General features: G+C 60.6%; 50 protein-coding genes and 4 pseudogenes. 26 read left to right on the top strand and 28 right to left on the bottom strand.

The genetic code is table 11. From position 1 onward, the window contains the following. Window positions 1–53 precede the first annotated feature (53 nt). Entirely contained in the window at window positions 54–410 is a 357-nt protein-coding gene (locus D3870_RS22175; RefSeq protein ID WP_147375865.1) for a hypothetical protein, read from the top strand. 128 nt (window positions 411–538) lie between these two features. On the opposite strand, the gene D3870_RS18795 is transcribed toward D3870_RS22175, so the two are convergent. The 4 genes from D3870_RS18795 to D3870_RS18780 are packed head-to-tail and all read right to left on the bottom strand — an operon-like array spanning window position 539 to window position 3,937. After that, window positions 539–1,117, bottom strand: a complete 579-nt coding sequence (locus tag D3870_RS18795; RefSeq protein WP_119742447.1) for a hypothetical protein — start codon at window positions 1,115–1,117, stop codon at window positions 539–541. 31 nt (window positions 1,118–1,148) lie between these two features. After that, complete coding sequence (locus tag D3870_RS18790; RefSeq protein ID WP_119742445.1) at window positions 1,149–1,934, bottom strand: DUF899 domain-containing protein; 786 nt, start codon at window positions 1,932–1,934, stop codon at window positions 1,149–1,151. Window positions 1,935–1,960: 26 nt separating this feature from the next. After that, entirely contained in the window at window positions 1,961–2,647 is a 687-nt protein-coding gene (locus D3870_RS18785) for a Vgb family protein (RefSeq protein WP_119742443.1), read from the bottom strand. 60 nt (window positions 2,648–2,707) lie between these two features. Further along, window positions 2,708–3,937 (bottom strand): helix-turn-helix domain-containing protein, encoded by a 1,230-nt coding sequence (locus tag D3870_RS18780; protein WP_119742441.1) that lies wholly within the window; start codon window positions 3,935–3,937, stop codon window positions 2,708–2,710. Between the two features lie 243 nt (window positions 3,938–4,180). Here D3870_RS18780 and D3870_RS18775 point away from each other — a divergent pair. Next, window positions 4,181–4,820, top strand: a pseudogene (locus tag D3870_RS18775) (tyrosine-type recombinase/integrase). 336 nt (window positions 4,821–5,156) lie between these two features. Here the strand turns inward: D3870_RS18775 and D3870_RS18770 are convergent. Continuing rightward, entirely contained in the window at window positions 5,157–6,485 is a 1,329-nt protein-coding gene (locus D3870_RS18770; RefSeq protein WP_119742439.1) for a tetratricopeptide repeat protein, read from the bottom strand. 177 nt (window positions 6,486–6,662) lie between these two features. On the opposite strand from D3870_RS18770, the gene D3870_RS18765 reads away from it, so the two are divergent. Continuing rightward, window positions 6,663–7,613: an AraC family transcriptional regulator gene (locus tag D3870_RS18765; protein ID WP_119742437.1), complete on the top strand. Its 951-nt coding sequence runs from the start codon at window positions 6,663–6,665 to the stop codon at window positions 7,611–7,613. Between the two features lie 629 nt (window positions 7,614–8,242). On the opposite strand, the gene D3870_RS18760 is transcribed toward D3870_RS18765, so the two are convergent. Next, entirely contained in the window at window positions 8,243–8,902 is a 660-nt protein-coding gene (locus D3870_RS18760) for a MarR family winged helix-turn-helix transcriptional regulator (RefSeq protein ID WP_158590515.1), read from the bottom strand. On the opposite strand from D3870_RS18760, the gene D3870_RS22170 reads away from it, so the two are divergent. The 5 genes and pseudogenes from D3870_RS22170 (at window position 8,901) to D3870_RS18735 (ending at window position 12,572) form a co-directional block, all read left to right on the top strand. Then, entirely contained in the window at window positions 8,901–9,281 is a 381-nt protein-coding gene (locus tag D3870_RS22170) for a DUF2798 domain-containing protein (RefSeq protein ID WP_158590514.1), read from the top strand. The genes D3870_RS18760 and D3870_RS22170 overlap by 2 nt on opposite strands. A gap of 249 nt (window positions 9,282–9,530) precedes the next feature. Further along, window positions 9,531–9,701, top strand: a pseudogene (locus D3870_RS22870) (integrase); the annotation flags it as partial. Window positions 9,702–10,132: 431 nt separating this feature from the next. Then, a complete protein-coding gene (locus tag D3870_RS18745; RefSeq protein WP_119742433.1) occupies window positions 10,133–10,678 on the top strand; it encodes a sigma-70 family RNA polymerase sigma factor in 546 nt (181 codons plus the stop codon). Next, complete coding sequence (locus tag D3870_RS18740) at window positions 10,675–11,364, top strand: anti-sigma factor (RefSeq protein WP_158590513.1); 690 nt, start codon at window positions 10,675–10,677, stop codon at window positions 11,362–11,364. The genes D3870_RS18745 and D3870_RS18740 overlap by 4 nt, the downstream gene beginning before the upstream one ends. Window positions 11,365–11,651: 287 nt before the next feature. Further along, a complete protein-coding gene (locus D3870_RS18735; protein WP_119742429.1) occupies window positions 11,652–12,572 on the top strand; it encodes a DUF4394 domain-containing protein in 921 nt (306 codons plus the stop codon). Window positions 12,573–12,957: 385 nt separating this feature from the next. Here D3870_RS18735 and D3870_RS18730 read toward each other — a convergent pair whose 3' ends face one another. From D3870_RS18730 to D3870_RS22410, 11 genes are all read right to left on the bottom strand, one after another. After that, entirely contained in the window at window positions 12,958–13,635 is a 678-nt protein-coding gene (locus tag D3870_RS18730; protein ID WP_119742427.1) for an ANTAR domain-containing response regulator, read from the bottom strand. Beyond that, entirely contained in the window at window positions 13,636–14,832 is a 1,197-nt protein-coding gene (locus D3870_RS18725) for a transporter substrate-binding domain-containing protein (RefSeq protein WP_119742425.1), read from the bottom strand. It lies immediately after the preceding gene. A 227-nt stretch (window positions 14,833–15,059) separates the two neighbouring features. After that, entirely contained in the window at window positions 15,060–17,141 is a 2,082-nt protein-coding gene (locus tag D3870_RS18720; RefSeq protein WP_158590512.1) for a nitric oxide reductase activation protein NorD, read from the bottom strand. Between the two features lie 28 nt (window positions 17,142–17,169). Continuing rightward, the gene (locus D3870_RS18715) at window positions 17,170–17,976 is read right to left on the bottom strand and encodes a CbbQ/NirQ/NorQ/GpvN family protein (protein ID WP_119742421.1); all 807 of its coding nucleotides are present in this window, start codon (window positions 17,974–17,976) and stop codon (window positions 17,170–17,172) included. A gap of 100 nt (window positions 17,977–18,076) precedes the next feature. After that, entirely contained in the window at window positions 18,077–19,114 is a 1,038-nt protein-coding gene (locus D3870_RS18710) for an aliphatic amidase (protein ID WP_119742419.1), read from the bottom strand. Between the two features lie 24 nt (window positions 19,115–19,138). Then, on the bottom strand, window positions 19,139–19,828 hold the full coding sequence (urtE, locus tag D3870_RS18705) for an urea ABC transporter ATP-binding subunit UrtE (protein WP_119742417.1): 690 nt from the start codon (window positions 19,826–19,828) through the stop codon (window positions 19,139–19,141). 10 nt (window positions 19,829–19,838) lie between these two features. Then, a complete protein-coding gene (urtD, locus tag D3870_RS18700; protein WP_119743129.1) occupies window positions 19,839–20,594 on the bottom strand; it encodes an urea ABC transporter ATP-binding protein UrtD in 756 nt (251 codons plus the stop codon). A gap of 65 nt (window positions 20,595–20,659) precedes the next feature. Further along, entirely contained in the window at window positions 20,660–21,712 is a 1,053-nt protein-coding gene (gene urtC / locus D3870_RS18695; protein WP_340638454.1) for an urea ABC transporter permease subunit UrtC, read from the bottom strand. A gap of 8 nt (window positions 21,713–21,720) precedes the next feature. Continuing rightward, window positions 21,721–22,602: an urea ABC transporter permease subunit UrtB gene (gene urtB / locus D3870_RS18690; protein WP_119743128.1), complete on the bottom strand. Its 882-nt coding sequence runs from the start codon at window positions 22,600–22,602 to the stop codon at window positions 21,721–21,723. A 148-nt stretch (window positions 22,603–22,750) separates the two neighbouring features. After that, window positions 22,751–23,944 (bottom strand): urea ABC transporter substrate-binding protein, encoded by a 1,194-nt coding sequence (gene urtA / locus D3870_RS18685; protein ID WP_119742413.1) that lies wholly within the window; start codon window positions 23,942–23,944, stop codon window positions 22,751–22,753. A gap of 641 nt (window positions 23,945–24,585) precedes the next feature. Beyond that, window positions 24,586–25,236 carry a hypothetical protein gene (locus tag D3870_RS22410; RefSeq protein ID WP_158590511.1) on the bottom strand — a complete coding sequence of 217 codons (651 nt, stop codon included), beginning with the start codon at window positions 25,234–25,236 and terminating at the stop codon, window positions 24,586–24,588. 60 nt (window positions 25,237–25,296) lie between these two features. On the opposite strand from D3870_RS22410, the gene D3870_RS18670 reads away from it, so the two are divergent. Beyond that, window positions 25,297–26,445, top strand: coding sequence for a PA0069 family radical SAM protein (locus D3870_RS18670; protein WP_119742407.1), 1,149 nt, complete (start codon window positions 25,297–25,299; stop codon window positions 26,443–26,445). 158 nt (window positions 26,446–26,603) lie between these two features. Here D3870_RS18670 and D3870_RS18665 read toward each other — a convergent pair whose 3' ends face one another. Continuing rightward, window positions 26,604–27,056, bottom strand: a complete 453-nt coding sequence (locus D3870_RS18665; RefSeq protein WP_119742405.1) for a CHRD domain-containing protein — start codon at window positions 27,054–27,056, stop codon at window positions 26,604–26,606. Between the two features lie 744 nt (window positions 27,057–27,800). Between D3870_RS18665 and D3870_RS18660 the strand changes: the two genes are divergently transcribed. From D3870_RS18660 to D3870_RS18650, 3 genes are all read left to right on the top strand, one after another. Then, window positions 27,801–28,229 (top strand): hypothetical protein, encoded by a 429-nt coding sequence (locus tag D3870_RS18660; protein ID WP_119742403.1) that lies wholly within the window; start codon window positions 27,801–27,803, stop codon window positions 28,227–28,229. Between the two features lie 378 nt (window positions 28,230–28,607). Continuing rightward, window positions 28,608–29,408 carry a DUF1269 domain-containing protein gene (locus tag D3870_RS18655; protein WP_158590510.1) on the top strand — a complete coding sequence of 267 codons (801 nt, stop codon included), beginning with the start codon at window positions 28,608–28,610 and terminating at the stop codon, window positions 29,406–29,408. Window positions 29,409–29,442: 34 nt separating this feature from the next. After that, entirely contained in the window at window positions 29,443–29,841 is a 399-nt protein-coding gene (locus tag D3870_RS18650) for a PRC-barrel domain-containing protein (protein ID WP_119742399.1), read from the top strand. 209 nt (window positions 29,842–30,050) lie between these two features. On the opposite strand, the gene D3870_RS18645 is transcribed toward D3870_RS18650, so the two are convergent. After that, window positions 30,051–30,977 carry a LysR family transcriptional regulator gene (locus tag D3870_RS18645; protein ID WP_119742397.1) on the bottom strand — a complete coding sequence of 309 codons (927 nt, stop codon included), beginning with the start codon at window positions 30,975–30,977 and terminating at the stop codon, window positions 30,051–30,053. 103 nt (window positions 30,978–31,080) lie between these two features. Here D3870_RS18645 and D3870_RS18640 point away from each other — a divergent pair, with 103 nt between their 5' ends. The 3 genes from D3870_RS18640 to D3870_RS18630 all read left to right on the top strand — a co-directional run bounded on the left by D3870_RS18640 (window position 31,081) and on the right by D3870_RS18630 (window position 34,657). Beyond that, window positions 31,081–32,250 (top strand): ABC transporter substrate-binding protein, encoded by a 1,170-nt coding sequence (locus D3870_RS18640; protein ID WP_119743127.1) that lies wholly within the window; start codon window positions 31,081–31,083, stop codon window positions 32,248–32,250. A gap of 332 nt (window positions 32,251–32,582) precedes the next feature. After that, window positions 32,583–33,539 carry a PDR/VanB family oxidoreductase gene (locus D3870_RS18635; RefSeq protein WP_119742395.1) on the top strand — a complete coding sequence of 319 codons (957 nt, stop codon included), beginning with the start codon at window positions 32,583–32,585 and terminating at the stop codon, window positions 33,537–33,539. Window positions 33,540–33,574: 35 nt separating this feature from the next. After that, a complete protein-coding gene (locus tag D3870_RS18630; RefSeq protein ID WP_119743126.1) occupies window positions 33,575–34,657 on the top strand; it encodes an aromatic ring-hydroxylating oxygenase subunit alpha in 1,083 nt (360 codons plus the stop codon). 103 nt (window positions 34,658–34,760) lie between these two features. Here D3870_RS18630 and D3870_RS18625 read toward each other — a convergent pair whose 3' ends face one another. Together D3870_RS18625 and D3870_RS18620 are read right to left on the bottom strand one after the other, a co-directional pair. Further along, complete coding sequence (locus D3870_RS18625; RefSeq protein WP_199710859.1) at window positions 34,761–36,941, bottom strand: putative bifunctional diguanylate cyclase/phosphodiesterase; 2,181 nt, start codon at window positions 36,939–36,941, stop codon at window positions 34,761–34,763. A gap of 39 nt (window positions 36,942–36,980) precedes the next feature. Then, complete coding sequence (locus D3870_RS18620) at window positions 36,981–39,200, bottom strand: HDOD domain-containing protein (RefSeq protein ID WP_242490099.1); 2,220 nt, start codon at window positions 39,198–39,200, stop codon at window positions 36,981–36,983. A gap of 239 nt (window positions 39,201–39,439) precedes the next feature. Here D3870_RS18620 and D3870_RS18615 point away from each other — a divergent pair, with 239 nt between their 5' ends. Then, on the top strand, window positions 39,440–40,132 hold the full coding sequence (locus tag D3870_RS18615) for an SDR family NAD(P)-dependent oxidoreductase (protein ID WP_119742391.1): 693 nt from the start codon (window positions 39,440–39,442) through the stop codon (window positions 40,130–40,132). A gap of 128 nt (window positions 40,133–40,260) precedes the next feature. Continuing rightward, on the top strand, window positions 40,261–40,518 hold the full coding sequence (locus D3870_RS18610; protein ID WP_147375854.1) for a hypothetical protein: 258 nt from the start codon (window positions 40,261–40,263) through the stop codon (window positions 40,516–40,518). Here the strand turns inward: D3870_RS18610 and D3870_RS18605 are convergent, their stop codons facing one another. From D3870_RS18605 to D3870_RS18595, 3 genes and pseudogenes are all read right to left on the bottom strand, one after another. Continuing rightward, complete coding sequence (locus D3870_RS18605) at window positions 40,519–41,274, bottom strand: hypothetical protein (protein WP_147375853.1); 756 nt, start codon at window positions 41,272–41,274, stop codon at window positions 40,519–40,521. It abuts the gene before it with no gap. Continuing rightward, window positions 41,225–41,818: pseudogene (locus tag D3870_RS18600) on the bottom strand (IS3 family transposase); the annotation flags it as partial. The gene D3870_RS18605 and the pseudogene D3870_RS18600, both read right to left, overlap by 50 nt. A 101-nt stretch (window positions 41,819–41,919) precedes the next feature. After that, window positions 41,920–42,120: a hypothetical protein gene (locus D3870_RS18595; RefSeq protein WP_119742385.1), complete on the bottom strand. Its 201-nt coding sequence runs from the start codon at window positions 42,118–42,120 to the stop codon at window positions 41,920–41,922. 150 nt (window positions 42,121–42,270) lie between these two features. On the opposite strand from D3870_RS18595, the pseudogene hmpA reads away from it, so the two are divergent. The 4 genes and pseudogenes from hmpA to D3870_RS18580 all read left to right on the top strand — a co-directional run. Then, window positions 42,271–43,485, top strand: a pseudogene (gene hmpA / locus D3870_RS18590) (NO-inducible flavohemoprotein); the annotation flags it as partial. 321 nt (window positions 43,486–43,806) lie between these two features. Further along, window positions 43,807–44,199 (top strand): DUF1622 domain-containing protein, encoded by a 393-nt coding sequence (locus tag D3870_RS18585; protein ID WP_119742382.1) that lies wholly within the window; start codon window positions 43,807–43,809, stop codon window positions 44,197–44,199. Between the two features lie 126 nt (window positions 44,200–44,325). Further along, entirely contained in the window at window positions 44,326–44,469 is a 144-nt protein-coding gene (locus D3870_RS22405; protein ID WP_158590509.1) for a hypothetical protein, read from the top strand. Window positions 44,470–44,517: 48 nt separating this feature from the next. Then, window positions 44,518–46,092 carry an arylsulfatase gene (locus D3870_RS18580; RefSeq protein ID WP_119742380.1) on the top strand — a complete coding sequence of 525 codons (1,575 nt, stop codon included), beginning with the start codon at window positions 44,518–44,520 and terminating at the stop codon, window positions 46,090–46,092. Between the two features lie 381 nt (window positions 46,093–46,473). Here D3870_RS18580 and pncB read toward each other — a convergent pair whose 3' ends face one another. Both pncB and D3870_RS18570 read right to left on the bottom strand, forming a co-directional pair. After that, a complete protein-coding gene (pncB, locus tag D3870_RS18575) occupies window positions 46,474–47,664 on the bottom strand; it encodes a nicotinate phosphoribosyltransferase (RefSeq protein ID WP_119742378.1) in 1,191 nt (396 codons plus the stop codon). A gap of 29 nt (window positions 47,665–47,693) precedes the next feature. Further along, window positions 47,694–48,011 (bottom strand): DUF2471 family protein, encoded by a 318-nt coding sequence (locus D3870_RS18570; RefSeq protein WP_119742376.1) that lies wholly within the window; start codon window positions 48,009–48,011, stop codon window positions 47,694–47,696. A gap of 311 nt (window positions 48,012–48,322) precedes the next feature. On the opposite strand from D3870_RS18570, the gene D3870_RS18565 reads away from it, so the two are divergent. From D3870_RS18565 to D3870_RS22165, 5 genes are all read left to right on the top strand, one after another. Then, window positions 48,323–48,916: a DUF2760 domain-containing protein gene (locus D3870_RS18565; RefSeq protein ID WP_119742374.1), complete on the top strand. Its 594-nt coding sequence runs from the start codon at window positions 48,323–48,325 to the stop codon at window positions 48,914–48,916. Further along, window positions 48,913–50,838, top strand: a complete 1,926-nt coding sequence (locus D3870_RS18560; protein ID WP_119742372.1) for an Hsp70 family protein — start codon at window positions 48,913–48,915, stop codon at window positions 50,836–50,838. Before D3870_RS18565 ends, D3870_RS18560 begins: the two co-directional genes overlap by 4 nt. A 2-nt stretch (window positions 50,839–50,840) precedes the next feature. Then, complete coding sequence (locus tag D3870_RS18555) at window positions 50,841–53,669, top strand: Hsp70 family protein (protein ID WP_119742370.1); 2,829 nt, start codon at window positions 50,841–50,843, stop codon at window positions 53,667–53,669. A gap of 397 nt (window positions 53,670–54,066) precedes the next feature. Next, window positions 54,067–55,746: an Ig-like domain-containing domain gene (locus tag D3870_RS18550; RefSeq protein WP_119742368.1), complete on the top strand. Its 1,680-nt coding sequence runs from the start codon at window positions 54,067–54,069 to the stop codon at window positions 55,744–55,746. A gap of 274 nt (window positions 55,747–56,020) precedes the next feature. Next, window positions 56,021–56,593, top strand: coding sequence for a hypothetical protein (locus tag D3870_RS22165; RefSeq protein WP_147375851.1), 573 nt, complete (start codon window positions 56,021–56,023; stop codon window positions 56,591–56,593). Between the two features lie 335 nt (window positions 56,594–56,928). Here the strand turns inward: D3870_RS22165 and D3870_RS22400 are convergent, their stop codons facing one another. Together D3870_RS22400 and D3870_RS18535 are read right to left on the bottom strand one after the other, a co-directional pair. Further along, window positions 56,929–57,138: a hypothetical protein gene (locus D3870_RS22400; protein WP_158590508.1), complete on the bottom strand. Its 210-nt coding sequence runs from the start codon at window positions 57,136–57,138 to the stop codon at window positions 56,929–56,931. A gap of 324 nt (window positions 57,139–57,462) precedes the next feature. Then, window positions 57,463–57,671: DUF2237 family protein (locus D3870_RS18535; protein ID WP_119742364.1), on the bottom strand; the 209-nt coding region annotated here is incomplete at its 5' end.

Raw genomic sequence — 57,671 nt, 5'->3', positions numbered from 1 at the left:
CGCATTGATGACAAGAGTGAATTCAGCGTTGGCCGACCAAAAAGGAGAACATCATGAACGTCCCAGCAAATAAATCCCTCGCCATCTGTGTCCTTGGCGCCATTGTGATGGCCGGGTGTGCGTCAAAAGCGCCATCGCCAACAGTCGCATCCGCCCCGAAGAACATCCAAAAAGGGCAAGTGTCCGCCATCGAAAACGTTGCTGTCATCAACCAATCGGCGGTGACATCAAGCTCCGGCAGCAGTGCAGTGGTGACGACGGCCAGCAGTGCGCCGCCCATCATCACCGTGCAATTTGCTGATGGCACGCAAGGCAGATATGCCATCAAGCAAGCGGCCGGACCGTTCACAGTCGGCCAGCCGGTATCTCTCATCCCGGATGGCAATGGCTTCACGATCATGTCGCCGTAGCAGCAGCGAATGTTGTACGGCTCGGCCCTCGGGGACTGGTTATCACATCGACTCGAGGCGCTGCTTGCCGTCCGGCTCGAATGATGCGCGCCCTTGCCCGCTCTCGATGCGCGGGCCGCCGGCAGTCATCACCCGCATTCTCGTTGGGCGTGGCCTCGAAGCAAACGGATGCCGGCATCAAGGCTGCGGCATACCCCGGTGGCGATCACGCCGGTAACGGCGAGCATCGCCGCGGTGTGAACTCCCACAGCCGCCAGCGCCAGCGTCAGCGAGTCCGATGTGGTGATCTCGCGGGCCGGGACGTTTCCCATGCAAAGCGGAATCAGTGCCGGCACCAGCATCAATCCGGCACCGTGCGCGGTGGACATCATGAAGGACCAGAGCGCCAGACCGGCGTGCCCGGCCGGCGCGCGCGCCCCCTTGGGTGTGCGGCCTGACAGGTGAATCATCGCGACGACGAGGAGCAACCCGCCTGCCAGAATTTGCAGCACTCCGCGATCCATCGACAGGCCGAATGCCATCGCGGCGGCCACGAGCGTGATCGATGCGGCATGCCCGACCGCGATCGGCACCAAGGCCCGCAACGCCTGCGCCCGATCGCGCGAACGCACGCCCCAGGCAGCGGCAAACATCCAACCGGTGGCAGGGTTCAGCCCGTGAAGTGCGCCGACCCCTGCGACCGCCAGCCATGGCCAGAAACTCGACATGATGTACTCACCCGTTCAGGCCGCTCGCGCTTCAGGAATGCATGTCGCGTGAATGACAGCACGAACCGGCCGCCGGCGCCGGCTCGTAGCGGTCGTGGTGGCGCACCCACTCCATTTTGTTCGGCACGTCGTTCTCGTCGCGGCCCCTGGGCGTGAGGTCCATCAGCTTGTACGCGCCCATCATGACCTCCACGCCGCGGCCATAGGTCGAGTAGGTGTGGAAGACTTCGCCCTCACCGTCCTTGTCCTTGTAGAACACGCTGATGCCGGGCGCCTCTTCGCTCGGGAAGGGCCGCATGTCATAGTTGTAGCAGACCTCGCCCTTGGCCTGTTCTTCCGGCGTGAAGCTGACGCAGAAGTCGTGGTTGAAATCGCTGTCATGCGAGGACACCCACCTGAACTGCCAGCCCATGCGCCGGCGAAATCGCTCGATGTCGGCCAGCGGTGCGCGCGAAATGGCCACGAGTGTGATGTCGCGATGCTCCAGATGCACGTTCATGCCGTCGGTGTGGTCCGCCATGAAAGAGCAGCTCGGGCAACCCTGCTCCCAACCCGGGCCGAACATGAAGTGCTGCACCAGCAGTTGGCGGCGGCCTTCGAACAGGTCGGAGAGTGTGCGCCGGCCCTCCGGTGCGTCGAAGACATAGTCCTTCTCGACGCGCTCCCACGGCAGCGCGCGGCGCTCGCGGGCAATCTGGTCATGCAGGCGCATCAGCTCCTTTTCGCGCGCCAGCAGCGCCTTGCGCTCGCTCACCCATCGCTCACTCGACACGACAGGATGGTTGACGGCGCTCACTTCGGAAGTGGGGGTGTTCATGGTGTACTCCTTGGCTCGAAGAGCCGTTAGCGTTTCGTCGATGCGCCTTTCGGACGCTTCACGGCGCGGACCTTTCCGCTCGCTCCGCCGCCGCAATAAAAGAGATCCGCGCCGTCGGACTCGAGTCCGCTGACGCCGGTGCCGTGCGGCATCTCGATCCGCTCGAGCACGGTGCCGCTCTGCGGATCGATTCGGCGGATGTCGCTGTCGCCCCCTTCCCAGGTGCCGTGCCACAACTCGCCGTCGACCCAGGTCACGCCGGTGACGAAGCGGTTGGATTCGATGCTGCGGATGACAGCGCCAGTCGCCGGATCGATCTGGTGGATCTTGCGATCGCGGTACTGACCGACCCACAGACTGCCCTCGGCCCAGGCGAGTCCCGAGTCGCTCCCACTGCCGGGCGCCGGGATCGATGCCAGCACGTCGCCGGTGACGGGATCGATCTTGTCGATGCGGGTCTCGGCAATCTGATAGAGGTACTTGCCGTCGAAGGCGGTGCCGGCGTCGCAGGCGCGGTCGAGCGTCCGCGTGGGCTCGCCGCTTTCGGGATCGAAGGCGACCAGCCTGGCGCCGGTCGCGGCCCACACACGCTGGCCATCGTGGGTAATGCCATGTATCCGGTCGGCACCGGGGAAGGGGCCGTACTCGCGCACGATTTCCGCTTCACGCGCCGCCCTTGCCTGGGGTCTGTCTTTGCTTGTCTTGCCTGTCATCACTGGCTCCTTGTGGTTTGCCTCGCCTTGTGCGCCCTGGATTGGCGCCGCAAGACAACTCTAACCAATCGGGAGCGCAGCGGGGAGTAACAAGATCGTCGTGAATCCTGCCAACGGCGGCGACAGCCAGCGACGCGACCGCGCCCGCCCGATCGAGCGCGCCCGTCCAGCGGCCTCAAGCTCGACGAGCGCGCGCTGGACGGTGCGCTGACTTGCCCCCAGGGCAAGCGCCAGAGCCGAGGTCGACCAGGCCGCGCCATCGGAAAGCAGCGCCACCAGCGATGCCTGATCGCCGTCGATGGGCGGCTCCAGCACGACGACGGCACACTCGCCGCACGGCCTGAGAATGAAGCCTCCCGCAGTGGCCTCGATGTGCGCCAGCGTTGTGACGAGCGCGCGCAGACGGCCGATCTCGACCCGCAGGCGCGCCCGATGCGACTCGTTGGGATGTCGGGTGCGGAATGCGCACGCGATCAAGGCTTCCCGATCTACATCGCCAGGCCACGCCTCGGCGAGCGCGCGCGCCAACGCGAACAGCACCGGTCGGCGCGCCAGCGGCCGCCACGCGGTGCCAACGCCCAGCCCGCGACGGCAGGCGTCGACCACCAGCGCGTCCGAGGCCAGGAGCGCTGCGACCTCATCGAGGCGCAGCGCCTGCTCGCCGCCGGCGACGAGACGTCGGGCGGCGGGACGATCGAGCGCGGCCCGCGCCTCCGCCACCTCGGCCAGGAGCGCCGGCACGCATGCGCGATCGGCCGCATCGTGCGCACGTGCGAGCGCGTTGCGCGCCGCGCCGATATGCAGCGAGCGCAGCGCGAGCTCGGCCGCAGTCAGTTCGGCCACCGCCACCAGCGATGGCGGCAGGCCACTCGCATCGAGCCGCGCCAGCGCAGCCGCGGCCTCGTCGAGGCGACCGAGCAGCAAGAGCCGGCGCGCCGCGATGAGCCGCGCCTGCAGCGCGTTGGCGCGATCGCCATGCGCCTCGAGCGTGGCCGAGGCTGCCGCCAGCGCGCGCAGGGAATGAAGAGAGCCGCCGAGATCGCGCATGGCCAGCGCCACCTCGGCCTCCGCAACGACGCAGCGAGCGCGCGCCAGCTCCTCGTGAGCGCCGAAGCCACGGGCGGCGCGCCGCAAGAGTTCGCGGGCGCGCGGATGCTCGCCGAGCTGGGCCATGGCGATGCCGCGCAGGGCCAGCGCCGGCGGGTCGTCGCGCAGGGCGACCCGCTTGAGCGCGCCGAGCGCGTCGCCGGCGGCAAGCGCGCGTGCGGAGGCGGTAATCAGGGAGTCCATGACGATAGCCTACACCGTCGCGTTGATGCAGCGCCGCGCTTGCAACTTTCCGTGCGCTGGTGGGCGCGGCCAGGGATCGGATCGGCGTTGAACATGCAGCCCCGGCTTCACCCGCAATAGAGACATTGAGCGTCTGCGTTTGGCAGTCGAGTCCAAATCGCGCGACGGCGGCCCGGGTAGGTAGTCGTCCCTTGTGGTGTGCACAAACCGAGAATCCATTCTTCGTTTTTGAAGATGACTCTCATGAATGCGAACCAAATGACTTTCGGCACACTGATGCCTTGGAACAATGGACAGTGGTTGGCCGGAAGCTGCCTTTGAAACTGAAGGAAATCCGGGCCATTCGTATCCGACTACAACTTGCACCCCACACGAGGAATCTCGCATTGTTTGATTCTGCAATTGACAGCAAGCTGCCTGGTTGCGATCTCGTTCGTTTGCGTGTGACGGATGTTGCCCAAGGAAATCACGTTTTTTCAGAGCGATTGTCATGCAGCAAAAGACGCATCAGCCTGTCCAGTTTGAGATCACGGAGCAAACGCGAGCTTCGGTCGCCGCCTGGATCGAACAGGCACATCCAACCCCCAGCCAATATCTGTTCCCCAGTCGGATAACAGCATCTCCGCACCTGTCGACCCGACAGGACGCCCGTATTGTCGGGTCCTGGGTAGAGTCTATTGGACTGCATTCCGCCGCGCATGGTACGCATACCATGCGGCGAACAAAACCGACGCTGATCTATCGACGAACCAGGAACCTGCGTGCTGTCCAGCTCTTGCCTGGCCATGCCCAGCTCGCAAATACCGTGCGATACCTCGGCAGCGAAGTTGATGATGCATTGGAGATCGCAGAGCGGACGGATGCGCAACGTCCAGGTCGGTAGGTGTCCCCGAAAACGGGCACTTACCGGCCATCAACGGCCATTGACTTGGTACTCAAAGCGGTCATGTGAACGGCCGCTCCACTCCGTTTCCTGCCGGCGACGCCATCAAGACACTCGCCTGCTGATCGGCCAAAGCCGACACTGAGGCGCTACGCATCACTGGTCACAATCCAGACCATTACCTGAAAGAAATATGTGCTTTGAGTGACCGCCTTGACCAAGTTGGTGACTATCACAGGTAATGAAGGTCGGCGAAGAGTTAGTCCTTGATTTCAATCCCCGGGCCGGCAACAAAAAAACGGAGGCTGCCGCAAAGGCAGCTCCGTTTGAACTCTTTCAGGCCGCAGTGCGCAACGGGTCCACGCGGGCGAAGAGTTGCCGCGTCAGCGGGCTGTACGTACGCAAGGCAAGGCGCTCGGCACACAGCGCCGCGGCCAGATTGCGCTGCCCAGCCCGCAGCGCAGCCTCGATCAGGGTCAGGTCAAGCAGATCGCGCTGGGCGTGGCTGCCGCCGAAGCGGTGGGCGATTTCGCGCAACGGGCGGATCAGGTGCACCGCTTCGTTGTAGCGCTCCTCGCCGAAGGCCTTTAGCGCCAGCGTCAGCGGATGACCGACCTCGCGGGTGAAGCTTGCGTTGTCGCCAGCGCCGCGCATCACCGCCTGCTGCGAATCGAGCACCTCTTCGACGGCATCAGCGCGCCGCGCACCAACGAAAGCCATCACCGCGTGCACATCGTTGAAGGCGTAGTTGCCGGCACGGGTAAATGGCCGCCAGCCGTCGGCCACCGCCTCCCAGCGCTGGCCGACATCGATACCGCGTAGGTGAAGGCGCCACAACATGGCAGAGGCATCGATCATGTTCAGTACCAAGGGGGATTGATCACCGTAAATGTGTTCGTCGAACAAGGCCAGCACCTCGTCGATCTCACCCAGTTCGAGGTGGTAGAGCGCCAGATGCCACCACAGGTGCACCTTGAAGAAGCTGTCGGTCGACCAGACATCCGGGTCGGCGCGCATCCAGGCGATTCCGTCGGCCTGACGGCACTGCATTTCCATCACGTGCGCCACCGCATGCTGTGCCCAACCGTCGCGCGGCTCAAGTTCGACCGCTGTGCGGCCCATGGCCTCGGCGCGGGCATAATCAGCACATTCTTCAAGGCCAAAAGCGTGCATGCCGAGTACTGCATGGTAGCCAGGCATTGTCTTCGACCACGCCGGCATGGCGCGGGCGATCCGGTCTCGCAACATGCGCGAATTGCCCACGTAGAAGTCGATCACATGCCCGGCTTGCAGCGCGAGCGCGTCGCACGGGTTGTCGATGCTGACATCTTCGAGTACCCGGGCGGCGCGATGCCATTTCCCGTCGAGCAACTGGCCGATGGCCTCGATGTGGCCGCGCTCGCGTGCGTTGGCCGATAGACGTGCCGCCGTTGCATGGCAGTCACGGGCGATTGCGGTGGTCTCCGGCTCGGTCCCGAGGAGAAGGAGGTAGGCCTTGAGCACGTGGGCCATTACAAAATCCGGACGGACGCCGATGGCTGTATCGGTGCTGGCCACCGGGTCTTCGATGTAGCACTGGAACTGGCGTAACGCACGCCAGTAGTGGGCCAGGCTATCGGCATCCGCACCGGAATGGGCAAGGTTCAGGTCGTCATACTGGATCATGGTGTTTCTCCTATGGGCATAGTATGGGAACGAATTGCAGTCAATCTGCGTCGTATCGGGACCAACGCGCCCGTCCAAGCGCGCAATGCCACGATAATCCGCTCTGAATTGACGGGGAATGCCCATGGCGCCGGAAGGATTGCCCAAGACGCCGAGACTTGTGAAAGGAAGGAGATCATGGACGCCCTTTCCGAAGTGTTTGCCGCCGTGCGTTTCTCGGGCGGTGTCTTTCTGGATGCCGAATTCACGGCGCCATGGTGCGTGGTGTCGCAGGTCGGGCCGGAAGAATTCCGCGATCAGGGCAAGATGCCCGCGCACCTCATTGCTTATCATTACATCGTCGCCGGTCACCTGTTCATACGCGTCGCCGATGCGCCGGCCCTGGAAGTCCGCGCCGGCGAGATCGTGCTTTTGCCACGCAATGACGGGCACGTGCTGGGCAGCGCCCCGGGGCTCCGGCCCGTAGTCATAGATGATCAGGTGCAGGCGCCGACCGACCGGGCGCCTGCTTCATTGCGCTACGGTGGTGGTGGCGAGCCGACGCACATCGTGTGTGGCTATCTCGGCTGCGACATCCCGCACAACCCGCTGTTGAGCACCCTGCCTGAGGTACTCAAGATCGGGGTGCGCGACGGCACCGGCGGCGAGTGGGTAGAAAGTTCGGTTCGGCATGCCGTCGAGGAATTCGCGCACAGCGGCATCGGCTCGTCCGCCGTGCTTGGCAAGCTGGCCGAACTGCTGTTCGTGGACGGAGTGCGACGCTACTTGGCTACGCTGCCCGAAGGCCAGACTGGCTGGCTCGCCGGCCTACGCGACCGCATGGTTGGGCGGGCACTCGTGTTGCTGCACACCCGTTTCGCCCACCCGTGGACGACCGAGAAACTGGCGCACGAAGTGGGGCTGTCGCGCTCCGCGTTCGCCGACCGCTTCACCAGCCTGATCGGTGTACCGCCAATGCGCTATCTGACCAATTGGCGGTTGCAGTTGGCCGCCATCCGGCTGCGCGAAAGCGCCGCCTCGACGGCACAACTGGCCAGCGACGTCGGCTATGAATCGGAGGCCGCGTTCAACCGGGCGTTCAAACGGGCTTTTGGGACCACGCCGGCGGCTTGGCGCAAACACGCATGAACGCATATGAACGTTTGGGCGCTTTATGCCACACCGTAAAGTGTCAGGATGACTCGCGAAGCTCTGCTCGGGCCGAAGAAATGATGCGACGCGTAGAATGCATCAAGAGGGTGTACGATTTCTTGTGCAAATGTATCAAGGTACGGAGTTAGGCAACTGTAAAGCGAGCGTGTCCGGAATTTCGTGTTTTCCGAATGACCTCTTCACTCTGTTAGCTGCAGTAGAGCGCACAGAGAGGCAAACGGCAGGTTTGGGTCGTAATACGTCGGATAGGTGGCGGCAGCCAACCGACCACTTCAGACTGGAAGTGGCTGTAGCACATTCGGAACTGGTCGCGCCAAAGCCGACTTTCAAATCAGCGGATCGAAGGTCTGCAATGGCGACGATTTCAGTATCAGCCAAATCCGCGTTCGACCAGGCGCGGTCTCACGGCTCCACGGCTTGAACGGTCGCACAAGACTGAAGGCGGGTGTTACAGCTTGTGGAATTGGTCGCACCCTACCTGACGTTTTCGCCCAAGCGAGGAATCCAGACATTCAACCTCGAATCAAAAGTGGATTAGCCAGCATCGATTCGATAGGGATGCGAGGCGATTGCCTGCAAACTGAAGACTTGCTGCGAAAACCGACTCACTCTTCTTCGGCCACCGCGTTGATCCGTCCTCGCAGTTCGTTCAACAATTGTTCCAGCTGCACGCACTCTTTGGCGCCTAGCCCGCCGAGCATGTCCGTTGCCAATTGAGCCTCGATGGCAGTGAACCATTGGCATTTCTCCTCGCCTTCAGGAGTAACCGTCAATCGCCAAACCCGCCGGTCATGTGCGTCCGGGCTGCGGACGAGAAAATGGCGCTCCTCCAGATCACGCACCAGCCGCGCGATCTGTCCTTTGTCCCGCCCCATGGATTGAACCACCTGCTGCTGCGTACCCCCCGGGTTGCGCAGGCACAAGCATAGGGCGCGCAAATGAAGCGGTCCCAGTCCTTGCTCTGCTTGATCCTCCATGCGTTTTTTCAAGATCTGTTGGGCGCTCCCGAACAAGGTCATGAAAGCCACGAAGGTGGAAAGGGTGGAGGCGCGGTCGGCATCCTGGCGGGTTGTTTGGGTCATGGTTCGCATGTAGTTGACATTATCAACGATAAAAACTATACTGTTGCTATTGTCAACCATTTCATGACCCATGCAAACTCCGAGTTCCAGCGCAAATCCCAAATCTTTTTTTCGCGTGATGCGACAAGCCCTTCCCCATGTGCTCCTCCTGCCTTCTGTCGCGTTGCTGCTGAGCGCCGTCATGACATGGGCCAATGTAGGGTTCGGCGACGAATTTCTCTCAAGATGGGGGCGAGGCTTCATCACCAGTCTGGTGGTACTTCCCATGATTCTGATGTGCCTCGGTGCACTGGAACGTGTGGTTGATAAAGTGTTCGCTTCAATGCATTGGGTGGCGCGCAAGCTCGTGGTGGCTTTGCTGGCAGCTTTCATCATAGAGAGTGTGCTGGCTTTGGTCGTGACATTGATCAATACGCCATGGGGCAGTACATTCGGCCCATCCTGGTGGCTTGCATTCAGCCGATCATTGCCAGCCGGGATACTCATCGGATTGTTTATGACCTTTTACATGAAACCGAAACTGGATCGGATGAGTAAAGCGGCGAAGTCTGCACAAGCTTGATTCATCCGCAAGCGAAAGACCCCGCTTGTCGTCCCGTATCTGGCCTTGCCAGGCGGAAGTACGCCTTTCCTTCGGCGGTTTGGCTACTGCTGATCACCGGGCAGGCATTGGCAATGGAATGCAGCTATCGCAGCAGCCTTGGTCGTTGATGCTGTGGCTTGGGACAATGGTGCGCGGACTGACAATCGGCCCCGTTGACTATCCAGAAAGCAGTCGCTCATGGAATTCGTCTGACCGACTCCGGGGCCGTATGGCACCCATAGCATGCGCCGGACACAGGCGACGCTCATCTACCGGAAAACCAGGAACCTGCGCGCAGTCCGGCTTCTGCCGGGCCATACGAAGCTGGAGAGTACGGTGAGATACCTCGGCATTGAGGTAGATGATGCGCCTGAAATCGCAGAACAGGTCGAAGTCTGACAATGCGCCGGCAAGCGTCCAAGGAAACAGGCGCTTGCCGGCGAATTTCTGTCGGTGAGGCAGCGCCGCCTCACCGGCAGCTTCAGACTGTTTACCGGACGTTCAGGTTTCACGCAATGATTGGCAGTCTCGATCCAAACCGGCCGTACAACATTCCACAAAGCGTGTTGATTTTCATGTGAAATGAGCAAACTTTTTCACTAAACATTGACCCAAACATTTTCCGCAAAAAGCATCCACGGTATCGGTTTTTGCTGCAGGTGACTGCGTCCCCGGCAGGTCAGAACCGTGAGCAAATGATCGTGTAAATCAACAGTTTCTGGAAATGGCGGCGAGTATTCATGGTGCTGAATCCGAAGCCGGAAAATATCTTACATCGTGAAAAATGATGTGGTTTAATCGAGAAAATCAACAATAAAATGTAGCGCAACATGCGTAGTCATGACTTTGATTACGAAGCACAACTTTTTGCGTGCGCGCGTGGCGAGCAGGCGGCATTGCGTCGACTCTACGATCATGAATCGCGCTGGCTGCTAGGAGTCGCGCTACGCATTGTTCACCGGCGCGAGTTGGCTGATGAAGTACTGCATGAAGCCTTTCTTCAGATCTGGCAGAAATCGGCAACCTACAATCCGGCGCTAGGATCAGCGCGAGGCTGGATTTATAGCGTTGTGCACCATCAGGCAATCAATGTGATACGCGCCCAGCGCAGTGAAGCGTCAGAATCAGACATCGACCTGGAAAATTTACCGGACAATCGGCCGGGCCTATTGGAAGCCTATTCAAAGGTGCGAGAGGCCGGCGCGCTCCATCGATGCCTGGAACTTCTTGACGAACAGAAGCGCGCCTGCATACTACTGGCCTACGTCGATGGCTATTCGCAATCGCAAATCGCACGTCACCTGGCTTGCCCGCTAGGCACCGTGAAGGCTTGGACACGTCGCGGATTGATGGCTTTGAAGGAATGCCTGTCATGAACTTCATCGATCAAGGCGAGATGGACTTGCTGGCCGGAGAGTATGTGCTAGGCGTCCTGCCGCTTGCCGATATAGACGAGTTCGAACGGGAACTGGAGCGCAATCACAAGCTGGCTGTCGCCGTCGCCTTGTGGCATGACCGCCTGCTGGACGTTGCCCCGGAACCGATGGCCGTTGAACCTGCAGCCGGATCCTGGGAGCGCATTGAACGTGACTTGCCTCGCAAGACGATTGACCGGCAACCAACCCGCTTTTGGAACAACCTGTTTTTCTGGAGAGCGAGCGGCTTGGCTGGTGTCGCAGCTTCAATCGTGCTGGCAATACGCCTTGTGAGTTTGCAGCCGGAGCCAAGCGAAATGCAATACCTGGCGGTGCTTCAAGCGCCTAGCCAAGGCGCAGCCTGGCTGGTGGAAATAAGCTCCGATGCTGTGCATCTGCGTCCATTGGCACCGGTAACTGTTGGCGCTGGTAAATCACTCCAATTCTGGACCAAGGCAGAAGGTGCTACCGGTCCAACCTCGCTCGGCTTGGTCTCTCCAGACCGCCCTACGACCATTCCTCTCAATCGATTACCAAGCCTGGGTCAAAACCAGTTGTTCGAAGTTACCTTGGAACCTCAGGCCGGATCCCCAATCGATCGCCCCACGGGGCCGATTCTTGCCGTCGGAAAAGCTGTACGCCTCTAATCAAGACGGTCAGCATTACATAATTCCTCTCGGTTAATTTTCTGGTTTTTTTATCATTCGCTGCATCTAAGCGCGGCACTTCTGCGTAGTACCTCTATCGGACAAAGGGAAATGGGATTGCACTTTGGCAATCACTGCTCCGACGAATTGCGCTGGTTATAAGGCAAGGGTTTTCGAGTGTCACACGCATTAACGATGCTAAACAATTCTATTTGCTTGAATCAATAACGTTCTCTCTACTCGCTCTCTCTGCTTTTAGAAATGAGGACGTTATCAAGGAGAAATATATGAATAAATATCTACGCTGGTCCGCTCTGGCGGTCTTGATTGTCTCGACATTTCCGGTCCAGTCTGCCGACGACCGCAATCGCAACAAGGGCCAATCTGGCAATGATAATAATGCCCGCTGCGAAAGCGATGACAGCCGCCGCTACGGTACGCTTAGTGTTGTGGGACTCACCGAAGATATGCGTCTGATTTGCTTTGACGAAAACAAGCCGGATAAAGCGCGCGATATTGGTGCTGTGAGCGGCTTGATGGCAGGCGATACGCTGGTTGGCATCGATTACCGTGTACAAGACGGAAAACTCTATGGCGTTAGCAAAACCGGCGGCGTCTACCTGCTGGATACGCGCAACGCCGCAGCAACGAAGGTTAGCCAGTTCACCGTGGCACTCGATGGCACTTCTTTCGGCGTTGATTTCAATCCGGCTGCCGACCGCCTGCGCATCGTTAGCGATAGCGGCCAGAACCTCCGCCATAACGTCAATGCAGGGGGTGTAACGCTGACAGACGATCCGCTCGACTATCCGCCCGCCACCCCGGTGAACGCCACTGGCCCAAACGCATCGGGCGTGACCGGGTCGGCATACACCAACAATGATCTTGACGCGACAACAGCGACGACGCTGTACGCTCTTGATACCAATCTGGACCAGATTGCCCTGCAATCGCCCCCGAACGATGGCACGCTGGCGGCAACCGGAAAATTGGGTGCAGATGTCACTGCATCAGTCGGGTTCGATATCTACAGTACCGTGCGAGATGGAGTAACCGTAAACGTGCAAGGCCTCGCATCGTTGCATGCAGCAGACAGCGCCAGCGGCCTGTACAGCATCAACCTGTCGACCGGGAAAGCGTCGGCGCGAGGCAGTTTCTCGAGCCAAAATAAAGTGATCGGCATTGCAATCCCGTTAAATCAACTGTAAGGAGCTCCGCAAACAACTCTGGATTGGAGCTTCAATTTTCGACAGGGTCGGGCGAATCTGAAAATCAGATGAAAACGCCGGCGAGGTCAGCCGGCGTTTTGTAACGCAAATTCCGGTCGAACAGATGGAGTCGCTGCCGCTCGAAGAAATCGCTGATGATTCAGGCATTGGACTTAACAACCTCATGCGGCCCGACCCCATATTTATGGGGTTTGTCACCGCGTCAGATGTCTGATTTTGGCCGGGTGCGGCACGCCGATCGAGATACAGTCCGGCGGCTTTCGTTTGCATAGCGGACGTTTATCGGGACTGACTGACCGCCTTAACTGGGTCGTTTTGCGCCGGTTGCATTCGACCACATCTTGCCTGATCCAGGCACGACACATCATGACCCGCCCCGCGCCAGCGGCAAACCCGACACCTCCTTGTCCCTGCCGCTCTTCTTGAACGACAGAATGTCGTTGGCATTGATGATCACCGTCGCGATTTCCTCGTTGGTGACTCGTTTTTCCATCGCCTGTTCACGGATCAGGTTGAAGGCCTCGTTCTCGGAAATGTGGCGCGTTTCCATCAGGATCGCTTTCGCTTCGAGGATCTTTCGCTGGCCCAGCAGCTTGTTTTCCAGTTTCTGTATCCGCCGCGTGCGCGTCTGGATTTCGTCATTCAGCTGACGAGCCAGCACGAGCGACGACAGCAGTCCGAACGAGCGGACCGGCGAGGGAAGAATGCCCTTCGCGCCGATGCGCAGCACGGTTTCGACGATCGTCGGGTTCTCGTAGGTGACGACGGCGATGACCGTGGGAGACTGGCTGCCGCGACACCATGGAAAATCGAGGGAGATGATGTCGGGCCGGACCGCGAGGATGACGACGTCGATGCCTTCCGGCAAGGTGGGCAGCGGCGGCCAGAATCCCTGCACCTGGCAGCCGATGCGCTGCAGCTGCTGCGTCAGCTGCTCGCCGTCGCGGTCTTCCGGGTGAAACACCATGACTTTCAGCGTGCGGAGATCTTTCAACAGGGCTGGAGTCGCCCGGATAACGGCTCTGGTTCCGGAAGTCTCCATTTATACCTCCAGAGCGTTGAGCTTCGTGGTCCAGTCACCCAGCGAATGCGTCACCAGGTAGGGGTCCGGGTGCACCGGCCGCATCGCCTGTCGAATGATCGTGAACTGTCCTTTCAGGTTGGCCCGTCCGATCCGCGGATACAGGCAGGTGTGATGGTTCGCGGGATCGATCCTGACGAGGCCTTGCGGCGCGAGGAATTCGCTGCCGAGGACATGGGGAAGCAAGGCGTCGATGCGGTCGCTGCCCGACTGCCGCATCGCGTTGGCAAAGAGGTGGACCTGAAAATACGCCGCTTCCCAGCACAGATTGGGCACACTGTCCGAGCCGAATTTTTTTCTGAGCCGTTCGAGGCAGATCCTGTTGGTCTCCGATTCGATCGACTGGAAATACGGCGACGCGGTGAAATGGCCCGCTGCGGCTTCCGCGCTCATGTGCGATATCTCCGCCTCCGATGTGGTGAGGCTCGCAATCGGCATGGTCTTCGGATCGAAGCCCGCCTCGGCATAGGCGCGATAGAAGCAGGTGGTCGAGTTGCCGACCACCGTCGAGAAAATGAAGTCCGGCCGCTTGTTGCGGATATCGACGAGGATGTCGTGATAGTCCTTTTCGGTAGCGTCGAGTTTGACGTAGCGTTCGCCCAGTTTTTCGCTGCCCTGCCGCTGCAGCACGAGGTCCGCCATGATCCGGTTCGACTCATACGGATAGATGTAGTCCGAGCCGACGAGATAGACGCGCGCGCCGAAATTGGAGGTCATGAACTCGGCCAGCTGCACGCTGTTCTGGTTCGGTGCCGCGCCGGTATAGATGACGTTGCTGGAATACTCGAAGCCTTCGTACAGGGTCGGGTAGAAGAGCAGCTTGTTCCATTTCTCGACCACCGGGATCACGTTCTTCCTGCTGCTGGACATGTAGCAGCCGAAGATCACGTTCACCTTGTCGTGCGAGATGAGCTGTTCCGCAAGCGTCGCGTACAAGGCGGGACTGGATTGCGGGTCGTAATAGACAGGCACGATTTCCCTGCCGTCGATGCCGCCCGCTTCGTTGATCTCGTCAATTGCAAGCAATGTTCCTTGCAATTGCGAGTTGCCGATGGTCGATGTCGCTCCGGTTTTCGAGAAGAGCACACCGATTCTGACAGGATCCGCATTCGCCACGTTGTTCGCCTCGCTATGTTGGATGACAGTTCGATACGGCATACGCTGTCATGTTGAGAGAATGATGCGCCATTCCGGCATTGGCGTTTTGATATCTGACACGATTGTTCCATCCCGACGCAACGATCAGGCATTCCGGCGACGACCGCATTGCCGGCACTCCTTCCCCTTCAAGGGGAGGGAATCGGAGTGCGACGCCATCGCCCGGGTTTCCGGCTTGCCTGAGCAACGCCAACCGGCCGTCTCATCTTGATCCAGATCGACAATTCTTACAATCCGTTGATGTGCGCGAACACGCCTGACAGCTGCGCCGGCAAGCTCAGCGGATCGTCGACGATGCGGTAGTTTTTCGCGCCGAAGATGCGCTTCACATAGCGTTCGGCGTCGGCGTCGATCGTCAGGCAGAAGCAATCGACGCCATGCTGTCGCGCATGATTCACGCCGGCCTGCGCATCCAGGATCAGGTACTCGTCATCGAAGACGTCGATATCGCTGGGTGCGCCGTCCGTCACCATGATCACCACCTTTCGTTCGCTGTCCTCCTCGTCCAGCAGTGCGGCGGCATGGCGCAGGGCCGCGCCCATTCGCGTCGAGTACGCGGCGGACGCGCGTGCGATGGCTTTCTGTTGCGGCGCGCCCACGACCTCACCGAATTCGATGAAACGGGTGTAGTTGACCTCGTGCCTGGTGTTGGAGCAGAAGCCGTGTATGGCCAGCCGGTTGTCGCTGTCGGCCACGGCTTGCGCCAGCATCCATGCGGCCTTCTTTTCCATGTCGAGGATCGAGTCGAAGCGTCCCGGTATCCGGTCGTTGGCGGATTCCGAAAGGTCCATCAGCACCAGGATCGCGGTTCGATGCTCTCTGCGCCCGGGCCGCATGAAGACCCGCGATTCGGGCGATGCATGCCGGCGGCGATCGACGAAAAATTCGATGGCGGCATTCAGGTCGATCTCTTCGCCCTCCCATTGGCGACGCAGGCGGCGGTGGCGATCGATCTGTCCGCTGCGGGCGGATTTCGGCATGGCGATGCGCGGTGCCGTAGCGGGCGATTCTCCCGCGCTGCGTACCGATGCGAGACGCGGGCCATCCGCGCGCTCCACCACCGTGCACCACCCTTCGCGGCAGGCATTGATCCGATAGTCCCATTCCGGATACGAAAACGTCGCGCTGGTGGCCGCCTCGACGGAAACCGGCGTGGCATCCGGCGCGGCTTCCGCTTGCTCCAGCCGCGCGCCTTTCACCTCGATGTCCTGCTCCATGGGCGCGGGCGCGCTGCTGCCGGCGTAGTCCCACAGGCATGAGTTATCGTCGCAGTACGCGGGGCTGACCGCATACTGCTGCGCGTTGAAGCGCACCCGCATCTGTCCCAGATCGTTCGCCAGTATCGAGGCGATTTCGCGGAAGCGCTGGTAGTCGTCCAGTTCGCCGGCGTTCTCTTCAAACAGCCTGCGCCCCTTGTTGACCCAGTAATTGTCGTCCTGATAGCCCGGATCGAGCAGCGCGTGATGCAGGCGCACCGCCAGCCACGCAAAGCCGAGATCCCGTTCATGTGTGGTCTTGCGCAAGAACGGCAGGAACAGATTGGCGAGGCCCGGATATTCCCGCAGCAGCAGGCGCTCCGCCCGCGCATCCTCGATAGTGGAGACGACCGCGATGCCCAGCGGCTTCAGGCCGGCTGTCGGCAGCTTGCGCGGAGAATGCCGAATATGCGCAACGGCATGGGCGACGGCGGCGCGATACAGCATTGCCCGGTCCTCGCCATCGAGGATGGTGTAGCTGTCCGGCAGCAGCAGCGCGGTATCAGTGATGACCGGACGCGCTGGCGGCCCGTTCAATATGGTCTGTCGCCTCGCCTGGATATCGAGCGGCGATTCCGCCAGCCCGTTCAGGTAATAGGCCAGCGCGGGAAAGCATGCCGACGGCGCCTGTGCACCTTCCTCGGCAGCGAGCGCGGCCACCGAAGCCGCATCGTCCAGCGACAGATATCTTTCCTGAAAGCCCGGATCGGCAGGATGCATGCGCAGGCCGGTGAGTATCCACCGCCCCAGTCCGTCTACGTTCACCCGATCGAGCAGAAACTCCAGACGGTTGATCACCTGCGCCGCTCCCGTCACGGTGACGGCCTTGAGGCTGTCGAGCAGTTCGATCAGCGCCGCAAACTCGTCCGCATTCAGCCTGCGACCGAGCGCGTGCAGCTTCTGTTCGACGAGGGGCACGAGTTGCGTCGCGCCGTCGGCCATCCATGCCGTTCTGGCGAGCGACCACGCCGGATCGAGCGCGGCACTTCCGTCATTCGCGTGGTCCATCCGGTCAATGTCCTTGCGCATGATGCCCGGCGTGCTCGGTGTCATGGCGGAATGCGCGGATGGCAACTGTGATTCATCCGAAATGCGCTTCGACGAATCCCTGCAGCGCATTCAGCATGTCGGCGGCGTCGGTCAAGGGCAGCGTCATCGTCATCCGGCATGCCTCGACAGGATTGACGCCGTCGCGGATCAGGGAGCCGGCGTGGATCAGCATGCGGGTCGATATGCCTTCATCGAGCCCTCTGCCCTTGAGCACCCTGGAGCGTTTCGCCACGCCAACCAGCCTGGCCGCAATCGCGCGGGAAATTCCGGCTTCGTGGGCGACGATTTCGCTTTCCACCTCGGCGTCGGGATAGTCGAATTCCATCGCGCCGAAGCGTTGCCTGGTCGACTGCTTGAGGTCCTTCGCGCTGCTTTGATAGCCGGGGTTGTAGGACATCACCAGCTGGAAGTCGGGATGCGCGTGCACCAGCTCGCCTTTCTTGTCGAGCGGCAGAATGCGCCGCGCATCGGTCAAGGGGTGGATCACCACCGTCGTGTCCTGCCTGGCTTCGACCACCTCGTCCAGATAGCAGATGCCGCCGTGGCGCACCGCCGAAGTGAGCGGTCCGTCGTGCCAGACCGTGCCTTCCGCATCCAGCAGATAGCGCCCCACGAGGTCCGATGCGGTCATGTCCTCGTTGCAGGCGAGCGTGATCAGCGGCTTCCGCAGCTTCCATGCCATGTATTCGACGAAGCGCGTCTTCCCGCAGCCGGTCGGCCCCTTCAGGATCAGCGGCAGCCGCAGTGCATACGCCGCTTCATACAGCGCGATCTCGTTCGACGTCGGGCGATAGTAAGGCGCGTTGCGAATCAGGTATTGCTGGAGATGGTCGCTCATGGAATGTCAGAAAGATCATGGAGGGTCCGCTGCCGGTCGTCATGGCAAAGCCGATATCGTGAAGCGGATACCGGCTTCGCCCTCGCACTTCTAACAAGTCCTAGCGGTGCTTTGTCGCCTCGTTCGGCAAGCCGTCGATCGGGCATTCCGGTGTGCCGACGGTGGAGCGCGTGAACGACTCGACCATCTTGCGCGTGCCTTCCGGATCGTTGATCCACTTGCCGTAGAAGTCGAACGGGCACTCCGCCACGCCGGTGGCGCCCTCGCCGGAATTGATCTTGCCGGTGTAGCCGCGATGCAGCAGCTTGAACAGATGGTTCTGCGATTGCGAATTTTTGCGCGCATCGCGAATCAGGTTCATCGACAGTTCCGCATACTGGATGCCCATGTCCTCCTCGCCGCATTCGCCCAGCGTGCGGCCGTCGAAGCCGATGATCGCCGAGTGGCCGAAGTATGAGTACACGCCATCGAATCCGGCGGCATTGGCAACCGCCACATACACGTTATTCATCCATGCCATCGCCTTCGACACCATCACCTGCTGGTCCTTGGCGGGATACATGTAGCCCTGGCAGCGCACGATCAGTTCGGCCCCGCGCATGGCGCAGTCGCGCCAGATTTCCGGATAGTTGCCGTCGTCGCAGATGATCAGGCTGATCTTCATGCCTTTCGGGCCTTCGGATACATAGGTGCAATTGCCCGGATACCAACCCTCGATCGGCACCCACGGCATGATCTTGCGGTACTTCTGCACGATCTCGCCCTTGTTGTTCATCAGGATCAGCGTGTTGTACGGCGCCTTGTTGGGATGCTCTTCATGGCGCTCGCCGGTGAGGGAGAACACGCCCCATACGTTGGCCTGGCGACACGCGGCGGAGAAGATCGCCGTTTCCTCGCCGGGGACGGTGGCGGCGGTGTCGTACATCTCCTGCGCGTCATACATGATGCCGTGGGTGGAGTACTCGGGGAAGATCACCAGGTCCATGCCGGGCAAGCCCTGCTTCATGCCGACCAGCATGTCCGCGATCTTGCGTGCGTTGTCGAGCACTTCCGCCTTGGTGTGCAAGCGCGGCATCTTGTAGTTGACCACCGCCACGCCTACGCAATCGTTGCTGCTGGAAATGTCTCCGTGTCTCATGTGAGCTCCTTTCGTTGGAAGAAATCAAACAGTCAAAAAGCTTTTGACTTTCTCTACATTCAGCGATGCCCTGCTTTCCTCATGGGCAATCCTGCCCCGATCGATGACGAGGAATCGGTCGGCCAGTTCCAGCGCGAAGCTGAGTACCTGTTCTGAAACGATGATTCCGAACTTCCGCTCGTGCCGCAGTTCGCTCAGCGTCCTGGCGATCTCCTTGATGATGGAAGGCTGAATTCCTTCGGTGGGCTCGTCCAGGATCAGCACCTTGGGATCGGTCGCCAGCGCGCGTGCAATCGCCAGCATCTGCTGCTGGCCGCCGGAGAGATTGCCGCCCTTGCGGTCCTTCATCTCCTTCAACACGGGGAAGAAGCGATAGATGTAGTCGGGGACCTTCTGCTTGCCGGAACCGAGCGTGCCGGTGAGGATGTTCTCCTCGACGGTCAGCAAGGGGAAAATCATGCGCCCCTGCGGCACGAAGGCCAGGCCGTTCTGCACGCGCCGATGACTGGCCAGTGCGCCGAGCCTCGCGCCATCCAGCGTGATCTCGCCGCTCTTGAGCGGCAGCATGCCGATCACCGCCTTCAACAAGGTGGTCTTGCCCATGCCATTCCTGCCCATCACCGCCAGCGACTCGTTCCTTTCGAGCGAGAAGCTGATGTCGTGGATCACGTGCGATTCGCCGTAGCAGACATTGAGTTTGTCGATATTCAGCACCGCATTTCCCCTAATGGCCGAGATAGACGTCAATGACGCGCTCATCGCTCTGCACTTGCGCGACGGTTCCCTCACTGAGCAAGCGTCCCTGATGCAGTACCGTCACTTTCCTGGCAATGCTCTTGACGAAATCCATGTCGTGCTCGATGACGATCAGCGACTTCCTGAGCGCGATGCGCTTGAGCAAGTCCGCCGTCTGCTCCCGTTCGCGCGGGCTCATGCCGGCGACCGGTTCATCCAGCAGCAGCAGTACGGCGTCCTGGATCAGCAGCATGCCGATCTCCAGCCACTGCTTCTGTCCGTGACTGAGCTGGCCCGCCTTGGTCTGCAAGTGCCGGTCGAGAAAAACCTGCGCCGCGATCTCCGCGATCCGGTCGCTGGCCTCCTTGTCGCGACGGAAGAACAACGAACCAAACACATCACGCCCGCGCGGGATCGACACTTCGAAGTTTTCCAGCACCGACAAGTCCTCATAGACAGACGGCGTCTGGAACTTGCGCCCGACCCCGGCGCGGACGATTTCATGCTCGGTCAGTTTGGCGAGATCCTTGCCCATGAAGCGCACCTGCCCCTGCGTCGGCTTCGTCTTGCCGCAGATCATGTCGAGCAAGGTGGTTTTTCCCGCACCGTTGGGGCCGATGATGACGCGCAGTTCCCCCGTTTCGATGTCGAGGCTCAGGTTATCGACCGCCTTGACACCGTCGAAGGACACCGTCAGGTTCTCGATGCTCAGGATGCTGTCCGGTCCGCGACGCACTTCCGCCATCGGGGCTTGCTCCAGCTGGGAAGCTTCCATCGCCAGTTTTTGTTCGCTCATCGTCATCCCGTTCATCATTGTTTTCTCGAAGGCGGATTACGCAACATGAGACGCAACATGAACCGGTCCGCCACACTGGCAAGACCGTTCGGCATGGCCAGCACCACCAGGATGAAGACCGCGCCCAGGAAGAACAGCCATGTTTCCGGAAAGGTTTCCGACAGATACGACTTGCTGAAGCCGATCAGGATCGCGCCGAACACGGCGCCGGGAATGGACAGCCGGCCGCCGACCGCCGCGTAGATCACCATTTCCACCGACGCCACCACGCCGACCACGCCGGGCGCGATCATGCCGACCTGCAGCACGTACAGCGCGCCACCAATCGAGGAAAGCACGGCGGCGATGCAGAACACGAATGCCTTGACTGCCGCCGTGTCATAGCCGCTGAAGCGGACGCGGTCTTCGCGGTCGCGGATGGCAATGAGGATTTTTCCCAGCCGGCTACGGATGATGAAACCGCACAGGAACATGGCCAGCACCAGCAGGGTGATTTCGATGAAGTAGAGAACCAGCTTGGCGCGGTCGCCGAGGATGTCCCAGCCAAGGAAGGTCTTGAAATCGGTGATGCCGTTCGCGCCGCCGGTATAGCCTTGCTGGCCGACGATCAAGACAGTCATCGTGAGCGCGAGCGACAGGGTGACGATGGCGAAGTAGACGCCGCCGACCCGCTTCTTGAAGATCGCGAACGCAAACGGCAGCGCAATCACGACGGGCAGCACCACGATCAGGATCAGCGTGGCGGCGGCGCTCTTGAACGGCAGCCACCACAGCGGCAACTGCTCCACGCTGCTCCATACCATGAAGTCCGGCAGTTCCGGCGCGGAGGCTTCGAGCTTCAGGAACATCGCCATCATGTATCCACCGAGACCGAAGAAGATGCCCTGACCAAGGCTGAGAATGCCGGTATATCCCCAGGTGAGCACGATGCCGATCGCGACGAAACCGAAGGCAAGATACTTGCCCATCAGGTTGAGCCGGAACGGATCGAGCGTGAGGGGAAAGATCACGAACAGCAGCAGTCCCAGAAAGGCATAGGCAAGCAGGCCGGATTGTTGTCGGATCATCGCCATGTTCAGGCCCTCACTTTCGACGAGAACAGGCCGCTGGGCCGGTAGTACAGCACCACGATGACCAGCAGCAGAATCGTGACGCGCGCCATCGAGCCGCTCATCAGGTATTCGAGCGTGGTCTGCGACTGCGCGATGGTGAAGCCGGACAGCGCGGTGCCGACCAGGCTTTGCACGCCACCGAACACCACCACGATGAAGGAATCGACGATGTACATCTGCCCGGTGCCGGGATTGGTCGAGCCGATCATCGTGAACGCGCAGCCCGCGATCCCTGCCAGGCCAGAGCCGAGCGCAAAGGTCACAGCGTCGACACGCGCCGTGTTGATGCCGACCGCTTCGCTCATCGCGCGGTTCTGCGTGACGGAACGCACCGCAAGGCCCCAGCGCGTCTTGTAGAGCAGCAGATAGACGCCGACGGCGACGACCGCCGTCAGGCCGATGATGAAAATCCGGTTCAGCGGGAGCTGTATGTTCTCGGTCACGTTCCACGCGCCGGAAAGCCAGCTTGCCAATGGCACATTCACTTCCTGCGCGCCGAAGAAGGTGCGGTAGGCCTGCTGCAGGATCAGGCTCAGGCCCCAGGTCGCGAGCAGGGTATCGAGCGGCCGGTTGTAGAACCAGCGGATGAAGCCGCGCTCCAGCAGGTATCCGCCAAGGAAGGTCACGCCGAAGGCCAGCGGAATCGCGACGAACAGATAGATGTCCATCCATCCGGGCAGATGGCTGGCGAAGAAGCGCGATGTGAAGTAGGTCACGTAGGCGCCCAGCGCCATCAATTCGCCGTGCGCCATGTTGATCACACCCATCTGGCCGAACACGATGGCCAGCCCCAGCGCCATCAGCAGCAGGATGGTGAACAGACTGATGCCGTTGAACACCTGCATGAATGCGATATCCAGATTCACTTTGCGGCCTCCCGTTTTCTGTATGCATCGAACGCATCCGTACGCATTCGCCCGCATGCACGCGCGAAGGCTCCCCTCCAGCTGCACGCAGCGCAGCCGGGCCTGGTCACAACTCAGGGAATGGACACTAGAGTTTCGGGAACGGATTCGGCTCGATCAGGTTGGGCGACTCCCACACGATGTCGAACTGCCCATCGGCACGCGCGCGGCCAACCCGCACCTTTTTCCAGACGTGGTGATTGGTCGCATGCACGCGGATCTTTCCTTCGGCCGCGTCGAACTCCAGCCCCGATGATGCCGCGATGACCTTTTCGGGATCGAAGGACTTCGCCTTTTCCACCGCCAGCTTCCACAGGTAGACGCTGTTGTAGGCAACCTGCATCGGGTCGCCGATCACCTTGTCCTGGCCGTACTTCGCCTTGAATGCCTTGACAAATTTTTCGTTGACCGGATTCTTGATCGACTGGAAATAGCCCATGCACGCGTAATAGCCGACCGCGTTGTCCTTGCCGATGCCTTCGATTTCGTTCTCCGACACGACCGTCGACAGCAGCACCTGCTTCGTGCCGTCAAGGCCGGCTGCCTTCAGCTGCTTGTAGAACGCGACGTTGGAGCCGCCCACCACGGTGCTGTAGATGCAGTCGGGCTTGGCGGCCTTGATCTTGTTGATGATGGAAGAAAACTCGGTGTGGCCGAGCGGCGCATACTCTTCGCCAAGCACCTTGCCGCCGAGACGGGCAATCGTCGGTTTGGCGATCTTGTTGCAGGTGCGCGGATAGATGTAGTCGGAGCCGACCAGGAAGAAGGTCTTGCCCTTTTCCTTCGCCATCCACTCGATCGCCGCAACGACCGACTGGGTCGCTTCCTGCGACGGATAGATCACGTACTTGTCCTGCTCCTGCCCTTCGTAGTAGGTCGGGTAGTACAGCAAGCCCTTGGCGCGGTTGAGGACCGGCAGCACGGCCTTGCGCGAGGCCGAGGTATAGCATCCGATGATGGCCGCGACCTGGTCGCGTTCCAGCAGCTTCTTGGCCTTTTCGGCGAACACGGGATTGTCGCTTGCGCCGTCCTCGACCACCGGCGTGATCTGGCGTCCCATCACGCCGCCCGCGGCATTGATCTCGTCGATTGCCAGCTTCTCCGCCTCCACCAGCGAAGCCTCCGCAATCGCGATCGTCCCAGTCAGCGAATGCAGCAGCCCGAGCTTCACGGTCTCCTGCGAGAAAGCACGCATGGGCCACAATCCCAATGTCGTGGCAGCGCCTGCCGCTGCGACCGAACCGCTTGCCTGCATGAATTTACGCCGGGTTATTTTGCTCATGTCATCCTCTTCAAGGTTTTAAGGTAAGAGCGTCTAACAAAATGAAGCGAAGCGGTTCTGAGTAGACGCGCCGCCGCAGACAGTACGACCTGTACGGCAAGGCGGGTGTAGCAGGGATTTCGGACGGCATGCCGTCCGCCTGCGAAACGGTCTGCGCTTGCAAGCGCAGATGCGCCCTGCAAGGGCAACACTTTCAGAATCATTTTGTTAGACGCTCCAAAGACTTGCGACGCAACATCTTCAGGTTTGGCGGAACATGCCCGTGCTGCTTTCCCCGCCGGACCGTGACCAGCTTTTTTCAGAAAAAAACTTCCCCTTCCCCGGGTGAGCGGGGCGACAGACAGCTATGTGGCACTTCATGGAACTACGCAGCACTGCAGAGAGCGACTGCACTTGTTCAGTCGTGGCCGTGGTCGGCGGTGACTGCGTTTTGACAAAGCAAAAAAAAGCCCGGACGAATATGAATTCGTTCGGGCTTTTTTGCCTAATACAAAATCGGCAACGCTGGCGATTTGTATTGAATGTCGGTGCTGTAACTCTTGGTTATGAATATAGGCAACGACTTTTTGAAAGTCAAGGATCGATATGAAAAAATTTCAAAAGACGGCTTCACGCTTTCGCGGCCAGTACTGAAATGATCCTCAGGCCGGCTCCGGCACCGCGCACGACAGCGAACTTTCCGCAGTGGTGCATGACGCGTCACTGCGCTGAAAAAAGGCGGCGGCGGTATACGCATGATCGGCATGATCGGCATGACCGGCATGACCGGCATGATCGGCATGACCGGCATGACCGGCATGATCGTTATCACCCACCACGCAACTGCGCAGCGTGTATGCGCGATCCGTCTGGATTTCCACCGGCGGCAGGCCATGGCGGAACGGCGACGCGGTGAAAGTCCATCCGTGCGCATTGCGTCCCATCTGGACAACGTAGTCCGGCGACAGGAAGCAGGCCAGCGCGGACAGGATGTGATAATCGCTCACGCCGCCAGGGAAATTGGCGTCGCGATTGCGCGGCGGCACGGTAACGCTGATCAGGCCGACATTGCTCACATGGAATGCGAGCTTGAAGCTTTGCTTCAGGCGCTGCGGCAGGCTGGCAGGAGGCGGTGTCTCGATGCCGGCAAGCGATGACAAATCGGGATATGGCGCGTCGTTATTCCACATGGTGTTCAGCAATCGTGTCTGGTTGAAGATCGAATCCGCCAGTGGAATCGCCTTGCGGCCGATCCAGCTGACACACATGAGTGACGGCGACGGCGCAATTGTTCCTTGCGCCGGAATCTTCACTTGAATCTCCCTTGGAGCCGCACTACTATTACTGTGTTTATATACAGTATTTGGTGCGCCATGTCAGATGAACAAGATTACCGCATGGAGTTGCGGCCACAGCCCTTGCAAGCGCGCAAAGGACGCGGCGCGGTGAGCAACTTGCAAGGGCGCTACGAAGTGCAGACGCGCGAGGAATTCGACGACGGCTGGCCCGTCGGCGATGACGCGGATGGCGGATCGACAGCGGCATGGAAGACGCACATCACGGAAGAACACGCGAAGAGCATTCTGAGCCGCAACGCCTCGCCCGACCTCCCGTTCGGCGTGTCACTCAATCCCTATCGCGGTTGCGAGCATGGCTGCATCTACTGCTTCGCGCGGCCCACGCACAGCTATCTCGGCCTGTCGCCGGGGCTGGATTTCGAGAGCCGGATTTTTGCCAAGGTCAATGCCCCGCAACTGCTGCGGCAGGAACTGGCGAAGCCGTCCTATGTGCCGGAGCCGATTGCGCTGGGCATCATCACCGACGCCTATCAGCCATGCGAGCGCGAACTGCGGCTGACGCGCCGCGTGCTGGAGGTGCTGCACGAATGCGAGCATCCGGTGGCCTTGATCACCAAGTCCGCGCTGATCGAGCGCGACATCGATCTGCTGGCACCGATGGCGGCCAGACGGCAGGCAGCGGCGGCGGTCACCATCACCACGCTCGATCCGGAAATCGCCCGCACGCTGGAGCCGCGCGCGGCGGCACCGGCGCGCCGGCTGCGCACGATCCGCACCCTGACCGAGGCCGGCATTCCGGTCAGCGTCAGCATCGCGCCGGTCATTCCCTTCGTCACCGAACCCGACCTCGAACGCGTGCTGGAGGCGGCGGTGGAAGCAGGCGCCGTCAATGCCGGCTATATCGTGCTGCGCCTGCCATGGGAAGTGAGTCCGCTGTTTCAGCAATGGCTGCAGGCGCATTTTCCCGATCGCGCGCAGCGCGTGATGAACCGGATACGAGGCATGCGCGGCGGCAAGGATTACGACGCGACTTTTGGCAAGCGCATGCGCGGCGAGGGGGTATGGGCCGATCTGATCCGGCAGCGCTTTGCAAAAGCCGCCGACAGGCTCGGCCTGGGCGAGCGCTCGCGCAACTTCAGGATGCTCGATGCGTCGCGCTTTCGACGGCCGGATGCACCGCCGACTGGCAGCGAGAATGCAGACGGACAACTGACGCTGTTTTAGCGAGGCCTGCAAGCTTCATAAGCATCCGCTTGTCATTCCGGCGCAAGCCGGAATGACAAGCCGCCGTCGCGAATCGTGCAGAAAGCGAATGCGGCACGCATCACCGCGCGAGGGCCTTCGTTTGCAATGAGGCCAATCACAGGCAGATCACAGGCCGATCACGGCTTCATCTGCATGCGGATTTCGCCATTCGGATTGGCCGCGCTATGCACATTGATGTAGAGGTTGCCCGCCTTGAACGCCGCATATTGCGCATCCGTCATTTTGGTGTTGGCCGGAACGGTGAACGCATTGTCCGAGCTCTTGGTCAGCGGAATGACGACGGGGCCGTTCGCGCCTTTCGCACCTTGATGGATATGGGCCGCTGTCGCGGTCATGCCCTCGATGGTGATCCCGCCGGTGACAGCTCTGTCGTCGCCGACCTTGATGGTGCTCTTGCCGGTCGCCTTGGTCGATACCGGAGGCACTTCCGCGCTGCCGGTCAGATCGTAGCCCATCATCTTTCCGGCCCAGGCAGGCGTGTACGTCGAGGAGCAAGCCGTGCCCAGCAAGGTTGCAACCGCGACCGCAATCGCCAGCGGCGCACGCGCATTTTTCTTCAGTATTCGCATTGTTGTTCTCCTTTTGATAGAGCCCGCACGCCGCATGAGGATTGTTGTTCTGTGCCAACGCACGGGCCACATTGTCCCAATTTGAGGTTAGGCGAAATTGCGTCTGTCAAATGTCATGTGAACGCGCCGACATTGATGCAGCTCAAACAATTTCCTCGACGTCGCGGCTGCGTGCGAACCGCGATCACCTAGTACAGCGCACGTACAGCGCATCGGGCGAACTCACCGGGCGGATCGCGCCGCTTCACCCGCTCTGCTTGTCTGCGGCTGAGTGGAATATGGCGCGTCCCGATAGTTGGCGCTCTTGCCTTCGCGTTTGGTGGACGAAATTCCAAACCATTCGGATGGCTCGGTTGCGCATCCGGCGAGACATGCCGCGAGAATGAAAAAGACAAAACAATGTTTCATGGCTCCCCCTGAGCGGCCCTTGATGACCGTTGCTCCACTGTAGCGGCTTTTCGGAGTCGGACGCCGCTGCCAATGCAGGGTGTTGCGCTCCATCAATCATGGGCGGCATGCCACGCCGTCGGCAATCATTGTCAGAGTCCACATCTTCCCGAATTACAATTCCCGGCGTTGGCGATGCCGAGTCATGACATCTCGCGCCGCTGTTGATCACCAGTCCGAATTCAAGACAGCAATCGCATGACCATCCTCGGCTGAATCACCGACCTCCGTGCAAACCGAAGAACTGCACTTGCATATGAACCTTCTGCCTTGAAGCCCAAAGATGGAGATGACTGAATGAAGTGGTTTTTCCTCGCGCTTCTTGTGCTGTTCGGCGCAGCACTCAACTTGATCATCCTTGGCAATTCCCCCATCCATATTCCCGCTCTGATCGCGGTCGATGTGGCACTGGTCGGACTGGCATTGATATGGCATGCGTCTTACTTCGAAGAGATGGTCATCGATTCAAACGGCAAGGAGCTTGGTACTGCCTTGCTGTTTTTTTCGGCAGGCGTCTTTATCGCCATGCTTGGCACAAGCGCAGTGTCTTCCGCTTCCTGCGACACTTTCCTTTCGAGCCGGTCATACAGGAGCAATCATGTGGCGCGATTTGTCGAGTCGCTTGGATACTGCAGAGAACCGGGCTACATTGTCGTCTGCATCGGATGTGGCGTCGCCTTTGTTGGCACAAGATGGGTCTTTCGCATCACGCGACGACAGGCATGACGAAGCATGTCGAACGCGTGGACACTGCGTACCCACGCTAACAACCCGATCCGGAACCTGGCCAAACCAGCACGCGTCGTTGTGAAACAGTATGGCGACGCGCAGCGCAGTTTGATTGCATTGTGCGTGCGTTGTGCGCGTCATCCGCATCGTCGCAAGCGCATGCGATGCGAACGTGTGCGTCAAAGCATCTTGCCATGCATGGACACGAAGCAAGGCTGCCTTCATGTGCCGACACGACACACTCACTCTCCGCACGTGCGGGAACCTTGAAATATGAGCAATGTCGAACGTCACGAGTTTTTCATCTCCGCTGGCGAAGAATTCGCAGCATTCACATACCGCGATTCATTCCGTGACAACACAAAGGAGCTACCAATGGACAAGATGCTTGTAGTCGCGTTCGATGATGAGAAAAAGGCTTACGAAGGAATCAAGGCACTCAAGGAACTTCACGCCGAAGGCAGCCTGTCGCTCTACTCGGCAGCCGTCATCGCCAAGGACAAACAAGGCGTGATCGCCATCAAGCAAGCCTCCGATCAAGGCGTGACCGGCACTGTTTTCGGATTGGCCACAGGAAGCCTCATCGGCTTGCTCGGCGGTCCGGTGGGGATCGCCGCCGGCGCAGTGACCGGAACCATGGCAGGCTCCCTCTACGATCTGGCGCAGGCCGGTGTCGACGCGGATTTCCTGAATGAAGTTTCACAGCATCTCTCTCCCGGCAAGACGGCCATCGTTGCGGAGGTTGAAGAGGACTGGATCACCCCGCTGGATACGCGCATGGATGCCCTTGGCGGCATGGTGTTCCGGCAGGCGCGCGGTGCCTTCGTCGATGCGCAGATCGAACATGGAATCGCTGCGGACAAGGCGGAGATCACCAGATTGAAAGCCGAGCACACCCAGTCCGTCGGCGAAGCCAAAACCAGGATCGAGAAGAAGATCCATGCCGCGCAAGACAGGATGAAGGCACGGCGCGATCGGCTGAATGAGAAGATCGCCGCCATCAAGCGTGAAGGCGAGGCGAAAGTCAAATTGATCGAGGAACAGGAAACGAAGGTGCAGGACGAGGCAAAGGCGCGCCTCGAAGAACGCCTTGCCGAGATGCGCATCGACTACGATTCGCGCGTCGACAAGTTGAGCAAGGCATGGAAGCTCGTCAAGGAAGCGGCGGCGATTTGAATCGCGTCATTTATCCGACCAAGGAGAAACAGCAATGAAAAACAAAGTGATCATGACCCTGCCCGCAATCTTCGCGGCGCTTGCAATCTCCGGACATGCATCCGCCCAGGTTGCAGGCTCGACCACGCTTGGCGTGAGCGTAACGGAATTGGTGAGCGTCAAGGAGGGCTGGAGCGCGAAGAAGCAGATACTAGGTCAAACGGTATACAACGAAAACAAGGACAAGGTCGGCACCATCGACGATGTCATCGTCGCGCCGGACAAGGCGATCTCTTATGCGATCGTCGGCGCCGGTGGATTCGTCGGCATCGGTCGGCATGACGTGGCGATCCCGATCGGCCAGTTCAAGCAGGATGGCGGCAGGTTCGTGCTTGCCGGCGCGACCAAGGACGCCATCAAGGCAATGCCGAAGTTCGAGTACGCGAAGAAGTAGCGCTGGTTCGACGAGCAGGCAACCCCGGCGATTCGGTCGCCAGTCCGGGCACGATGCCCATCATCCGGATTCGCATCCGCTGCGCTGCCGCGTGATCAGGAATGTCGCAATCCGGTTGACATGAATGACGCGACAGCGACGCCGGCTTGCGCGAAGGTCGGCACGTCCGGCAGCGCATCGACGCGCTTTGCATGCGTCGAGCGTCCCGATCAGGCCGCCTTCCCCGGCCAGCGCGCATCGTTGTGGAACAGGTCTGCGACGATCGAGCGCAGCCACCTGTTCTTCGCATCCTCGTGGTACTTGCGGTGCCAGTGCTGCTTCAGATCGAATCTCGGAATTTCCAGCGGCGGCTTCACCAGCTTGATGCCTGCGAACTCCGCAAACGAGATACCGACCGCGTACGGCACCGTCGCCACCAGGTCGCTGGTGCCGATGATGAAGGGGATCGACATGAAGTGCGGTGTCGACAGCACGACGCGGCGTTCTATCTTTTTCTTCTCCAGATAGCGTTCGAACACTTCCTGGCTGCGACCCTCGGCCCTGATCACGGCGTGTCCCAGATTCAGGAACTGCTGCATGGTGAGCTGGTTGCCGCGAATCTTGTGGTTCCTGCGCAGCAGGCAGGTGAACGCGTGCGAGAACAGGCGCTGCTGGAAGAAATTGTTCTTCTGAAAGTCGGGGAAGTAGCCGATCGCGAGATCCACGCGTCCAGCCTCGATGGCGGCGGCGATTTCCTGCACCGGCAAGGTCACCGACGCGACGGTGGCATGCGGTGCTTCGCGCTGGATGCGCTCCAGCAGCTTAGGCAGGAACACCATCTCGCCGATGTCCGACAGCGCAAAGGAAAAGACCGCCTTCGTCGTCGCCGGATCGAAGGCCTCACCCTGCAGCACATCGTCCTCGACCCGCGCGAGGATTTCCCTTGCCGGATTGATCAGGGTCATGGCGCGCGGCGTCGGCTCCATGCCGTTGGCGGTGCGCACAAACAATTGATCGCCGAATGCCTGCCGCAGCCGGTTGAGCGCCGCGCTGGTCGCCGGCTGGCTCATGCCCAGTCGCTTCCCCGCGCCGCTGACGCTTTTCTCTTCATAGATCGCCAATGCCACGGGCAGCAAATTGAGGTCGAAGCGCGTCATTTGTATTTGAATTCCAAATAGAGTTTATAAGGCAAATTCGATTGAATTATATTCCATCGTCTCTATCATGAGAAAAAAAACGATTACCACCAAGGAGACAACCATGACGACTCGCAATGTCCTGCGTGCAGCGGCCGTTTCGCTCGCACTGCTTTCCCACTACGCCACCGCCGCCGACCCGATCAAGATCGGCGTCGTCGCGCCGATGAGCGGCGTGTTCTCCAGCTACGGCAAGCAGATCGAGAACGGCATCAACGTGTTCCTGCGCGAGAACGGCGACGTCGTCGCCGGCCGCAAGATCAGCATCGTCTACCGCGACAACGCCGGCCCCAACCCGGAAGCCGCGAAGCGCGCGGCACAGGAACTGGTCGCCAATGACAAGGTGGACCTGCTGGCCGGCTTCGCCTTCACGCCGGATGCAATGGCCGCCGCGCCGATCGCGACGCAGGCGAAGAAGCCGATGTACGTGATGCTGGCAGCGACATCCTCGGTGTCGACGAAATCGCCGTACATCGTCCGCACTTCCTACACGATTCCGCAGGTGGCGGAACCGATGGGTACGTGGGCCGCGAAGAACGGCATCAAGCGCGTCTTCATGCTGGTATCCGACTACGGCCCAGGCCACGATGCGGAAACCTGGTTCAAGAAGGGCTTCGCGGCCAGCGGCGGCGAGCTGGTGGGCGAGGTGCGGGTGCCGGTGGCGACGCGCGATTTCTCGCCCTTCCTGCGCCGCATCAAGGATGCCAAACCGGACGCCGTGTTCACCTTCCTGCCGGCAGGCGAGCCGATCGTCTCCTTCATGAAAGGCTTCGCCGGCGGCGAGCTGGCGAAGTCGGGCATCAAGGTGCTGGCGACCGAAGGATGGGCGGATGACGACACGCTGGCCGCGGTCGGCGATGCGGCGATCGGCGCGATCTCCACCGGCTACTACTCGACCGACCATCCGTCGGCGATCAATCGCCAGTTCATCGCCAATTTCGCCAACGTGGGCGACGGCAAGCTGGCGCCGAATTTCATCGGCGTCGCCGCCTACGATGCGATGCGCGTGATCTACGAAGGCATCAAGAAGCAGAACGGCAAGGTCGATGCGGAACAGATGATGGCGCTCGCGAAAGGCCTGCAGTTCGAAAGCCCGCGCGGCCCGGCACTGATCGACAAGGACACGCGCGACATCGTGCAGAACGTCTACGTGCGCAAGGTCGAGAAGGTGGGCGGCAAGCTCGTCAACCGGGAATTCGACACGTTCTCGATGGTGAAGGATCCGGGGAAGTAGGACGCGGCTGCATTACCCGCAGGAGGATCTGCGCGACTGTCGTTTGATGGTAATGCGAGAAGGTGAATGGGATGAAGCCTCGGCATTTCACAAAGACCGTCTATCAAGGTGATGCCTGATAATCCCCTCCCCTTCAAGGGGAGGGTGGTGATGGGTTGAGTCCCGCGCATCAAACCCATCCCCATCCCGGCCTTCCCCTTGAAGGGGAAGGGGTTCCGTGTGCGACGACCTGCTCACTTTCCATCGTTCATGCACTACGCCTGGACCGCGTTGATATTCTCCGCAAGCAACTCATCCTTCAAAAAATTTTCAGCAAAACCATGCAACAACCCATGAATCAACTCTCCGTCAGAGTCCTCAAGAAAACGCGCGAAGCCGAGGATATCGTCAGCTTCGAGCTGGCCAGCGCCGATGGAAGGCCGCTGCCGCCCTTCAGCGCCGGTTCGCACCTCGACGTCCGCATTCCCGGCGGCATCGTCCGCCAGTACTCGCTGTGCAACGACCCGGCGGAATCGCACCGCTATCTGATCGCGGTCCTGCGCGACGCCAAATCGCGCGGCGGCTCCATCGCGATGCACGAGCGCGTGAACGAAGGCGATGTCATCGAGGTCAGCGAACCGAAGAACCATTTCCCGCTCGTTCCTGCCGAACGGGTGCTGCTGCTGGCAGGCGGCATCGGCGTCACGCCCATCCTTTGCATGGCCGAACGCCTTGCGCACACCGCGACGGATTTCGCGATGCATTACTGCACCCGATCGAGCGAGCGCACCGCATTCCGGTCGCGCATCGCCCGTTCGCGCTTCGCTGACAAGGTGCATTACCACTTCGACACCGATGCGCCGGAGCAGAAGCTGGATTTCCGCGCGCTGTTCGCCGCAGCGGAGCATGGCACCCATCTGTATGTCTGCGGCCCCGGCGGATTCATCGAGCATGTGCGCAACACCGCGCGGGATTGCGGCTGGCCGAGCGAGCGGATTCATCTGGAATATTTCGGCGCACAGGCGCAAGACAACTCCCGCGACGACAGCTTCGAGATCAAGCTGGCCAGCAGCGGCACGACTTACCGCATTCCGGCCGGCAAGACGGTGGTCGAGGTGCTCGCCGAGCACGATATCGAGATCCCGACCTCCTGCGAACAAGGCGTGTGCGGCACCTGCATCACGCGCGTGATCGAAGGCACGCCGGATCACCGCGACGTCTACCTCACCGACGACGAACGCGCCAGGAACGACCAGTTCACCCCGTGCTGTTCGCGGGCCAGGAGCGCCACGCTGGTGCTCGATCTTTGACACGACGCACGAACATGACAACCAAGGAGATAGCGATGAATACCGTGACCCAAGTACCCTTGTCAGCCCTGAAGAAGGAAACCTCGTTCCCGTTGGACCAATGGTACGTGGCAGGATTTTCGTGGGAATTGAAGGAGCAGCCGATCGCGCGCACCCTCCTGAATCAACCTGTGGTGCTGTTCCGCACCGGCGACGGCGTGGCGGCCGCGCTCGAAGACCGATGCTGCCATCGCTCGGTGCCCTTGTCCTGCGGAACGGTCGAGAAGAACGGCGTGCGTTGCGGCTATCACGGTCTGCTGTACAACACGCATGGCGCCTGCATCGAGATTCCCGGACAGGAGAAGATTCCGTCGAAGGCAAAGGTCAGGTCATACACGATATCGGAGAAGAATCACATTCTCTGGATCTGGATGCCGAAGGAGGCCGGCGGAGCACCGACGCATGAGGCGCCCGACTATCCGCATCACGACGATCCGAAATACAAGTTCGGCGGCGGCGTGTATCACTATGATGCGCCCTACCAGCTGATCCATGACAACCTGCTCGACCTCAGCCACCTTGGCTACGTGCATCTGAAAACGATAGGCGGCAATGCGCGTCAGCACATGACCGCCGAGATGCAGGTGAGCAGCGACGAGAAAACGGTGCGGGTGGTGCGCCTCATGCCTGGCACGCCGCCGCCGCCGTCGTACAAGATGGCATGGCCCTTCCAGGAGACGTGCGACCGCTGGCAGGAGATCGAGTTCAATCTCAACCATCTGAGCATCTGGACCGGCGCGATCGAGCCCGGCACCGGCGCGCTGGACGATCCGCAGCGCGGCGGATTCCATCTGCGCGGCCTGCACGGCATCACGCCGGAAACCGAAACGACCACGCATTACTTCTGGAGCATGGCAAGCAACAGGCATCCCGACATGCCGGAAACGATCGCGACCGTCTTGCAGCAGATCGAGTTCACCTTCGACGAAGACCGCGTGATCATCGAGAAGCAGTACGCCAACATGAAGCGCTTCGGCGAGCGCGCGACATGGATGGACATACACGTGGACGTCGGCGCGAATCGCGCGCGCCGCATCATAGCCAAACTGATCGGGGAGCAGAATCAGCCGGCGGCGTGAGCATTCGTCTGCGCAATGGCTCGGCGCGGGGCACAGCACAGGCACCTGCGCTGTGCCGGGTTTTGCACAGCACCGACCATCGCAGGAAAACGCTGCGCGAAGCTCAGGCGACGCGCGGCACCTTCCTTCCCATCGTGCGCGCCAGTTCGGAGCGTGTCATCGGCTTGTGGAACAAATATCCCTGCATCATGCTGCAACCCGCCTGCGCCAGGTAGCGCGACTGGCACTCGGTCTCCACGCCTTCGGCGATCACGTTGAAATCGAGGCCGCGCGCGATGGAGATGACGGCCAGCACGACCGGGTAGTGACCGTTGTCGCGTTGAATCTCGTTGATGAAAGACTGGTCGATCTTGATCGTGCTGATCGGAAAGCGATGCAGATACGCGAGCGATGAATAGCCGGTGCCGAAATCGTCGATCGCGACACTGACGCCCAGTTCGCACAGCTGGTTCAACTGCTCGATCGCATGCTCGGGATTGCGTATGCAGATGTTCTCCGTGATCTCCACCTCGATCTGCGAGGCATCGATGTCGTAGTGCTGCAGCGCCTGATCCAGTTTTCTGACAAAATCGCCGCGCTCGAGATATTGCGGCGACAGGTTGATCGAAATTCTTGCCGGTTCACAGCCTGTCGCATTCCATTCGTGCAGGTCGCGACAGACGGCACCGATCATCCAGTCGCTGATCGGCAACATCAGGCCGCTCTCCTCCGCAAAAGGCAGGAATTCTCCGGCCGTCAGCAAGCCCCGCTCCGGGTGGTTCCAGCGCATGAGCCCCTCGGCGCCGATGATTGCGCCGCTGCGCGCATCGACCTGTGGCTGGTAGTACATTTCCAGCTCGCCGCGCTCGATCGCGTGGCGCAGGCTGTGCTCCAGCGCAATGCGCTGATACGACGCTTCCTGCATCGAACTGTGATAGAAGCTGTGGCCGTTCTTGCCGGCGCCCTTGACCTGGTACATCGCGATGTCGGCATGACGCAGCAGATCGTCGATGGTCTCGCCATCCTCGGGATAGATCGCGATCCCGATGCTGGCCGAGACATGGACTTCCTGGCGGTCCAGCTCGAACGGCTGCTCCAGGCATCGCAGAAACTTGTCGGCCACCAGCGCCGCATCCTGCCTGTCGCGCAGGTCCGGCAGCAGCAGCGTGAACTCGTCGCCGCCCAGCCGCGCCAGCGTATCGCCGCGCCGCAGCACCTCCTTGAAGCGCGCCGTCACCTTCTGCAGCAGCTCGTCGCCCTTCAAGTGGCCTAAAGTGTCGTTGACGAACTTGAAGTGATCGAGATCGACGAACATCACCGCCAGTCCGGCCTTGTTGCGCTGCGCATGGATGATGGCAAGGTCGAGCCGGTCCCTGAACAGGGTGCGATTCGGCAGGTCGGTCAGGATGTCGTGATACGCCTGGTGCGAGAGCTGCATCTCGGCCTGCTTGCGGTCGGTAATGTCGCGCGCGATGCCGTAGGTGCCGAAGAATTCCTTCCGGTTCTGCTGCGCATCGAACGAATACATGGCGGTCGAATTGAATGAAATCGTCAGCAAGGTGTTCTGGAACACGCGCTTGCTGTCGTTCATGTGACGGCACTTCAGGCGCAGCTCGACGTTGCGCGAGGCGCGGTCGCCGGTGCGCCGCTCGTTGAAGACGTAGCGCGCCCGCTCCAGATCGTCGTCATGGACCAGCACGGAATAATGCTGCCCGATCAGCTCTTCGCGCCGGAAGCCCAGCAGCTGCTGCGCCCTGTCGTTGACATAGGTGAAGCACCCATCCGGATCGATCGTGTAGATGATGTCGGGCGAGCTGTCCACCAGGTAGCGGTACAAGCGCTCCGAACATTCAAGACGCCAGGCAATCGCGCGGTTGTCGGCTTCCAGTGCGCGTTTTTGCAGCGCATTGGACACCGTATTGAGCAGTTCTTCCGGCTTGTACGGCTTGCGCAGATACCCGTACGCACCGCGCTTCAACGCGCCGATCGCGGCGTCGATGCTGGTCTCGCCGCTGACAACAATCACGTTGGTGTCGATGCGCCGGGCGGCGATGAAATCCATCACCTCGTTGCCGCCGGCGTCGGGCATGTGCAGGTCCAGCAGCACCAGATCGAAGTGCGATGCGGACAGTTGCGCCATCGCCTCATTGCCGCCGGCCGCGGTGGCCAGATCGTAGTTGAATTCCTTCAGCAACCCGGCAAGGCTGTGCAGCAGGCGCGGCTCGTCGTCCACCAGCAGGAGGCGCGCTTTCCCGCGTGCCTCGCCACCTGCGGCGGCACTCGGCGAATTCAGCAGCGCGTTCATTGCCATGTGATCGCGCGACGTCAGTTGGCTCATGGTGACCTAGACCTTATGTTGGATCGGCATGAGTGCGCCCTGCACCCGCTCAGGCTGACCGAGTACCGGAAGCCATACTTCGAAAGTCGTGCCCAGCACGCTGCTGCGGCAGCCGATCCGGCCGTCGATCTGCTTGACGAGGCCTTTGACGATGCTGAGGCCGAGGCCTTGATGACCTTTTCCCTTGCTGCTCCTGGTCGGCAGAAACAGATTTGCCATCACTTCCGCCGGCATGCCGCTTCCCGTGTCACTCACCAGCACCTCGACGTACAAACGTCCGTCGCAGTTGATCAAGCCGTTGTTGACGATCTCGATCTCGCCGCCATCTGGCAGCGCTTCGACGGCATTCTTGAGCAAATTCATGAAGATCTGGCGCAAGCTGCCGATGCCGCCCGCGACTTCGCAGCGCTCGTCCGGCGTGCGCGCCGCAATCGTCACCGATGCAGGCGCGAACTCCGAATCCCTGAACAGACGAACCATGGCGTTGATGACGGCATTGATGTCCGCCGTCCCGTCTTGCGTCGCCGGCTGCAAGTCGGCAAGGCCGTCGACGAGTTGGCCTATGCGGTCGATTTCCTCGTTGAGAATGGATATTTCCGTGTCGATCGATTCCTGGCGCGACAGCTTGCGGTCCAGCACGCTCAGATAGTTGCGGATGATCGACAAGGGATTGTTCACCTCGTGCGCAACCCGTCGTGTGGCATCGCGGTATTCCTGCGCGAGGCTGGCCAGTCCGTCTGTTGCAGCGGTGCGCGCACCGATGCCCTTGACGAGGGCCGCGGTCGCCTGCGAGGCGAATGCATGCAGCAGCGTCTCGCGCTTGCGCAGATCATCCAGCTGCCGCTCATCGAGCGCGCCGACCAGCACGCCGACACAACCCCGCCGATTCGTCAGCGGCAGGCACAGCAGGCAGCCGGCATCCAGAATGCGCAGCAACTGCTCTTCGAAAATGCCGAGCGCATCCTGGCTGCGGCGTATGTATGCCAGCCGCTCCTGCGCCACCGCGTCGGCGATGCGCCCGCCCGCGCCCAGCGGAATCGCAAAACTGGAGAGGCGCTGGCGGTGGCCGTCGGTCGCTGCCGCCTGCAGCTCCTGCTCGGCGCTGTCCACCAGCAGAATGGCCACGTCCTTGAAGGAAAACAGGATGCGCGCCGACTGCGATATCGCATCGAGCAATGCCGATTGCTCCGGATGCTCGGCGAAGGTGCGCGCGACCTCGGACATGATGGACAGGCTTTGCACGTGCTGGCCGAGCTGCAACTGCACCGGGTCCGGCGGTGGCACGGCAACGGGCCGCGCCTCGTCCGCTGCGTTCAGGTCGATACCCAGATATTCGGCCGCTTCCCGCACCTCCGCCTGCGCGCGCTCTGCGATGGTGTCGAGATCGCCGGCATGCAGGCCGCACAGCGCGCCGGCGACAGCGGCAACGCGGTCCGTTTGGCCCTGAGTGCAGAGATGATGCGTCAGACTGATGATGCGGATCAGGGGATGCGCGGCTTCGATACGCACCGCCGGTTCGTGGTGATACCGCACGCTGTCAGCCATGAAGGAATCGAGCTGCCAGCTTTCGATGATCCACGCACCGGCCTCCGCGTGCGTGATGCCGAACGCACGTTCCTCGACCGCGCACAGATTGTCGTCCTCCGGCGCATGAAAGTTGTCTGCATAGTCCGCCGGCGCGGCTGCGAGCAGGGCCAGCCGTCCGACATCATGCAACAGGCCGGCGAGATAGGCTTCCTCGACGAAGGGATAGTCCATCTTCGCGGCAATCAGGCGCGCCATGACGCCCGCCGTGATCGCATGCTTCCAGAAACCGCGCAGGTCGGTGCTGCCGGCCCGGGAAAAATTCGCGAATACCTGCGACACCGATTCGCTGATCAGGATCGTCTTGACCATGTTGCTGCCGATGGCGATCAGCGCCTGTTCCAGGTTCGCCGACGACTGCCTGCCGCGATGATAGGCCGAGCTGTTGGCGACACGCAGGACCGTGGCGGTCATCGCGGCATCCTTGGCGATCAGTCCGGCGAATGCATCCATCCCGATGTCGTCGGACTGGCAGTACTCCATCAGCTTCAGGAGCATCTGCGGCAGCGCGGGCAAAGACACCGCGAGCCGGCTGCGGAGGTCCGCGCTAACGGAATGAGCGGCCATGGCAACCTGCTGCAGGCCTGTCGGACTCCCGTACTTGCGCGCGCGCACGCCGAGGCCATGCACGCGCGCCTTCATCGGCTGTCGTATGCAGCATTGATATCCCCCTTCTCTTATTATGGTAACTTTTGGTTGTTATCATAATATCAAAGAATACCGTCGAGCAACGCAATACGTTTCGGCAGCAACAAATTCTCTCCCGAGAACAACACCGACACACCGCAGTCAACCGTTCGTCCTGCTGCGGTAAACTCGAACGGCCCGCGCCGGCGTCCATGCACCGCGCGGCAATTCCAACCTTTTCCCTCAGGGTCACCATGTCCAACAACTCTCGCATCATTGTCATCACCGGCGCAGCCGGCGGCCTGGGCCGCGTCGTCGCCGATGCATTCCTGTCCGCTGACGCGCATCTCGTGCTGGTCGATGTGCCCAGCGCGCCGCTGCCGCCGTCCGGCGACCGCCGCACCAGCGTGGCGGTCGATCTGGTGAATGCCGACGCCACCGAAAAGGCGCTGTCGGAGGTCTTGCAAAAACTCGGCCCCGCCCATGTGCTGTGCAACATCGCCGGCGGCTTCACGATGGGTACCGACGTCCACGCCACGCCGGACCAGACCTGGCGGCACATGATGGATTTGAATGTCGCGACCCTGATCAATGCATCACGCGCCGTCGTGCCCGGCATGATCGCCGCCGGCCGCGGCAAGCTCATCAACGTCGCGGCGGCATCGGCAAACTCAGGCAAGGCCAATATGGGCGCCTACGTGATGGCCAAGAGCGGCGTCGCGCGCCTGACCGAATCGATGGCGCTGGAACTGCGCGAACATGGCATCAACGTCAACGCGGTCGCGCCCAGCATCATCGACACCGAAGCCAACCGCCGCGACATGCCGAACGCCGATTTCGAACGCTGGGTCACGCCGGCGCAGCTTGGCAACGTGATGCGCTTTCTGGCATCGGAAGATGCATCGGCGGTGCACGGCGCGGTGATTCCGGTGACGGGATTGAGCTGAGGCGGTGGCGTGTAACTGAGTAGCGGCGTCGGCAGGCGCCGGTGCAGGGCGAGATTCGGACGATTTTCCATCGCGTGCATGCAACTGCATTCGCGTTTCGCCGAATCTTCATCCTCGCCGAGCACGCCATGGCACGCTCGACAATCGACGAACTGGCGCAAGCCGCACTGTTTTACGGACTCGTGAACAACGTCGCAAGAGCTTCCACTACCTCGCTCGAACGCACAGCAATCGAAGACATGCTCGGCGTTGCTCACATCAACCTGGCACCATCCGGTTTTCCGAAAATCGCGCCTTCTTCATGTAAAACTTCCTCGTTTCTGATGGGAGAAAGTTCCACTTTCAATGCCGCTCGTTTTTCGGCGGAATTACCATTGTTGTCATAGCTACTCTTCAGTTTGGTTACTCGGCAAGACTGATTTCTCAACCAGAGAAATCGTAGCTTTAATCAGATAAATAGCTAGTACCCAAAAGAAAACTGCCACACTCCATACCGCACCGCCGCCGAAAATGGGACGCCAATAGAGGGAGAGAAATACATTCCCTTTAATACCCGTAGTGGTCCAGCTAATTGGGTAGTAAATCAGCAGAAAAAACGTGAACAGAAATAAGGAACATATCGCTGAAAAACCAATCAGGAAATTCAACATGAAGAACCTAGTAAATTTGCGAACTTTCACTTGATGAAAAAACTCAATGAATATCGGATATGCCATTGACAACAGGCCAACGACTATCATTGCCCCAAAATAAATCTGATGCGAAACAATGTGTTCAGTCTTGTTCATGGCTGCACGTTTGAGGAATGGCATCCACTCTGTAAAAAAGTGAGCAACTGCCGCGCCGCCTTTTGTATCGTCCAGTAGTTCTGCAGCGATATGCACAATGACAGATAGGGCCGCAAAAATGATGACGGCCCACTTAAACGCTAGAGTTGATTTCTCTCCTGCTCCACGCCTTTGATGATTTATGGAAGAAGCGTCTTCCTTCTGTTTCATATCGCTCACACTGCTCTTTCCAGATTGCGTTCGATTCTGCATGCAAGGAACGGGGGGCAGGTCTTGCCTTTTGCCTGATGCGAGCTTAACCGGTTCAAATTTCCCGTCCACCACGATTTGAATCGCCCCCAGTATCCTGGACACGAGCGAGTTTCTCGAAGTACTGCTTCTCGTAGTCTACCGGCGAAAGCCGGTTGTTGTAACCGTGACGACGTTTTGGGTTGTAGAACATCTCGATGCAGTCGAACACGTCCCGTCGAACTTCGTCCCAGCTGTTGCAGATTTTGCGCCGGATGCGCTCGCGCTTGAGCAACTGGAAGAAGCTCTCCGCGACCGCATTATCATGGTGGTTCCCACGCCGGCTCATACTGGCTTTCAGCTTGTGCGCCTTGAGGAAATCCTGCCAGTCATAACTACTGAACTGGCTGCCCTGATCCGAATGCACGATGACCGTTTCCGTTGGCTGTCTTCTCCACACTGTCATGAGCAAGGCATTCAATGCCAGCTCACGATCCATGTGCGGCTGCATCGACCAGTCGACGACCTGACGAGAAAAAAAATCGATCGCTGCAGCCAGGAACAGCCGACCTTCATGCGTACGAATGTACGTAATATCGGTTCCCAAAACGCGGTTCGGCTGGGCGACATCGAATTGCTGCTGCAAATGGATCGGTGCCATTACGGAAGGCAGCCTGCTTGCCACTTCGGCGACCGGATGGCCTCGTTCGGTGACTTCACCTTCTAACTCTCATCGTAGTGGACGGGACATTTGAACCGGTCAAGCTCGCATCAGGCAAAAGGCAAGACCTGACCCCGCGCTCGACCGCTTTGCCGCGTCCCGCGCAGCGTTTGCGCCACTTCCACCACGCCCTTGCCGTGACCGCATTCCAGTACGGCAAGCGTGCGCCGATACAAGCGCACATCGTGCGTATGCTGCAGTGTTTCCGAAAGCCGTCGTTGCTCCGCCACAGTCAAGCTTGTTCCTGTCATGGCAACTTCCTCCTGCCGAAGTCCATGAAGTCAGTTTGGGTCAAAGAACTTCTGTCAACCTGCTTAGACTTGACATTGATCAAAGCGACGAGGTAGGCCGCCGTCTAGCCTTCCCGCTTTGGCGCCCTCCGCACCGAGCAAAGGAGACCGACTATGTTGACCCAGAAGACGAAGGACATCGTGAAGGCCACGGCACCGGTTCTGGCCGAACACGGCTACGACATCATCAAGTGCTTCTATAAACGCATGCTCGAAGCACATCCCGAATTGAAGAACGTGTTCAACATGGCCCATCAGGAACAGGGCCAGCAGCAGCAGGCGCTGGCACGGGCGGTCTACGCCTATGCGGAGAATATCGAGGACCCGAGCAGCCTGATGGCCGTGCTGAATAACATCGCCAACAAGCATGCGAGTCTCGGCGTCAAACCGGAACAGTACCCCATTGTTGGGGAACACCTGCTGGCCGCCATCAAGGAAGTGTTGGGCGACGCCGCAACCGACGACATCATTTCGGCCTGGGCGCAAGCCTATGGAAATCTGGCCGATGTCCTGATGGGCATGGAGAGCGAGCTATACGAGCGTTCTGCGGAACAACCGGGTGGCTGGAAAGGATGGCGCACCTTTGTTGTTCGCGAGAAGCGCCCCGAGAGCGACGTGATCACGTCATTCATTCTTGAACCGGTCGATGGCGGCCCTGTGCTGAACTTCGAACCCGGTCAATACACCAGCGTTGCGGTCGATGTGCCTGCACTCGGTTTGCAGCAGATTCGCCAGTACAGTCTGTCGGACATGCCAAACGGGCGCAGCTATCGCATTTCCGTCAAACGTGAAGGTGGCGGGACGCAGCCACCGGGCTATGTGTCGAACCTGCTGCACGATCACATCAATGTCGGGGATCAGGTCAGGCTGGCTGCGCCGTATGGCAGCTTCCATATCGATGTGAACGCCAGGACACCCATTGTCCTGATCAGCGGCGGCGTTGGGCTGACCCCGATGGTCAGCATGCTCAAGATGGTGTTGCAGGCCCCGCCGAGGCAAGTGGTCTTTGTTCATGGGGCACGCAATGGTTCGGTACACGCGATGCGCGACCGGCTGCGCGAGGCGGCGAAAACCTATGAAAACTTTGACCTCTTTGTGTTCTATGATCAGCCGCTGCCTGAAGATGTCCGGGGACGGGACTATGACTATCCGGGCCTGGTCGATGTGAAGCAGATCGAGAAATCCATCCTGCTGCCTGACGCCGACTACTACATCTGCGGTCCGATTCCGTTCATGCGAATGCAGCATGATGCACTGAAGAGTCTCGGCATCCATGAGGCACGTATTCATTACGAAGTGTTCGGCCCGGATCTATTTGCCGAATAGCAGGAAGCCGGTGGGAAGCGCTCGGATTGCGGGACCGGGGTCAGCGGGGTCCGTAGTTCATAGACGCGATCGGCGCGCCCGATTCCAACACGCATCGTAGTGGACGAGACATTTGAACAGGTCAAGCTCGCATCAGGCACGACCTGACCCTATGTTCCCAAGTTTCTTCCCATCCCACCCGCCAAGTTGGCCTAAGGTCCAATAGCGTTTTTCACTCCGAGCCGTAACATAAAACAGACATCTGGATTTAGCGTCGATTGCGGCTCGTGATCAAACGAGCCGTTTTGGTATCTCATCCGATAACCATGTGACGGACGACGAGTGGAAGATTTCGTACATCAAGCCGCGGCTTTCATCTCGCTTTGCCTCGGCGCAATCGCGTTGGTGCTCATTGCTTTTGGTGCCATCGAAGCGTTGATTGCCATTGTTGGCACCGTGGTGAATAAAGATGTGTCAGGCGCCCGGTTGCGCGAGGTGTTCATCAAGTTTGCCCGTTGGCTGATTGCGGCACTGACTTTTCAGCTCGGCACGGATATCGTCGACACACTGGTGGCGCCGACCTGGGACGATCTTGGCAAGCTTGCCACGGTGGCGGTGATTCGAACTTTCCTTACGTATTTTCTGGACCGCGATCTGGATAAATACATGGAACGTCGCATGCCGCCTGTTGAAGCCGGGACGCATGATCGAAGTTTGCGAGAGCAAAAATATTGAGTGCCTATGGAGAATGTCGTGTCGAACAGTGCCGGATCGACGGCCGTCGCCGAAGCCAAATCGTACGTTTCCGAGCAATTGGCAAACGAGCGCACTTATCTGGCGTAGTTGCGCACGGCGATTTCGATGATCAGTTTCGGCATCACCATCAACCGCTTCAGCATTTACCTGATCCAGTCGAAGTTGCTCACCGAGCTAGCAATTGATCTCATCAGTGGAATTGTCATCGTGCTGGGAGCAACGGGGTTGTATTGGTTATTCCGCCGGTGATCGTGCAGTGATCTTTTACCGCAGCACTATTGTCCAATTGGAGGAAGCATGGCAACGCAAAACAAGCAAGCGCAAGGAAAGCCGAACATTGTTGTCATCTTCGGCGACGACATCGGCATGTGGAATGTGGGTGCCTATACCAACAGCATGATGGGACGCACGCCGAATATCGATCGCATCGCCGAAGAAGGCATCCTGTTTACCGATCATTACGGTCAGCCGAGTTGCACGGCGGGACGCGCCGCGTTCATCATGGGGCAAATGCCGGTACGTACCGGCATGACCACCATCGGCATTCCTGGTTCGACACGGGGTATTCAAAAGGTCGATCCGACTTTGGCCGAGGTGTTGAAGACGCAAGGTTATGCGACGGCGCAGTTCGGCAAGAACCATCTTGGCGACCGCAATGAATTTCTGCCGACCGTGCATGGCTTCGACGAATGGTTCGGCAATCTGTATCACTTGAATGCGGAAGAAGAACCGGAAGAGCTCGATTATCCGGGACAGAAAAATCCGGAGTATCTGAAGACCTATGGCCCGCGCGGCGTGTTGCACACCTGGGCCACGGACGAGGACGATCCCTCGGAAGATCCGAAGTTCGGCCGTGTCGGCAAGCAGAAAATCGAAGACACCGGCAAGCTCACGCGCGAACGGATGAAGACCTTCGACTCGGAAGTACTGACGGAAACGCTGACGTGGATGGACAAGGTCGGCAAGGGCGACGCGCCGTTCTTCGTCTGGTTCAACTCGACGGCGATCCATATCTGGTCACACCCGCAACCCAGGTATGTGCAGATGGCCGTGGACGAAGGGCGCGCGGAAGAAGACGTGGTGCGCGCCAAGATGATCGAGCACGACGAGCATGTCGGTGCCATTCTGAAGAAACTGGACGATCTCGGCATCGCTGACAACACCATCGTGATTTACACCACGGATAACGGCAACGAATTAATGATGTGGCCCGATGGCGGCTATGCGCCGTTCCGCGGCGAGAAGGGCACCACGTGGGAAGGCGGCGTGCGTGTGCCTTGTCTGGCACGCTGGCCAGACAAGATTCCGGCCGGGAGCAAGTCCAATGAAATCCAGGCGCACGAGGATCTGTACGCATCGCTGGCTGCCGCCGCAGGCTTGCCCGACTTGAAGGAAAAGCTTATCGAAGGCGTCAAGATGGGCGACACGACCTACAAGGTGCATCTCGACGGCTACAACAACATCGATCACTGGACCGGAGAGTCGAAGAAGTCCGCACGCCGCGAATATTTCTACTACGACGAAACCGATCTGATGGCGGTGCGCGTGGATCACTGGAAGATGCATATCGGCGTGAAGAAAGAGGGCAGCTGGTGGAATGAAAAGGCGTACCCAAGCGTGCCCTACGTCTTCAACTTGTGGATGGACCCGATGGAAAAGATGGACCCGGAGTCGCACGAGTGGGGTTACGTCGGTCGCAAGTTCTTCGCCTCCAAGCTATGGGCACCGACGGCCGCCGGGCCTTTCCTTGCCGCACACTTAAAAAGCATGCAAGAGTTCCCGCCGTCACAGGGTGCCGACACCTTGAGCATGAAGAAGGCCATCGAAAACGCAATGAGCAAAATGACCAATCCCCACGGAAGCAGCAATTGACGTACCGTTTATCCATGCCCGCTACATACGGGCATGGGAAACGCAACGCATGGGAATCAACAGGAGTCGACATGGGCAAAGCTATTTTGATTGTTCTCACTATGCTGGCCGGGTGTTCCAGCGCTCCCCAGCTTGAAGAGAACCGCGACCTTCGCACACAGCGCAATCTTTGTGCGGCGATGTACTCCGCCGTCCCATCCCAACTAAGCGCGTGCTATGACAAGCTTTAAGCACATCGCGTCGTCTTTGCGGTTGGCGCACGCACGTGCTTGTTAAAGGAACGAGGTCAGGACTTGCCTTTTGCCTGATGCAAGCTTACTTAACCCGTTCAAATGTCCCTTCCACTACGATGCGTGTTGGGATCAGACACGCCGAGCGCGCCTATGAATTCCGGACCCCGAACACCTGCCGCAGATACGCCAGAAACGTCTCGTCCGTGCACAGCATCTTGCCGGGAGAATCGGACAGTTTCGCCACAGGCTGGCCGTTGCAGCGCGTGAGTTTCATCACGATGTTCAGGGGCGCGATGCCGGTGTCGTTGGTGAGGTTGGTGCCGATGCCGAAGCCGGTCAGCGTGCGGTCGGCGAAATGGCGGTACAGGCGGAACGCGGTAGCAAAATCCAGTCCGTCGGAAAACACCAGCCGCTTGGTCATCGGATCGATCCGCAGGCGCGCGTAGTGCGCGAGCGCCTTTTCGCCCCATACCACCGGGTCGCCGGAATCGTGGCGCAGGCCGTCGAACAGCTTGGCGAAATAGAGGTCGAAGTCGGCGAGGAAGGCGTCCATGCCGACCACGTCGGTCAGCGCGGTGCCGAGGTCGCCGCGATATTCCTGCACCCAGGCTTCCAGCGCGGCCTTCTGGAAATCGCGCAGGCGCACGCCGAAGGCCTGGAAGGATTGCAGATACTCATGCGCCATCGTGCCCATCGGCACCAGATCGAATTTCCTCGCGAGATAGACGTTGGAGGTGCCCTTGAAGTAGTGCGGCACCCTGGATTTCAGCGTGCGCACGAGTTCGTCGTGCCAGGCGCCGGAGTGCCTGCGGCGCAGGCCGAAGTCGGAGAAATCGAAGGGGCTGCGCCGGGGCGGTTCCTTGCCGAAAGCGTCGAGCGCGTCGATCTTGGCCTGCAGGCGGCGGCGCGCTTCGTCGAGCGTGCCGGCGGTCGTCAGCCGCCGGAAGTAGAGTTCGTTGACGATGTAGAGCACGAAGATCTCGAAGGCCATGACATGCACCTGCGGCCCGAGCGCGCGGATCGCCAGCGTGTCGCCCTGCGCCTCGACCTCGATGAAGCGGCGCTGGAAGCGGAAGATCGAGAGGAAATCGACGAAGTCACTCTTGATGAAGCGCAGGCTGCGCAGGTAGTCGAGTTCGTCTTCGCGAAAGCGCATCGCGCACAGCGCGTCGATTTCGCGACTGACGTCGGCGGCCAGTTCGGCAAGCGGAAAGGCGGGTGTGTTGCGGCAGACAAAGCTGTATTCGGCGTGCGCACCGGGATTGCTGTGCAGCAGCGCCTGCCACATGGTGAATTTGTAGAGGTCGTTTTCCAGCAGACTGCGAACGACGGGTTCCATGCGTGATCCTTGCGTTCGCTGGCGCGTCGCTAATGGGAGGTGTGGTAGGCGTGCTGTATCAGGGTAAGTGCGACCGGCAGCTCGTCGTGGGTTTCCAGGTCGGCCGGCTCGTCCACGCGCGGCACGTAGCCCCAGCGCGAGGAGCGCACCATGCGGATGTATTCCACGTCGAGATCGCGCGATTGCATCAGCATGTCGAGCGCCTCGCTCTCGATTTGATGCACGAGCCGCCACGTCAGCACGTCGCCGGCGGTACGGTGGCGCTCGACGATCGTGTTCACGGCGAGCGCGAGCCGTTCCTTCACGGCGTGCAGTTTGTAGAGCTTGTATCCGTCGAAGCCTTTCATCGAAATTCTCTTTTTACAACGATTTACTGTATGGTTGTACAGTATAAATGAAAACAAAATCGTGAAGCTTGGAAAGCGTCAAAAGTCGTGTTGATGTACTTCGAATCTTGTTCGTGCGTCATTTTTTCTTTGCGTGACGACAAGTCAAATTCGCAAGATATTGCCGTCAATACATCTTTTTGACGGCCTGCGCGCCAGCGTTGTCAATACGGCCACGAACCAATGTTCCTGAATCCCGGTCAGAAAATGAGCCGGCCAGCATCGCTGCGCGGACCACCACAGGAGCAGACAATGAACCACAGGAGCAGACAATGAACAATTCCAGGCCCGATCCGAACCATGAAACGCCCTCCTTCCTGCGCCGCATCGGGCTGGCGTTCGGCGCATTCTTCGGCACCTTGTCGAGCGGCGAATTCGCCGCCGGCGTCGAGCGCTTGCGCCGTGCGGAGGAAGCGCCGCCCGCTGCATCATCGCAAGCGCCAGCGCCAGTGCCGCCGCAAGCGCCGCCATCGGTATTGAAGGAGGCTTCGCCCGACGCCGCGCTTCAACTGCTCGGCCTGTTGCAGCGCGACGGCCGCCTGATCGATTTCACGCAGGAGAATCTGACCAGCTATTCCGATGCGGACATCGGCGCGGCGGCGCGGCTGGTGCATGACGGCTGCCGCAAGGTGCTGCAGGAACACTTCAGCATCGCGCCGGTGCGGCAGGAAAGCGAGGGCAGCCGCATCACGCTCAACGATGGCTTCGACGCCGCCGCCATCCGCCTGACCGGCAATGTCGCCGGCAAGCCGCCGTTTCACGGCAGCATCAGCCATCGCGGCTGGCGCGTGACCGAGGTGCGTCTGCCGAAGCTGGTCGAGAGCCACGACGCGTCCGTGTTGGCGCCGGCCGAGGTGGAACTGTGAGCGGGCGGCGGTTTTCCATCGGCGTCGATCTGGGCACGACGCATTGCGCGCTGGCGTATGTCGATACTGCCGGCAACGACGACGAGGCGGCCAGCCATGGCGTGCATGGCGTGCATGGCGTGCATGGCGTGCATGGCGTGCATGGCGTGCATGGCGTGCATGGCGTGCATGGCGTGCATGGCGTGCTCACAGTGCCGCAATTGTCGGCACCGGGCGAAATCGCGGTGCAGGCACTGTTGCCTTCCTTCCTGTATCTGCCGCATGCGGATGAATTCGCGCCGGGCGAATTGAGTTTGCCGTGGGGCAGCGGGCAGCATCACATCGTCGGCGACCTGGCGCGCAGCCGCGGCGCGACCACGCCGATCCGGCTGGTGTCGAGCGCGAAAAGCTGGCTCTGCCATCCCGGTGTGGACCGGCGGGCGGCGATCCTGCCAAGCGACGCGCCGCCGGATGTGTCGCGCGTGTCGCCGCTCGACGCCTCGGTGCGCTACCTGACGCACCTGCGCGATGCGTGGGACCACGCGTATCCGGACGCGCCCTTTCGCGCACAGGACATCACGGTGACGATTCCCGCCTCGTTCGATCCGGCGGCGCGCGAGCTGACGGCGGAAGCGGCGCGCGCCGCCGGTTTCGACTCGCTCACGCTGCTGGAGGAACCGCAGGCCGCGCTGTACAACTGGATCCTGAGCAGCGAGGGCGGCTGGCGCAAGGAAGCGAAACCGGGCGACATCATCCTCGTGATCGACGTCGGCGGCGGCACCAGCGACTTTTCGCTGATCGCGGTGGTGGAGCGCGAGGGCAATCTGGAGCTGCACCGCGTCGCGGTCGGCGACCACATCCTGCTGGGCGGCGACAACATGGACCTGACGCTGGCGCACGTGGTGGCGCGCAAGCTCGCCGCCGCCGGCACCCAGCTCGATCCGTGGCAGATGCGCGCGCTGACCTATGCCTGCCGCGCGGCGAAGGAGAGCCTGCTGTCGGCATCCGAAATGCAGGCCATGCCCATCGTCGTGCCGAGTCGCGGTTCCAAACTGATCGGCGGTTCGATCCGCACCGAGCTGACGCGCGAGGAAGTCACGGCGACGATCCTGGAAGGTTTCTTCCCGCAGGTGGAAGCATCGGCGCGGCCCGCCGTGCGGCCGCGCGCCGGTCTCACGCAACTGGGTCTGCCGTTCGCGCAGGATGCCGCGATCACGCGCCACCTCGCCGGCTTTCTCGGACGGCAGGTGAGCGCCATCGCGGAGCTGGAGGGCTTCGGCGGCCAGGCCGATCCGGGCGCGAGCTTTCTGCATCCGACCGCCGTGCTGTTCAACGGCGGCATCTTCAAATCGACCATCCTCGCCGACCGCACGCTGGCCACGCTGAACCGCTGGCTTACCGCCGAGGGCGCGCAGCCGGCGCGCATGCTGGCGGGCGCCGACCTCGACCTGGCGGTGGCGCGCGGCGCGTCGTACTACGGCCATGTGCGGCGCGGCAAGGGCGTGCGCATACGCGGCGGCACCGCCAGCGCCTATTACGTCGCGGTGGAGTCGGCCATGCCGGCCATCCCCGGCATCGAGCCACCGATCCAGGCGCTGTGTGTCGCGCCCTTCGGCATGGAGGAAGGCACCGAGGCGGAATTGCAGGCGCAGGAGTTCGGGCTCGTGGTGGGCGAGCCGGTGCACTTCCGCTTCTTCGGCTCGACCGTGCGGCGTCAGGATCAGATCGGCACGATGCTGGAATCGTGGCAGGCGGATGAATTGCAGGAGCTGGATGAAATCCAGGCGACCCTGCCGGCCGAAGGGAGACAGGCGGGCGAAGTGGTGCAGGTGCAATTGCACGCGCGCGTAACGGAAGCCGGCACGCTGGAATTGTCGGCCGTGCCGCGCACCGGACATGAACGCTGGAAGGTGGAATTCAACGTGCGCGGCCAGGCCGGATAGCAATGAAGCGCTACGCGGTCGGCATCGATCTCGGCACCACCAATACGGTGGTCGCCTATGCCGACGCCAGGGCCAGCGACGGTGCCGACGCCGGCAGCGACGAGGTTCGCCTGTTCGAGATCGAGCAACTGGTGGCGCTCGGCGAGGTCAAGGCAGCGCCGCTGCTGCCCTCGCTGCGCTATCACCCTGCATCCGGCGAGCTGGTCAGCGACGATTTGCGGCTGCCGTGGAGCGCGGGCGGCGACACTGAGAATGTCGTGATCGGTCGGCTGGCGCGCAAGCTCGGTGCTCAGGTGCCGGGCCGGTTGGTGGCGAGCGCGAAAAGCTGGCTCTCGCATGCCGCCGTCGATCGGCTCGCGCCCATTCTGCCGTGGGGCGCGGCGGACGATGTGGCGAAGATTTCGCCGGTCGATGCCAGCGCGAGCTATCTCGCGCATGTGCGCGCGGCGTGGAACATGCATTTTCCGCACGCGCCGCTGGAACTGCAGGACATCGTGCTGACCGTGCCGGCATCGTTCGACGAAGGTGCGCGCGCATTGACGGTCAAGGCGGCGGCGCAGGCCGGCTTGCCGACCCTGCGGCTGCTGGAGGAACCGCAGGCGGCGTTCTACGACTGGCTGTTCCGCCATCGGCAGACGCTCGATGCGGAGCTGGCGCAGACGCGCCTGATCCTTGTGTGCGATGTCGGCGGCGGCACCACCGACTTCAGCCTGATCACGGTCGCATTGCGCGATGGCGAACCGCAGCTGACACCGGAACTGACACCTGAATTGACACGTATTGGCGTCGGCAAGCACCTGATGCTGGGCGGCGACAACATGGATCTGGTGCTGGCGCACATCGCCGAGTCGCGCATGGCGGGAGAGGAAGGCGCGGCGCGCCTGTCGGCCGGCGCGCTGTCGCAATTGATGGAACGCTGCCGTGCCGCGAAGGAGCAATTGCTCGCCGCCAATGCGCCGGACAAGACGACCGTGACGCTGCTCGGCGCGGGCGCGCGCGTGATCGGCGGCGCACGCTCGGTGGAACTGACGCGCGATGAAGTCGAGCGCACCATCGTCGACGGTTTTTTCCCCATGGTTGCGGCGGACGAGCCAGCGCGGCAAAGGCGCAGCGGCATCGTCGAATTCGGTCTGCCCTATGCGAGCGATGCGGCAGTCACGCGCCATCTTGCCGGTTTCCTGATGCAGCACGCGACAAGCGAAGGCGCGCTGCCAGACACCCTGCTGCTGAACGGCGGCGTGTTCCGCGCCGATGCACTGGCGCGGCGCCTGCAGGACACACTGGCGAAGTGGCGCGGCGCGCCCCTGCGGCTGCTGCACAACGACAACCCGGACGTCGCGGTGGCGCGCGGCGCGGTCGCCTATACCCTCGCCCGCAAGGGACTCGCGCCGAGGATCGGCGGCGGCTCGCCGCGCAGCTATTTCCTCATGCTCGAAGCATCAAGCGATGCAGAAAAGGATGTGCCGCAGCGCGCGATCTGCATCCTGCCGCGCGGCAGCGATGAAGGCCATGAAATCCTGCTCACGGATCGCGTATTTGCGCTGCGCGTCGGACAACCGGTGCGCTTCCACCTCATCTCATCGACGGCCGATGCCATCAATCAGACAGCGCCCAGGCTGGGCGATATCGTCGATCTCGCGCATGGTGATTTTGCACGTCTGCCGCCGATCGCGACCGCGCTGCAAGCGGACACCGCTGGCGGCAAACAGGATATCCCGGTGCAACTGGCCACCGCGCTGACTGAAGTCGGCACGCTCGAAATGCATTGCGTCAGCACAACAGATCCGAGCCGGCGCTGGCTGCTGGAATTCCAGTTGCGCGACCGCGATGCACAGGCCGAGCAGGACGAGCAGCAATACGCATTGCCGCCACGCTTCGCGGACGCTGCGGCGCAAATCGACCGCATCTTCGGCACACGCGCACAGAAAGTGCAGGCGAAGGAAGTCACGCAACTCCGCACGCGCCTGGAAAAACTGCTCGGCAGCCGCGAACGCTGGCATACGCCGCTGTTGCGCAAACTGTTCGACCTGCTGTGGGAACGCGCGAAAGGCCGACGCCGCTCGGCCGAGCATGAACGCCTCTGGCTCAATCTCATCGGCTATTGCCTGCGTCCCGGCTTCGGCTATCCGCTCGACGACTGGCGCATCGCGCAACTGTGGCCGCTGTACGAAACGGGCGTGCAATACGGCAACGACAGCCGCGTCAATGCGGAATGGTGGACGCTGTGGCGGCGCGTCGCCGGCGGCTTGCAGCAAGAAGCGCAACTGCGCCTGCTCAACGACTTCGCCTTCAACGTGCAAGGCAGTGAAGAGGACAGCGGACCGCGCCCGACCACGCTGGCGAGCGGCAGCGAGGACGACATGCTGCGACTCGTCGCCTCGCTGGAACGCATCCCCGCCGGATACAAGAGCGAAATCGGCGCATGGCTGTTCGAGCGCCTGCAGCAATCTCCATCGGTGGACAAGGATGCGCTCGCCGGCAGAATCCTGTGGGCAACCGGCCGGATCGGCGCGCGCCAGCCGTTTTACGGCAGCGCACACGATGTCGTGCCGCCCGAAGTCGGCGCAGAATGGCTGACCGCGATCCTCGCGCTGAACTGGAAGCGCAATGAGGCTGCCGCCTTCGCCGCCGCCTATCTGGCGCGCATGACAGGCGACCGCGCGCGCGACCTGCCGCTGGAATTGCGCGAACAGGTCATCCAGCGATTGGCAGCGGCGGGCGCGCCCGCAATCTGGATCGCCATGGTGCGCGAACCGATGCAGCTCGATGAAGCGAGTGAACGGCTGGTGCTGGGAGAGTCGTTGCCGCCGGGACTGAAGCTGATCGCCTGACGCGCCGGCTCGGAATTGAAGCAACGATGTCAGATAGAGCGCGCAGAATGGCGGGCCATTCAGGAACAGAAGTACGAGTGCAAGTTCAGGCCGAACCTGCTGTTCAATGCAGAACTCATGAATTCGAGTGACGAACTCGTCAAATTCATGCCGTTGCAGTGTCGTGGTCAATGCAGGTCATGGTCCCGGCCAACGCATCGACAACAACACATCCGCCTTACTCGCACAGCGGCATGCCCGCGCTCGCCGCACCATCCGTAAGCAGAGTTCGTCATATGTAAGCCATCTGTAAGTGCCATTCACCCACACTCCGCGCAGGCCGGCAATTCGGAACTCGCCTCACGAGTTCCAGGCAAATTGCAAATATTGAAACGGCCTCTTGCAACGAGGATCCCACATGACGACATTCCACCCTGTGTCCGCTACTTTGCGGCACGCCACTTTCATCGGCCTGGCGGCCAGCATTCTTCTGGCAGGATGCGGCGGCTCGGGCAGCAGCAACACAGACATCGCCCCGACCGTGAAGACCATGAGCGTGAGCGCCAGCACGCCGGCCGATGGCGCGACCGACGTGGCGCGCGATGTCGCGCCGCAACTGCTGTTCTCGGCCGGACTCGGCGGCGCCACCGCCACCGCGGCCAACGTGAGCTTGCGCGGCGCCAATCTCGACGTTCCGGCAACGCTCGCCGTGGCCGGGACACAGATCACGCTCACGCCGGCGCGGCAACTGCTACCGCTGACGCGCTATACGTTGCAGGTGAACACCGCGCTGTCCGGCACCGGCGGCGAGAAACTCGCGGGCACCCGCTCGCTCACTTTCACCACGCGCGATGGCGCGTGGAAGACCGCGCAATTGACCGAAACCGATGACGCCGACACCGCACGCGATCCGCAAATCGCCGTCGATGCAGGCGGCAACGCGCTGGCAGTGTGGTCGCAGTCCGACGGCACGCGATTCAACATCCTGGCCAACCGCTACACGGCAGGCAGCGGCTGGGGTAGCGCGCAGGCGATCGAAACAGGCAACGCCAGCGGTGCCTTTGTTCCCCACATTGCCATCGATGCGGGCGGCAATGCGATTGCCGTGTGGTGCCAGACCGACGGCACCCGCTTCAGCATCTGGGCCAACCGCTATTCGGCAGGCTCGGGATGGGGTAGCGCACAACTGATCGAAAGCGACAACGCAAGCGATGCGTACGATCCCCGGATTGCCTTCGATGCCGCAGGCAATGCCCTGGTGGTGTGGACCCAGTCCGACGGCACCCGCTTCAACGTCTGGGCCAACCGCTACACGGTGGGAACCGGATGGGGCGCGGCGCAATTGATCGAGACAGACAATGCAGGTGATGCCCTGTTCCCCCGCATTGCCATCGATGGCAGCGGCAATGCGCTGGCAGTGTGGCAGCAATCCGACGGCGCGCAAATTGATATCCGCGCCAATCGATACACCGTCGGGGCCGGATGGGGCACGGCGCAATTGATTGAAACCGGCAATGCGGGCGACGCACGCCTTCCGCAAATCGCATTCGATGCCTCAGGCAACGCCCTGGCGGTGTGGACGCAATCCGACGGTACGCGATACAGCATCTGGAGTAACCGTTACACGGCAGGCAGCGGCTGGGGCACGCCGCAATTGGTGGAAACCGACAATGCCGATCACGCATTCGATCCGCAAATCGCCATCGATGCCGGCGGCAACGCGTTGGCAGTGTGGACCCAATCCGATGGCACACGCGTTAACGTTTGGGCCAACCGCTACACGACAGGGAAGGGATGGGGTACCGCGCAATTGCTCGAGACCGAAAACGGCGGCGACGCCAGCAATCCGCAAATCGCCTTCGATGCCGCAGGCAACGCACTGGCGGTGTGGACCCAGGACGACGGCACGCGAAACAACATCTGGGGCAGCCGCTACGCAACGGCAACGGGATGGAGGACGGCTCGCCCGATCCAGTCGCGCAAGGACGAGCACGCCGGCCTGACGCAGATTGCCATCGACGCCAGCGGCAATGCATTGGCGGTGTGGCAGCAGAATGACGGAACGCGGGACAACATCTGGGTCAATCGGTTCGATTGACGGTGTGGAGGGCATGCCATCGGCATGCCCTTGCGTCTGCAGTAACGCAGGTTGGGCTGCAAAGCCCAACATTCTCAAATATCGAAACAGCGAGACCATTCGTACCGTCCGTCGCATTGCTTGTATGCGATTGGCAAGAACTCCTTTAGGAGCAGGCGAATTGAAAGTGAAATACCATCGGGCTCCACGATGATCGATTTTCGATACCTACCGGATTGATGTCATTTAATGTTGGGCTTTGCAGCCCAACCTACCGTGCTGAAGAGGAGAGGCAATGAGTGGTGAGTGCAAACGTAAATCGAAGCTGACCCTTTTAATTGTTTTAATTGAAATTCGACAGGCAATTCTTGCCATAGGCATTTTGTGTTTGGCAGCTTGTGCTACAGGAGGAAATAAGGTGGCTCTACATTATTCAATCGAGTTCAATGCTTCCCAAGATAGTCCTGATATCGAGGTGCTTGATTACCAATATGGCGAATTGGAGAAAGTCTTTTTTGCGCCAGAGCGTGAGCGGATCAGGCTGGGACAAGCGTTTAAAGGTGGCAACCTGAATGGTTTCCTGCCACGCGGTGAATTTCTTTACGTCAAGTGGCGGATCAAGGATACCGGCGAAATCCTGGAAGACCGGGTTGATCTGCGCAACCGGCTCCCCGAGAACCTGGAGAACCTGCATATCCATTTTGTCTGCAATGACCGGCAGCTCTATGTCTTTGTGATATGGCCTTGGGATGGGAAGCCTTGGACAAAAGGAAAGCCGCAAGACATGTACAAACCGGTGCCCAGCGGTGAAAGGAGATTTGACGGACAAAGAATCCAACAGATCTACCCCGATCCCGCGCAGCAATGAACGACAACCGAACAACATCCAAGAATTGAAAACGAGGAACTGTCATGACTGAAATCGTTGGCTAAGCAAGGTAGGTTGGGCTGCAAAGCCCAACGTTCCCAAATAGTGAGATAGCCGGACAATTCGTACCCTCCGTCGCGCTCCCGGATGTGATAGGAAAAGAAGTTTTTCGAATCCATCGAATTGAAAGTGAAATACTGACGTGTCCGCGATAGTCGATCTTCGATATCTGCCGGATTGATGTCACTGGATGTTGGGCTTTGCAGCCCAACCTACCGTGTTGGCTGTTGCGGCGACTGGTTGGCATGCATTGCATGCCTGAACACGAACGAAGCCTACGGCCATTCGTCGGGCTCGGTGATCATCACCATCGTGATGGCGCTGATGTGCGCCGACGTGGCGCTGCGCAACCTGGCAAACCAGCCAATCGACGACATGTCGGAAATGGTGGCGAGCTCCATATCATGATCGTCTTTCTCCAGCTGCCGGCGACGCTGCGCCACGGCCGCATGTCGCGCGCCGGTCGCGCTGAAGGACATCGGCATGGCGGCCGACCAGTTCGACCGCTGCGGCGATGTTCAATGCGGAGGGCAAGATGAGCAACGACAGCACGCTCGAATTCCTCAACAAGTACATGATCGCGTACGCGGCATGGGTCGATGCTCACACGCGGAAATGATCGTGTGATATCGCCGCCGCTCCCATGTTTGCAAGAGCGGCGGCGCATGGAAATCCTGCGTCACGATTCGAACAGCGAGGTCAGGTACAGCGCGGAGAAGGCCGCGCCAAGCAGCAGAATCAGGAGCAGTGCAAGCATCCAACCCGGCATTTTCTTCATCGTCATTCCTGCAGCGAAAGTGCAAGGCGGATCAAGGCATGTTGCGCCGGTAATCGAACTGCTCCAGCACGTCGAGCGGAATGATGTCGAGCGCGCTCTGGTTGGTGCTTTCCAGCACGACCGGCGGCGCGACGCCTGCGTCCGCCGCTTCCGCCCAGCGCAGCGCGCACAGACACCATTGATCGCCCTCCTTCAATCCCGGGAATCCCCATTCCGGCACGGGCGTGCTCAGATCGTTGC

The sequence above is a fragment of the Noviherbaspirillum cavernae genome (assembly GCF_003590875.1).
GTDB classification, from domain to species: Bacteria; Pseudomonadota; Gammaproteobacteria; order Burkholderiales; family Burkholderiaceae_D; genus Noviherbaspirillum; species Noviherbaspirillum cavernae.
Note: the sequence above shows the minus strand (reverse complement) of the source record. Positions and strands in the feature narration are given on the sequence as shown.

Excerpts from the sequence above, each read along its gene's own strand:
- D3870_RS22175 (WP_147375865.1), top strand. The coding sequence starts at position 54 with ATGAACGTCCCAGCAAATAAATCCCTCGCCATCTGTGTCCTTGGCGCC.
- D3870_RS18795 (WP_119742447.1), bottom strand. The coding sequence starts at position 1,117 with ATGTCGAGTTTCTGGCCATGGCTGGCGGTCGCAGGGGTCGGCGCACTT.
- D3870_RS18790 (WP_119742445.1), bottom strand. The coding sequence starts at position 1,934 with ATGAACACCCCCACTTCCGAAGTGAGCGCCGTCAACCATCCTGTCGTG.
- D3870_RS18785 (WP_119742443.1), bottom strand. The coding sequence starts at position 2,647 with ATGACAGGCAAGACAAGCAAAGACAGACCCCAGGCAAGGGCGGCGCGT.
- D3870_RS18780 (WP_119742441.1), bottom strand. The coding sequence starts at position 3,937 with ATGGACTCCCTGATTACCGCCTCCGCACGCGCGCTTGCCGCCGGCGAC.
- D3870_RS18770 (WP_119742439.1), bottom strand. The coding sequence starts at position 6,485 with ATGATCCAGTATGACGACCTGAACCTTGCCCATTCCGGTGCGGATGCC.
- D3870_RS18765 (WP_119742437.1), top strand. The coding sequence starts at position 6,663 with ATGGACGCCCTTTCCGAAGTGTTTGCCGCCGTGCGTTTCTCGGGCGGT.
- D3870_RS22170 (WP_158590514.1), top strand. The coding sequence starts at position 8,901 with ATGACATGGGCCAATGTAGGGTTCGGCGACGAATTTCTCTCAAGATGG.
- D3870_RS18760 (WP_158590515.1), bottom strand. The coding sequence starts at position 8,902 with ATGACGGCGCTCAGCAGCAACGCGACAGAAGGCAGGAGGAGCACATGG.
- D3870_RS18745 (WP_119742433.1), top strand. The coding sequence starts at position 10,133 with ATGCGTAGTCATGACTTTGATTACGAAGCACAACTTTTTGCGTGCGCG.
- D3870_RS18740 (WP_158590513.1), top strand. The coding sequence starts at position 10,675 with ATGAACTTCATCGATCAAGGCGAGATGGACTTGCTGGCCGGAGAGTAT.
- D3870_RS18735 (WP_119742429.1), top strand. The coding sequence starts at position 11,652 with ATGAATAAATATCTACGCTGGTCCGCTCTGGCGGTCTTGATTGTCTCG.
- D3870_RS18730 (WP_119742427.1), bottom strand. The coding sequence starts at position 13,635 with ATGGAGACTTCCGGAACCAGAGCCGTTATCCGGGCGACTCCAGCCCTG.
- D3870_RS18725 (WP_119742425.1), bottom strand. The coding sequence starts at position 14,832 with ATGCCGTATCGAACTGTCATCCAACATAGCGAGGCGAACAACGTGGCG.
- D3870_RS18720 (WP_158590512.1), bottom strand. The coding sequence starts at position 17,141 with ATGACACCGAGCACGCCGGGCATCATGCGCAAGGACATTGACCGGATG.
- D3870_RS18715 (WP_119742421.1), bottom strand. The coding sequence starts at position 17,976 with ATGAGCGACCATCTCCAGCAATACCTGATTCGCAACGCGCCTTACTAT.
- D3870_RS18710 (WP_119742419.1), bottom strand. The coding sequence starts at position 19,114 with ATGAGACACGGAGACATTTCCAGCAGCAACGATTGCGTAGGCGTGGCG.
- urtD (WP_119743129.1), bottom strand. The coding sequence starts at position 20,594 with ATGGCGGAAGTGCGTCGCGGACCGGACAGCATCCTGAGCATCGAGAAC.
- urtC (WP_340638454.1), bottom strand. The coding sequence starts at position 21,712 with ATGATCCGACAACAATCCGGCCTGCTTGCCTATGCCTTTCTGGGACTG.
- urtB (WP_119743128.1), bottom strand. The coding sequence starts at position 22,602 with ATGCAGGTGTTCAACGGCATCAGTCTGTTCACCATCCTGCTGCTGATG.
- urtA (WP_119742413.1), bottom strand. The coding sequence starts at position 23,944 with ATGAGCAAAATAACCCGGCGTAAATTCATGCAGGCAAGCGGTTCGGTC.
- D3870_RS18670 (WP_119742407.1), top strand. The coding sequence starts at position 25,297 with ATGTCAGATGAACAAGATTACCGCATGGAGTTGCGGCCACAGCCCTTG.
- D3870_RS18665 (WP_119742405.1), bottom strand. The coding sequence starts at position 27,056 with ATGCGAATACTGAAGAAAAATGCGCGTGCGCCGCTGGCGATTGCGGTC.
- D3870_RS18660 (WP_119742403.1), top strand. The coding sequence starts at position 27,801 with ATGAAGTGGTTTTTCCTCGCGCTTCTTGTGCTGTTCGGCGCAGCACTC.
- D3870_RS18655 (WP_158590510.1), top strand. The coding sequence starts at position 28,608 with ATGGACAAGATGCTTGTAGTCGCGTTCGATGATGAGAAAAAGGCTTAC.
- D3870_RS18650 (WP_119742399.1), top strand. The coding sequence starts at position 29,443 with ATGAAAAACAAAGTGATCATGACCCTGCCCGCAATCTTCGCGGCGCTT.
- D3870_RS18645 (WP_119742397.1), bottom strand. The coding sequence starts at position 30,977 with ATGACGCGCTTCGACCTCAATTTGCTGCCCGTGGCATTGGCGATCTAT.
- D3870_RS18640 (WP_119743127.1), top strand. The coding sequence starts at position 31,081 with ATGACGACTCGCAATGTCCTGCGTGCAGCGGCCGTTTCGCTCGCACTG.
- D3870_RS18635 (WP_119742395.1), top strand. The coding sequence starts at position 32,583 with ATGAATCAACTCTCCGTCAGAGTCCTCAAGAAAACGCGCGAAGCCGAG.
- D3870_RS18630 (WP_119743126.1), top strand. The coding sequence starts at position 33,575 with ATGAATACCGTGACCCAAGTACCCTTGTCAGCCCTGAAGAAGGAAACC.
- D3870_RS18625 (WP_199710859.1), bottom strand. The coding sequence starts at position 36,941 with ATGAACGCGCTGCTGAATTCGCCGAGTGCCGCCGCAGGTGGCGAGGCA.
- D3870_RS18620 (WP_242490099.1), bottom strand. The coding sequence starts at position 39,200 with ATGAAGGCGCGCGTGCATGGCCTCGGCGTGCGCGCGCGCAAGTACGGG.
- D3870_RS18615 (WP_119742391.1), top strand. The coding sequence starts at position 39,440 with ATGTCCAACAACTCTCGCATCATTGTCATCACCGGCGCAGCCGGCGGC.
- D3870_RS18610 (WP_147375854.1), top strand. The coding sequence starts at position 40,261 with ATGGCACGCTCGACAATCGACGAACTGGCGCAAGCCGCACTGTTTTAC.
- D3870_RS18595 (WP_119742385.1), bottom strand. The coding sequence starts at position 42,120 with ATGACAGGAACAAGCTTGACTGTGGCGGAGCAACGACGGCTTTCGGAA.
- D3870_RS22405 (WP_158590509.1), top strand. The coding sequence starts at position 44,326 with ATGATCAGTTTCGGCATCACCATCAACCGCTTCAGCATTTACCTGATC.
- D3870_RS18580 (WP_119742380.1), top strand. The coding sequence starts at position 44,518 with ATGGCAACGCAAAACAAGCAAGCGCAAGGAAAGCCGAACATTGTTGTC.
- pncB (WP_119742378.1), bottom strand. The coding sequence starts at position 47,664 with ATGGAACCCGTCGTTCGCAGTCTGCTGGAAAACGACCTCTACAAATTC.
- D3870_RS18570 (WP_119742376.1), bottom strand. The coding sequence starts at position 48,011 with ATGAAAGGCTTCGACGGATACAAGCTCTACAAACTGCACGCCGTGAAG.
- D3870_RS18565 (WP_119742374.1), top strand. The coding sequence starts at position 48,323 with ATGAACAATTCCAGGCCCGATCCGAACCATGAAACGCCCTCCTTCCTG.
- D3870_RS18555 (WP_119742370.1), top strand. The coding sequence starts at position 50,841 with ATGAAGCGCTACGCGGTCGGCATCGATCTCGGCACCACCAATACGGTG.
- D3870_RS18550 (WP_119742368.1), top strand. The coding sequence starts at position 54,067 with ATGACGACATTCCACCCTGTGTCCGCTACTTTGCGGCACGCCACTTTC.
- D3870_RS22165 (WP_147375851.1), top strand. The coding sequence starts at position 56,021 with ATGAGTGGTGAGTGCAAACGTAAATCGAAGCTGACCCTTTTAATTGTT.
- D3870_RS22400 (WP_158590508.1), bottom strand. The coding sequence starts at position 57,138 with ATGCCGATGTCCTTCAGCGCGACCGGCGCGCGACATGCGGCCGTGGCG.